The organism is Streptomyces sp. NPDC050732, assembly GCF_040654255.1.
GTDB lineage: Bacteria > Actinomycetota > Actinomycetes > Streptomycetales > Streptomycetaceae > Streptomyces.
Window position 1 is genome coordinate 1 of sequence record NZ_JBFAHP010000040.1, and the last position, 56,121, is coordinate 56,121.

General features: G+C 72.1%; 52 protein-coding genes (1 of these 52 only partly in view). 34 read left to right on the forward strand and 18 right to left on the reverse strand.

Annotated elements, in window-relative coordinates:
- Nucleotides 1-66: 66 nt before the first annotated feature.
- Entirely contained in the window at nt 67-498 is a 432-nt protein-coding gene (locus AB0H82_RS30035; RefSeq protein ID WP_362998226.1) for a DUF3052 domain-containing protein, read from the reverse strand.
- Nucleotides 499-866: 368 nt separating this feature from the next.
- Here AB0H82_RS30035 and aceE point away from each other — a divergent pair, with 368 nt between their 5' ends.
- Nucleotides 867-3,599, forward strand: coding sequence for a pyruvate dehydrogenase (acetyl-transferring), homodimeric type (gene aceE, locus AB0H82_RS30040; RefSeq protein ID WP_362998228.1), 2,733 nt, complete (start codon nt 867-869; stop codon nt 3,597-3,599).
- Nucleotides 3,600-3,680: 81 nt separating this feature from the next.
- The gene (locus tag AB0H82_RS30045) at nt 3,681-4,502 is read left to right on the forward strand and encodes an ion channel (RefSeq protein ID WP_362998230.1); all 822 of its coding nucleotides are present in this window, start codon (nt 3,681-3,683) and stop codon (nt 4,500-4,502) included.
- 87 nt (nt 4,503-4,589) lie between these two features.
- Here the strand turns inward: AB0H82_RS30045 and AB0H82_RS30050 are convergent, their stop codons facing one another.
- Together AB0H82_RS30050 and AB0H82_RS30055 are read right to left on the reverse strand one after the other, a co-directional pair.
- Nucleotides 4,590-4,964 carry a peptidase inhibitor family I36 protein gene (locus tag AB0H82_RS30050; RefSeq protein ID WP_362998232.1) on the reverse strand — a complete coding sequence of 125 codons (375 nt, stop codon included), beginning with the start codon at nt 4,962-4,964 and terminating at the stop codon, nt 4,590-4,592.
- A gap of 157 nt (nt 4,965-5,121) precedes the next feature.
- Nucleotides 5,122-6,732 (reverse strand): MFS transporter, encoded by a 1,611-nt coding sequence (locus tag AB0H82_RS30055; RefSeq protein WP_362998234.1) that lies wholly within the window; start codon nt 6,730-6,732, stop codon nt 5,122-5,124.
- A 122-nt stretch (nt 6,733-6,854) separates the two neighbouring features.
- On the opposite strand from AB0H82_RS30055, the gene AB0H82_RS30060 reads away from it, so the two are divergent.
- The 3 genes from AB0H82_RS30060 to AB0H82_RS30070 all read left to right on the forward strand — a co-directional run bounded on the left by AB0H82_RS30060 (nt 6,855) and on the right by AB0H82_RS30070 (nt 9,849).
- Entirely contained in the window at nt 6,855-7,499 is a 645-nt protein-coding gene (locus AB0H82_RS30060) for a TetR family transcriptional regulator (protein ID WP_362998236.1), read from the forward strand.
- 181 nt (nt 7,500-7,680) lie between these two features.
- On the forward strand, nt 7,681-8,892 hold the full coding sequence (locus AB0H82_RS30065; protein ID WP_362998238.1) for an alpha/beta hydrolase: 1,212 nt from the start codon (nt 7,681-7,683) through the stop codon (nt 8,890-8,892).
- A 75-nt stretch (nt 8,893-8,967) separates the two neighbouring features.
- Nucleotides 8,968-9,849, forward strand: coding sequence for a DUF4429 domain-containing protein (locus AB0H82_RS30070; RefSeq protein WP_362998240.1), 882 nt, complete (start codon nt 8,968-8,970; stop codon nt 9,847-9,849).
- A 28-nt stretch (nt 9,850-9,877) separates the two neighbouring features.
- On the opposite strand, the gene AB0H82_RS30075 is transcribed toward AB0H82_RS30070, so the two are convergent.
- Both AB0H82_RS30075 and AB0H82_RS30080 read right to left on the reverse strand, forming a co-directional pair.
- Nucleotides 9,878-10,894 carry an aldo/keto reductase gene (locus AB0H82_RS30075; RefSeq protein ID WP_362998242.1) on the reverse strand — a complete coding sequence of 339 codons (1,017 nt, stop codon included), beginning with the start codon at nt 10,892-10,894 and terminating at the stop codon, nt 9,878-9,880.
- Between the two features lie 5 nt (nt 10,895-10,899).
- Nucleotides 10,900-11,322, reverse strand: a complete 423-nt coding sequence (locus tag AB0H82_RS30080) for a MerR family transcriptional regulator (RefSeq protein WP_362998244.1) — start codon at nt 11,320-11,322, stop codon at nt 10,900-10,902.
- Between the two features lie 115 nt (nt 11,323-11,437).
- On the opposite strand from AB0H82_RS30080, the gene AB0H82_RS30085 reads away from it, so the two are divergent.
- Both AB0H82_RS30085 and AB0H82_RS30090 read left to right on the forward strand, forming a co-directional pair.
- Nucleotides 11,438-11,935, forward strand: coding sequence for a GNAT family N-acetyltransferase (locus AB0H82_RS30085; RefSeq protein WP_362998246.1), 498 nt, complete (start codon nt 11,438-11,440; stop codon nt 11,933-11,935).
- A 19-nt stretch (nt 11,936-11,954) separates the two neighbouring features.
- Nucleotides 11,955-12,776, forward strand: coding sequence for a serine hydrolase domain-containing protein (locus tag AB0H82_RS30090; RefSeq protein ID WP_362998248.1), 822 nt, complete (start codon nt 11,955-11,957; stop codon nt 12,774-12,776).
- 39 nt (nt 12,777-12,815) lie between these two features.
- Here AB0H82_RS30090 and AB0H82_RS30095 read toward each other — a convergent pair whose 3' ends face one another.
- Nucleotides 12,816-13,478 carry a pirin family protein gene (locus tag AB0H82_RS30095; protein ID WP_362998250.1) on the reverse strand — a complete coding sequence of 221 codons (663 nt, stop codon included), beginning with the start codon at nt 13,476-13,478 and terminating at the stop codon, nt 12,816-12,818.
- Between the two features lie 163 nt (nt 13,479-13,641).
- Here AB0H82_RS30095 and fasR point away from each other — a divergent pair, with 163 nt between their 5' ends.
- From fasR to fabF, 5 genes are all read left to right on the forward strand, one after another.
- On the forward strand, nt 13,642-14,781 hold the full coding sequence (fasR, locus tag AB0H82_RS30100) for a fatty acid biosynthesis transcriptional regulator FasR (protein WP_362998357.1): 1,140 nt from the start codon (nt 13,642-13,644) through the stop codon (nt 14,779-14,781).
- Nucleotides 14,782-14,870: 89 nt separating this feature from the next.
- Complete coding sequence (locus AB0H82_RS30105; RefSeq protein ID WP_362998252.1) at nt 14,871-15,782, forward strand: ACP S-malonyltransferase; 912 nt, start codon at nt 14,871-14,873, stop codon at nt 15,780-15,782.
- A gap of 28 nt (nt 15,783-15,810) precedes the next feature.
- Nucleotides 15,811-16,815, forward strand: coding sequence for a ketoacyl-ACP synthase III (locus AB0H82_RS30110; RefSeq protein ID WP_362998254.1), 1,005 nt, complete (start codon nt 15,811-15,813; stop codon nt 16,813-16,815).
- A gap of 98 nt (nt 16,816-16,913) precedes the next feature.
- On the forward strand, nt 16,914-17,162 hold the full coding sequence (locus AB0H82_RS30115; protein WP_362998256.1) for an acyl carrier protein: 249 nt from the start codon (nt 16,914-16,916) through the stop codon (nt 17,160-17,162).
- A 70-nt stretch (nt 17,163-17,232) separates the two neighbouring features.
- Nucleotides 17,233-18,495, forward strand: coding sequence for a beta-ketoacyl-ACP synthase II (gene fabF, locus AB0H82_RS30120; protein ID WP_362998257.1), 1,263 nt, complete (start codon nt 17,233-17,235; stop codon nt 18,493-18,495).
- Nucleotides 18,496-18,583: 88 nt separating this feature from the next.
- On the opposite strand, the gene AB0H82_RS30125 is transcribed toward fabF, so the two are convergent.
- A complete protein-coding gene (locus tag AB0H82_RS30125; protein ID WP_362998259.1) occupies nt 18,584-19,078 on the reverse strand; it encodes a DUF3145 domain-containing protein in 495 nt (164 codons plus the stop codon).
- A 341-nt stretch (nt 19,079-19,419) separates the two neighbouring features.
- Here AB0H82_RS30125 and AB0H82_RS30130 point away from each other — a divergent pair, with 341 nt between their 5' ends.
- Together AB0H82_RS30130 and AB0H82_RS30135 are read left to right on the forward strand one after the other, a co-directional pair.
- Entirely contained in the window at nt 19,420-20,328 is a 909-nt protein-coding gene (locus AB0H82_RS30130) for an SGNH/GDSL hydrolase family protein (protein WP_362998261.1), read from the forward strand.
- Nucleotides 20,329-20,371: 43 nt separating this feature from the next.
- Nucleotides 20,372-21,361 (forward strand): aldose epimerase family protein, encoded by a 990-nt coding sequence (locus AB0H82_RS30135; protein WP_362998263.1) that lies wholly within the window; start codon nt 20,372-20,374, stop codon nt 21,359-21,361.
- A 64-nt stretch (nt 21,362-21,425) separates the two neighbouring features.
- Here the strand turns inward: AB0H82_RS30135 and AB0H82_RS30140 are convergent, their stop codons facing one another.
- Complete coding sequence (locus AB0H82_RS30140) at nt 21,426-21,815, reverse strand: RidA family protein (RefSeq protein WP_362998265.1); 390 nt, start codon at nt 21,813-21,815, stop codon at nt 21,426-21,428.
- 32 nt (nt 21,816-21,847) lie between these two features.
- Nucleotides 21,848-22,666 (reverse strand): NAD(P)-dependent oxidoreductase, encoded by an 819-nt coding sequence (locus AB0H82_RS30145; RefSeq protein WP_362998267.1) that lies wholly within the window; start codon nt 22,664-22,666, stop codon nt 21,848-21,850.
- Between the two features lie 58 nt (nt 22,667-22,724).
- Between AB0H82_RS30145 and AB0H82_RS30150 the strand changes: the two genes are divergently transcribed.
- The 3 genes from AB0H82_RS30150 to AB0H82_RS30160 all read left to right on the forward strand — a co-directional run bounded on the left by AB0H82_RS30150 (nt 22,725) and on the right by AB0H82_RS30160 (nt 27,655).
- Nucleotides 22,725-23,696 (forward strand): LysR substrate-binding domain-containing protein, encoded by a 972-nt coding sequence (locus tag AB0H82_RS30150; protein WP_362998269.1) that lies wholly within the window; start codon nt 22,725-22,727, stop codon nt 23,694-23,696.
- A 96-nt stretch (nt 23,697-23,792) separates the two neighbouring features.
- Nucleotides 23,793-26,651 (forward strand): beta-L-arabinofuranosidase domain-containing protein, encoded by a 2,859-nt coding sequence (locus AB0H82_RS30155; RefSeq protein WP_362998271.1) that lies wholly within the window; start codon nt 23,793-23,795, stop codon nt 26,649-26,651.
- 116 nt (nt 26,652-26,767) lie between these two features.
- Nucleotides 26,768-27,655, forward strand: a complete 888-nt coding sequence (locus AB0H82_RS30160; RefSeq protein WP_362998359.1) for an aminoglycoside phosphotransferase family protein — start codon at nt 26,768-26,770, stop codon at nt 27,653-27,655.
- Between the two features lie 44 nt (nt 27,656-27,699).
- On the opposite strand, the gene AB0H82_RS30165 is transcribed toward AB0H82_RS30160, so the two are convergent.
- Together AB0H82_RS30165 and AB0H82_RS30170 are read right to left on the reverse strand one after the other, a co-directional pair.
- Nucleotides 27,700-29,055 (reverse strand): FG-GAP-like repeat-containing protein, encoded by a 1,356-nt coding sequence (locus AB0H82_RS30165; protein ID WP_362998273.1) that lies wholly within the window; start codon nt 29,053-29,055, stop codon nt 27,700-27,702.
- 141 nt (nt 29,056-29,196) lie between these two features.
- The gene (locus AB0H82_RS30170) at nt 29,197-29,793 is read right to left on the reverse strand and encodes a TetR family transcriptional regulator C-terminal domain-containing protein (RefSeq protein ID WP_362998275.1); all 597 of its coding nucleotides are present in this window, start codon (nt 29,791-29,793) and stop codon (nt 29,197-29,199) included.
- A gap of 145 nt (nt 29,794-29,938) precedes the next feature.
- Between AB0H82_RS30170 and AB0H82_RS30175 the strand changes: the two genes are divergently transcribed.
- Nucleotides 29,939-30,199, forward strand: a complete 261-nt coding sequence (locus AB0H82_RS30175) for a hypothetical protein (RefSeq protein ID WP_362998277.1) — start codon at nt 29,939-29,941, stop codon at nt 30,197-30,199.
- Between the two features lie 59 nt (nt 30,200-30,258).
- Entirely contained in the window at nt 30,259-31,548 is a 1,290-nt protein-coding gene (locus AB0H82_RS30180; RefSeq protein ID WP_362998279.1) for a pyroglutamyl peptidase, read from the forward strand.
- Here the strand turns inward: AB0H82_RS30180 and AB0H82_RS30185 are convergent.
- Nucleotides 31,506-32,300, reverse strand: coding sequence for an EI24 domain-containing protein (locus tag AB0H82_RS30185; protein ID WP_362998281.1), 795 nt, complete (start codon nt 32,298-32,300; stop codon nt 31,506-31,508). The two genes, AB0H82_RS30180 and AB0H82_RS30185, sit on opposite strands and share 43 nt — an antisense overlap.
- Nucleotides 32,301-32,450: 150 nt before the next feature.
- Here AB0H82_RS30185 and AB0H82_RS30190 point away from each other — a divergent pair, with 150 nt between their 5' ends.
- Both AB0H82_RS30190 and AB0H82_RS30195 read left to right on the forward strand, forming a co-directional pair.
- The gene (locus tag AB0H82_RS30190) at nt 32,451-35,087 is read left to right on the forward strand and encodes a M14 family zinc carboxypeptidase (protein ID WP_362998283.1); all 2,637 of its coding nucleotides are present in this window, start codon (nt 32,451-32,453) and stop codon (nt 35,085-35,087) included.
- A 54-nt stretch (nt 35,088-35,141) separates the two neighbouring features.
- Nucleotides 35,142-36,302: a serine hydrolase domain-containing protein gene (locus AB0H82_RS30195; protein ID WP_362998285.1), complete on the forward strand. Its 1,161-nt coding sequence runs from the start codon at nt 35,142-35,144 to the stop codon at nt 36,300-36,302.
- Nucleotides 36,303-36,402: 100 nt separating this feature from the next.
- Here AB0H82_RS30195 and AB0H82_RS30200 read toward each other — a convergent pair whose 3' ends face one another.
- The gene (locus tag AB0H82_RS30200; protein WP_230900506.1) at nt 36,403-36,831 is read right to left on the reverse strand and encodes an organic hydroperoxide resistance protein; all 429 of its coding nucleotides are present in this window, start codon (nt 36,829-36,831) and stop codon (nt 36,403-36,405) included.
- Nucleotides 36,832-36,912: 81 nt separating this feature from the next.
- A complete protein-coding gene (locus AB0H82_RS30205; RefSeq protein ID WP_362998287.1) occupies nt 36,913-37,944 on the reverse strand; it encodes an NADP-dependent oxidoreductase in 1,032 nt (343 codons plus the stop codon).
- A 172-nt stretch (nt 37,945-38,116) separates the two neighbouring features.
- Between AB0H82_RS30205 and AB0H82_RS30210 the strand changes: the two genes are divergently transcribed.
- Nucleotides 38,117-38,581, forward strand: a complete 465-nt coding sequence (locus AB0H82_RS30210) for a MarR family transcriptional regulator (protein ID WP_362998289.1) — start codon at nt 38,117-38,119, stop codon at nt 38,579-38,581.
- A 310-nt stretch (nt 38,582-38,891) separates the two neighbouring features.
- On the opposite strand, the gene AB0H82_RS30215 is transcribed toward AB0H82_RS30210, so the two are convergent.
- From AB0H82_RS30215 to AB0H82_RS30225, 3 genes are all read right to left on the reverse strand, one after another.
- Nucleotides 38,892-39,356 (reverse strand): hypothetical protein, encoded by a 465-nt coding sequence (locus tag AB0H82_RS30215; protein WP_362998291.1) that lies wholly within the window; start codon nt 39,354-39,356, stop codon nt 38,892-38,894.
- Between the two features lie 106 nt (nt 39,357-39,462).
- Nucleotides 39,463-40,713, reverse strand: coding sequence for a helix-turn-helix domain-containing protein (locus AB0H82_RS30220; RefSeq protein WP_362998361.1), 1,251 nt, complete (start codon nt 40,711-40,713; stop codon nt 39,463-39,465).
- 183 nt (nt 40,714-40,896) lie between these two features.
- Complete coding sequence (locus tag AB0H82_RS30225; RefSeq protein ID WP_362998367.1) at nt 40,897-41,040, reverse strand: hypothetical protein; 144 nt, start codon at nt 41,038-41,040, stop codon at nt 40,897-40,899.
- A 236-nt stretch (nt 41,041-41,276) separates the two neighbouring features.
- Between AB0H82_RS30225 and AB0H82_RS30230 the strand changes: the two genes are divergently transcribed.
- The 11 genes from AB0H82_RS30230 to AB0H82_RS30280 all read left to right on the forward strand — a co-directional run bounded on the left by AB0H82_RS30230 (nt 41,277) and on the right by AB0H82_RS30280 (nt 54,883).
- The gene (locus AB0H82_RS30230) at nt 41,277-42,314 is read left to right on the forward strand and encodes a DUF3068 domain-containing protein (RefSeq protein ID WP_362998293.1); all 1,038 of its coding nucleotides are present in this window, start codon (nt 41,277-41,279) and stop codon (nt 42,312-42,314) included.
- A gap of 207 nt (nt 42,315-42,521) precedes the next feature.
- Nucleotides 42,522-43,697, forward strand: a complete 1,176-nt coding sequence (locus AB0H82_RS30235; protein WP_362998295.1) for a glycosyltransferase family 4 protein — start codon at nt 42,522-42,524, stop codon at nt 43,695-43,697.
- The gene (locus AB0H82_RS30240) at nt 43,694-44,413 is read left to right on the forward strand and encodes a class I SAM-dependent methyltransferase (RefSeq protein WP_362998297.1); all 720 of its coding nucleotides are present in this window, start codon (nt 43,694-43,696) and stop codon (nt 44,411-44,413) included. The genes AB0H82_RS30235 and AB0H82_RS30240 overlap by 4 nt, the downstream gene beginning before the upstream one ends.
- Nucleotides 44,410-48,801 (forward strand): DUF3367 domain-containing protein, encoded by a 4,392-nt coding sequence (locus tag AB0H82_RS30245; RefSeq protein ID WP_362998299.1) that lies wholly within the window; start codon nt 44,410-44,412, stop codon nt 48,799-48,801. The genes AB0H82_RS30240 and AB0H82_RS30245 overlap by 4 nt, the downstream gene beginning before the upstream one ends.
- Entirely contained in the window at nt 48,798-50,207 is a 1,410-nt protein-coding gene (locus AB0H82_RS30250; protein WP_362998301.1) for a condensation protein, read from the forward strand. The genes AB0H82_RS30245 and AB0H82_RS30250 overlap by 4 nt, the downstream gene beginning before the upstream one ends.
- Nucleotides 50,204-50,941, forward strand: coding sequence for a class I SAM-dependent methyltransferase (locus AB0H82_RS30255; protein ID WP_362998303.1), 738 nt, complete (start codon nt 50,204-50,206; stop codon nt 50,939-50,941). Before AB0H82_RS30250 ends, AB0H82_RS30255 begins: the two co-directional genes overlap by 4 nt.
- A 14-nt stretch (nt 50,942-50,955) precedes the next feature.
- A complete protein-coding gene (locus AB0H82_RS30260) occupies nt 50,956-51,864 on the forward strand; it encodes a hypothetical protein (RefSeq protein WP_362998305.1) in 909 nt (302 codons plus the stop codon).
- Nucleotides 51,861-52,088: a Trm112 family protein gene (locus AB0H82_RS30265; protein WP_362998307.1), complete on the forward strand. Its 228-nt coding sequence runs from the start codon at nt 51,861-51,863 to the stop codon at nt 52,086-52,088. The genes AB0H82_RS30260 and AB0H82_RS30265 overlap by 4 nt, the downstream gene beginning before the upstream one ends.
- 13 nt (nt 52,089-52,101) lie before the next feature.
- Nucleotides 52,102-52,905, forward strand: a complete 804-nt coding sequence (locus tag AB0H82_RS30270; RefSeq protein ID WP_362998309.1) for an FkbM family methyltransferase — start codon at nt 52,102-52,104, stop codon at nt 52,903-52,905.
- On the forward strand, nt 52,886-53,497 hold the full coding sequence (locus tag AB0H82_RS30275) for a hypothetical protein (protein ID WP_362998311.1): 612 nt from the start codon (nt 52,886-52,888) through the stop codon (nt 53,495-53,497). The genes AB0H82_RS30270 and AB0H82_RS30275 overlap by 20 nt, the downstream gene beginning before the upstream one ends.
- 138 nt (nt 53,498-53,635) lie before the next feature.
- Nucleotides 53,636-54,883, forward strand: a complete 1,248-nt coding sequence (locus tag AB0H82_RS30280) for a beta-ketoacyl-[acyl-carrier-protein] synthase family protein (protein WP_362998313.1) — start codon at nt 53,636-53,638, stop codon at nt 54,881-54,883.
- Nucleotides 54,884-54,905: 22 nt separating this feature from the next.
- On the opposite strand, the gene AB0H82_RS30285 is transcribed toward AB0H82_RS30280, so the two are convergent.
- Entirely contained in the window at nt 54,906-55,739 is an 834-nt protein-coding gene (locus AB0H82_RS30285; protein ID WP_362998363.1) for a hypothetical protein, read from the reverse strand.
- A 186-nt stretch (nt 55,740-55,925) separates the two neighbouring features.
- On the opposite strand from AB0H82_RS30285, the gene AB0H82_RS30290 reads away from it, so the two are divergent.
- Nucleotides 55,926-56,121, forward strand: the 5' portion of a protein-coding gene (locus tag AB0H82_RS30290; protein WP_362998315.1) for a LysR family transcriptional regulator. Its footprint extends 710 nt past the window's final position; the window shows 196 of its 906 coding nt (coding positions 1-196); it begins with the start codon at nt 55,926-55,928; its stop codon lies beyond the right edge, outside the window.

The window sequence follows — 56,121 nt, forward strand, 5'->3', positions numbered from 1 at the left end:
GTCGTCGGCGGGGGCCTCACGGTCGTTCTGCGGTGCCACTCTGCGGTCCCACTGGGGCCTGGCGCTCTAGCGCTTCTTGGCGGCGCCCTTGGGGGTGAGCAGCCGGCTGCCGTTCCAGTCCTTGCCGGCGTTGATGCTCTTGGTCGCGGAGAGGCCCGCTGTGGTGGCCGCCTCGCCGATCTCGCTCGGCTCGACGTACCCGTCACGACCGGTCTTCGGAGTCAGCAGCAGGATCGCGCCGCCTTCCTCGATGTAGGCGATGGCATCCACCAGCGCATCGGTCAGGTCCCCGTCGTCCTCACGGAACCAGAGCACCACGGCATCGGCCACGTCGTCGTAGTCCTCGTCGACGAGCTCGGAGCCAATGGTCTCTTCGATGACCTCGCGGAGCTCCTGATCGACGTCGTCGTCGTAGCCGATCTCCTGGACCACCTGGTCGGGCTGGAAACCAAGCCTTACGGCAAGGTTCGTCTCCGCGTGGTCCGCGGTCGCGCTCACGGATTGCCTCCTGATCATGTTTTTGGGAATGCCTGTCAGCCACGCGCGTGCGCGGGGCGTTGGCCGTAGTCCACACGGGCGGGACGGATCGCGCAAGTACCCGGCCGCCGAGACCGCCGAAACGGTGATGTTCCCGACCGTGTCGCCGCAACTGCCGCCACACCTGTACGAGGCCGAACGGCTCTGCGAAGCGGCTTGACGCGTTGGGCGTATCGTTGCGATTTGGGCCGAGCCTACCCCAGGGTGGCCGGATCAGCGTCTCGGTTACCAATCGGTAGACATGACGTTTGCGTCCGCGAGGTACACGATGGGAAACGGTGCACGGCCAGGCACACCGCAGGCGAGAGCCCCAACAGCGAAGGAACAGCGTGGCTTCCGGATCCGATCGCAACCCGATCATCATTGGCGGCCTGCCGAGTCAGGTCCCGGACTTCGATCCCGAAGAGACCCAGGAGTGGCTCGACTCCCTCGACGCCGCGGTCGACGAACGCGGCCGTGAGCGGGCCCGCTACCTGATGCTCCGGTTGATCGAACGTGCGCGCGAAAAGCGCGTCGCCGTGCCCGAGATGCGCAGCACGGACTATGTGAACACGATCGCCACCAAGGACGAGCCCTTCTTCCCCGGCAACGAGGAAGTCGAGCGCAAGATCCTGAACGCGACCCGCTGGAACGCCGCGGTGATGGTCTCCCGCGCCCAGCGCCCCGGCATCGGCGTCGGCGGCCACATCGCCACCTTCGCCTCCTCCGCCTCGCTCTACGACGTGGGCTTCAACCACTTCTTCCGCGGCAAGGACGAGGGCGACGGCGGCGACCAGATCTTCTTCCAGGGGCACGCCTCCCCCGGTATCTACGCCCGCGCCTTCCTCCTCGACCGGCTCACCGAGCCGCAGCTCGACGCGTTCCGCCAGGAGAAGTCCAAGGCGCCCAACGGCCTCTCTTCGTATCCGCACCCGCGTCTGATGCCGGACTTCTGGGAGTTCCCGACCGTGTCCATGGGCCTCGGCCCGCTCGGCGCGATCTTCCAGGCCCGGATGAACCGCTACATGGAGGCGCGCTCCATCGCGGACACCTCCAAGTCGCACGTCTGGGCGTTCCTCGGCGACGGCGAGATGGACGAGCCGGAGTCGCTCGGCCAGCTCTCCATCGCCGCCCGTGAGGGCCTGGACAACCTCACCTTCGTCGTCAACTGCAACCTGCAGCGCCTGGACGGCCCGGTGCGCGGCAACGGCAAGATCATCCAGGAGCTGGAGTCGCAGTTCCGCGGCGCCGGCTGGAACGTCATCAAGCTGGTCTGGGACCGCAGCTGGGACCCGCTGCTCGCGCAGGACCGCGACGGCATCCTGGTCAACAAGCTGAACACGACGCCCGACGGCCAGTTCCAGACGTACGCCACCGAGACCGGCGCGTACATCCGCGACCACTTCTTCGGCGACGACCACCGGCTGCGCGCCATGGTCGAGAACATGACCGACGACCAGATCCTGCACCTGGGCCGCGGCGGTCACGACCACAAGAAGATCTTCGCGGCGTTCTCGGCGGCCAAGGCGCACAAGGGCCAGCCGACGGTGATCCTCGCCCAGACGGTCAAGGGCTGGACCCTCGGCCCGAACTTCGAGGGCCGCAACGCCACGCACCAGATGAAGAAGCTGACGGTCGACGACCTCAAGGGCTTCCGCGACCGCCTGCACATCCCGATCACGGACAAGCAGCTGGAGGACGGCGCCCCGCCGTACTACCACCCGGGCCGGGACTCCGAAGAGATCCAGTACATGCACGACCGCCGCAAGGGCCTCGGCGGGTACGTCCCCACCCGCGTCGTGCGCGCCAAGCCCCTCCAGCTCCCCGACGACAAGGCGTACGCGGCCGCGAAGAAGGGCTCGGGCCAGCAGTCGATCGCCACCACCATGGCGTTCGTCCGCATCCTGAAGGACCTCATGCGGGACAAGGAGATCGGCAAGCGCTTCGTGCTGATCGCCCCCGACGAGTACCGCACCTTCGGCATGGACGCGTTCTTCCCGAGCGCGAAGATCTACAACCCGCTCGGCCAGCAGTACGAGGCCGTGGACCGCGAACTCCTGCTCGCGTACAAGGAGTCCCCGACGGGCCAGATGCTGCACGACGGCATCTCGGAGGCGGGCTGCACGGCGTCCCTCATCGCCGCCGGTTCGGCCTACGCCACCCACGGCGAGCCGCTGATCCCGGTCTACGTCTTCTACTCGATGTTCGGTTTCCAGCGCACCGGCGACCAGTTCTGGCAGATGGCCGACCAGCTCGCGCGCGGTTTCGTCCTCGGCGCGACCGCTGGCCGCACGACCCTGACCGGCGAGGGCCTGCAGCACGCGGACGGCCACTCGCAGCTGCTCGCCTCCACGAACCCCGGCTGCGTCGCCTACGACCCCGCCTTCGGCTACGAGATCGCGCACATCGTCAGGGACGGCCTGCGCCGGATGTACGGCCCCGAAAGCGAGGACGTCTTCTACTACCTCACGGTCTACAACGAGCCGATCCAGCACCCGGCCGAGCCCGCCGACGTGGACGTCGACGGCATTCTCAAGGGCATCTACCGCTTCAAGACCGGTGACCAGGGCGCCATTCCGGCGCAGATCATCGCGTCCGGCGTCGCGGTTCCGTGGGCGGTCGAGGCCCAGCAGATCCTCGCCGCGGAGTGGAACGTGAAGGCGGACGTCTGGTCGGCGACCTCCTGGAACGAACTGCGCCGCGAGGCCGTGGACGTGGAGCGCCACAACTTCCTGCACCCCGACGAGGAGCAGCGCGTCCCCTACGTCACACAGAAGCTGTCCGGCGCCGAAGGCCCGTTCGTGGCCGTCTCCGACTGGATGCGGAGCGTCCCCGACCAGATCTCCCGCTGGGTGCCCGGCACGTACCAGTCGCTGGGCGCGGACGGCTTCGGCTTCGCCGACACCCGCGGTGCGGCCCGCCGCTACTTCCACATCGACGCGCAGTCGATCGTGGTCGGCGTGCTGACCGAGCTGGCCCGTGAGGGCAAGGTCGACCGCTCCGTCCTGAAGCAGGCGATCGACCGCTACCAGCTCCTCGACGTCACGGCCGCCGACCCGGGCGCGGCCGGGGGCGACGCGTAGCACTCCCGGACGCACAGCGCTCCATCCGAAGGGCGGCGGGGTACGGTCCCGCCGTCCTCCGGCGTTTTCTACGATGCGCCCATGAAGGAAGAACCGGCGCAACCCGCACAGATCCGCTGGGAGCGGCGCACCCAACGCCCGCTCCTCGCGCTCGCGGTGGCGTTCGCCGTCGCCTACGCCGTGCCGATCGTGGTGCCCGACGCCGACCGGGCCGTGACGAAGACCTGTTCGATGGTGGAGTGGTTCGTCTGGGGCGCGTTCGCCGTCGACTACGTGGTGCGGCTGCTCCTCGCCGAGCACCGCGGACGGTTCGCGCGCACCCACTGGCTGGACCTGTGTGCCGTTCTCCTTCCGATGATTCAGCCGCTGCGGTTGCTGCGGCTCGTCGCCACCCTGACTCTCGTCGGCCGGCGGGCCCGGATGGCTTCGCAGATCAGGCTGACGACGTATGTCGTGGGCTCGGTGGTGGGCCTGTTGATGTTCGGTTCCCTGGCGGTGCTCTCCGTGGAGCGGGACGCTCCGGGCGGGAACATCAAGACGCTCGGCGACGCGGTGTGGTGGTCCTTCACCACGATGACCACCGTCGGCTACGGAGATCACGCGCCGACGACGGGCCTCGGCAGGGTGCTCGCGGTCGGTCTCATGCTGTCGGGCATCGCCCTTCTTGGTGTCGTCACCGCGAACATCGCGGCGTGGTTCATCGCCCGTTTCGAGAAGGACGATGCCGAGGAGCGGCGTCAGACAGCCGCGATCGAGGCGTTGACGGCCGAGGTGCGGGCGCTGCGGGCGCAGGTGACGGCTCTGTCGGGTGCGGAGCCTCAGGTGAGTGCCGGGCCGACGGGTGCCGTGCCGCGGCCCGGAGCGGGGAAGCCCGGCGCACAGCCGGGGCCTCCCGTCCGGTGAGCGTCGCGCGATCCGGCCGACTCCGCGACCACGTACGGCCGCGTGAGCCGGGGCGCTTGCGCGTGGTGTCTTCGCGAGTACCCCCGTTCAGCTCTCCCAGACCTTGAAAGCCCTTACGCGGTAAGGGGATTCGGGGGCCCAGGTGCCGCTGCCCGGATAGGTGTTGAACTCGCCGGTCTCGGCGCACTCCGCCGACTGGTAGACCGTCACGGGCCGCCCCGTGCGGTTGGCGACGGCCTCCGCGCTGCTCCCCTCCGGCAGCGCGGTGCAGCTCTCGATGTCGATGTCCGCCAGTTCGTACGCATGGCGGGTGCCGTGGAAGCCCGCCTTCTCCCAGAGGCAGAGCTCGCCGGCACCGCAGCCGCGCAGTGTCGGTGGGGCGGCGGCCCCGGCGTGCGTGGGCGTGAGGACGACCGCGGCGAGTGCGGCTGCCGTGACGGTCGTGAGCATGGTCGTACGCATGTGTGGCAACCCCCGTGTGCTGTGCGGATCTTCTGTCTGCACTGTGGACCCGCCGGCCCGGCCGTCGGAAGGGGTACGAATGTGCGTCACCCTGATAGGCGAAAGCCCCCCAGGTTCTCCCTGAGGGGCTTTCCCCGATGCGTCGGCGACCCGGGCGTCAGATGTGGCCCACGCCCGCGCCCGCCTCGGCGTTGACGCCGCGCTTGGTCAGGAACGCGACGAACACCGCGGCCGCGGCGACTCCGGTGGCGACCAGGCAGGCCAGGCCCATGCCCGACATGAACGTGTCGTGGGCGACCGAGGTGATCTGGTCGGCGACCGACGGCGGAGCCTTCGGCGGCACCGGTGCCACACCGACCTGGACGGCCTCGGCGGCCTTGTCGAGCTGGGCCTCGCTGAGCGGCGGAAGCTTCGCCTCGGCCCAGTTCTCGGGCAGGTCGCTGTCGACCTTCGACGCCATGACGGCGCCGAGGACGGCCGTGCCGAGGCTGCCGCCGATCTGCATCGCGGCCTGCTGGAGGCCGCCGGCGACGCCGGAGAGCTCCATCGGCGCGTTGCCCACGATGACCTCCGTCGCGCCGACCATCACCGGGGCGAGGCCGAGGCCGAGGAGCGCGAACCAGATCGACATGAGGCCGCTGCCCGTGCCCGCCTCCAGCGTGGACATGCCGTACATCGCGACGGCGGTGCAGAGCATGCCGCCGGCCAGCGGGACGCGCGGGCCCACCTTGGTGATCATCGCGCCCGCCAGCGGCGAGCCGATGATCATCATGCCGGTGAGCGGCAACAGGTGCAGACCGCTGTCGACGGGGCTCATCCCGTGCACGTTCTGCAAGTAGAAGGTGACGAAGAAGAGGCCGCCCATGAAGGCGATGGCCATGAGCACCATCAGGACCACGCCCGCGGAGAGCGGCACCGAGCGGAACAGGCCCAGCGGGATGAGCGGTTCCTCGACCTTCGACTCCCAGGCCGCGAAGAGCGCGAAGCTCAGTACGGAGGCGCCGATGAAGGTCCAGGTCATGCCGGAGCCCCAGCCCCACTCCGGGGCCTTGATGAGCGCCCAGACCAGGCAGAACATGGCCGCGGACAGCAGCGCGATGCCGACGACGTCGAAGGACTTCGGCGCGTTCTCGGCCCGGTGGTCCTTGAGGATGACCACGCCGAGCACTACAGCGATGATGCCGACCGGCACGTTGATGAAGAAGACGGACTGCCAGCTGACGTGCTGGACGAGAAGGCCGCCGAGGATCGGGCCGCCGGCCGTGGAGGCGCCGATCACCATGCCCCAGATGCCGATGGCCATGTTGAGCTTCTCGGCCGGGAACGTCGCCCGGAGCAGCCCGAGCGCGGCGGGCATGAGCAGGGCGCCGAAGAGCCCCTGGAGCACGCGGAAGGCGACGACCAGCGGGATGGTGTCGGAGAGGCCGATGGCCCCCGAAGCGGCGGCGAAGCCCACCACGCCTATGAGGAAGGTCTGGCGGTGGCCGAAGCGGTCGCCCAGCTTGCCCGCGGTGATCAGCGCCACGGCGAGGGCGAGGAAGTAGCCGTTGGTGATCCACTGCACCTCGGCGAAGGTGGCGCCGAGGTCCTTCTGGATGGCCGGGTTGGCGATCGCCACGATGGTGCCGTCCAGGGCGACCATCATCACGCCGATCGCGACGGCGAAGAGCGTCAGCCAGGGGTGGCCGCGGAGCCCCTTGGCCGGGGCCGGAACGGAGGCGGGCTCCGGCGCCTCGTCCGCCTTGTCGACGGTGGTCTGACTAGTCATGCGTTCGAGGCTAGTGACAGCCTCTGACAGTTGACAAACCATTTCACTAGTCGGTAACTGTCACGTGCCTCACAGGTAAGGTGAACTGGGCAAACGGCCGGAAAGAGGACGATGGTGTGAAGATGACGCAGCAAGCGACCAGGCCGGGGTTGCGCGAGCGCAAGAAGCAGCGCACCCGGGACGCCCTGCTGCGCGTGGCGCTCGAACTCTTCACCACCAAGGGGTACGAGGAGACGACCGTCGACGAGATCGCCGAGGCCGTCGACGTCTCCCAGCGCACGTTCTTCCGCTACTTCGCCAACAAGCAGGAAGCCGCCTTCGCGGTCCAGGAGATGGTGGAGGCGCGCTTCGTCCGGGCCCTGCGCGACCGCCCCGCCCACGAGGCCCCGCTGGTGGCGCTGCGCGGTGCCGTACTGGGCGCCTGGGAGGCGATGGGCCAGTCCATCGAGGAGGTCGTCCCGGTCGAACTCCACATGCGGACCTACCAGATGATCGAGTCGACACCCGCCCTGCTCGCCGTCCATCTGCGCCGCTCCATCGAGATGGAGGACGAGATCGCCCGCGTGATCGCCGAGCGCGAGGGCCTCGACGTGGACCGCGACCCGCGCCCGCGCGTGGCGGTGGCCGCCTTCAGCGGCGTCATGCGCGTGACGGGGCGACTGTGGGGTGCGGGCGAGGACACCAGTCCGGAGTCGATCCGCGTTCTCACGGAGACGTACCTCGACCACCTGGGGCCCGCCCTTGCCGAGGAGTGGCGCACCCCCTGAGGCCGCTCGACCGGCCGCCGCGCCGGGCGTCCAACCAGCGGGAGCCGCCCCTACGTTGAGCAGCCACCCATGCACACCGGGTCGCTCGGCGTGTCGGTTTTGCCTCAATTACCCCTACGGAAACGTGATCTGCCTCACGCGATGCACGGTAAACATCACGATTCTCCTAGGGTGTTCCGTAGTGACTTCCTTCGACTCATCCCCTCAACTCAACGCCTGGCGCGCTCTGCTCGCGCTCGCCGTGGTGTTCGTCATGCTCGCGACCACCGGCTGGACCGCCGTGCGCCACAACAGAGGCGACGCGTCGCCCCTGGAGGCCGCACTCACCGCCTGGGAGAAGGGCAGCATCAGCGGACGCGCGCTGCCCGACGCGGACGGCCCCGCAGGCCGGCTCGCCCACTTCTTCGCCTCGCTCGACGTGCAGCAGCGCAACCGGCTCGCCGCCCGCTACCCGCTCGCGGTCGGCAACATGAACGGCGCGCCCGCCGATCTCCGCTACCGCGCCAACCGCATCGCACTGGGGCAGGCCCGCAAGGTCGAGCGTCAGCGCATGCGCGACAACCGCCTCTCCCCGCTGGGGAAGCAGGAGGCCGAGCGCAGGATGAAGCGGTTCGGGGTGATGATGCGGCCGGGACGCCAGGTGCTCGCCTTCGATCCCATGGGCTCCGGACGCATGGCCGAGGTCTTCGGAGACCTGGACAAGGCCCGCCGTGTGTCGGTGGTCGTGCCCGGCGTCGACACCAACGTACTCACCTTCGAACGGACGTTCCGCAAGTACTCGGCGCCGGTGGGCATGGCCAAGGCGCTCTACCGCGAGGAGCGCGCGGTGGACCCCGGCGCACGTACCGCCGTGATCGCCTGGGCCGACTACACCGCGCCCGTCGGGATCGGCGTGGACGCGGCGACGGCGATGCGCGCCGAGGACGGGGCCACGCGCCTCGACTCCCTGGTGCGCGGCCTCCCCGGCCGCACTCCGGTCGCGCTGTACTGCCACAGCTACGGCTCCGTGGTGTGCGGTGTGGCCGCGCGGAAGCTGCCCCCGCGGGTCACGGACATCGCGGTGGCCGGCAGCCCGGGCATGCGCGCCGACTCGGCTTCGCACCTGGGCACGAAGGCCCGGATCTGGGCCACCAGGGACGGCGACGACTGGATCCAGGATGTGCCGAACATGGAGATCGGCGGGCTCGGCCACGGCGCCGACCCGGTGGCCGTCGGCTTCGGCGCGCGCGTGCTCTCCGCGGCCGGCGCACAGGGCCACACCGGCTATTTCGAGCCGGGCACGGAGAGCCTCCGCAACTTCGCGGAAATCGGCACCGGCGCGTACCGCTCGGTGCGGTGCGCGAGCGACGACGACGCCTGCCGGAAGGGTTTTTCCGGCGCGGCAGCGGCCTGACGCGCGTAGAAATCGACGAAACAGCGGCCCGCCGCAGGAGGGACGGAGGCGCTCGTGCCGCCTACGATGAGCCGCATGGGTGATGTTCTGGCCGGATTTCATGCCGCCTGGGAGTTCGAGTCCGACTCCGTGGTCATCCGCTTCGAACGGGGGATCCGCACACCGAAGCTCTTCCAGGCTCTCGGTGAACGGCGCATCCCCCATGAGGCGATCGCGGCGGTGACGCTCTCCCCCGGCAAACGCGGGACCGTGGTGCTGCATGCCGTGCCGAGACCGGGCGCCGATCCTCTGATGGAGGCCGCGGCGGGCCAGCTCAAGGACGGCAGCGACCCGTACCGCCTGGTGCTTCCCGCGGAGCGGGAGACGCTCGCCGAGTACTACGCGGACGAGCTCCGGGAGCGGCTCGCACCGGACGGCGGTGAGCCCGCGGACCGCTTCCTGGTGGCGGCCCCCGAGGCGCCCCTGCAGTTCAAGGCGTACGACGGGAAGGCGTCCTTCGACGGCAAGCTGGTGGCCTTCCGCTGGTTCTGGACGGGCGCGTCGTCGGCGAAGTGGAAGGCCGGGGACCAGAGCTTCCCCGTCACGGACCTGAGCGGCATCGAATGGCGCTCCCCGGAAGTCTTCGAGGGCCATCTGCGGCTGCTGCGCCGCGAGACCCCGGTCCAGCAGCCCGGGCAGCCCGACCAGGACCCGGCGGCCGTCGTCTTCGGCCTCGGCTACGGCCCGGTCCACGAGTCGCTGCCGTTCGCCGCGTCGGTCCTCGCCGCGGTCCGCGCGGCGAGCCCGGCCCTGCTGCCCGACGGCGTCGGCGCGGGCGCGCCCGCGGTGCGGGCCGTGCGCCGCGATCCGGCGGACATCGCGGACCGCATCCGGCACCTCGGCGAGCTGCACCGGGCCGGTCTGCTCACGGACGACGAGTTCACGGCGAAGAAGGCCGAGCTGCTGGCGGAGCTCTGACCGGGCGGCCTCCCCCGGCCGCTCCCGGCTACTCCCGGCCCGCCGAGGTGAAGGTCATGTCGGCGTAGCGGTTGCCCGCGACGTCGGCGGCGATCGGGTTCAGCAGGGCGAGGTCGTCGTCGGTGAGGGTGATGCGGGTGGCCGCGGTGTTCTCCTCGACGCGGGCGGGCCTGCGGGTGCCGGGGATCGGGACGACGGGGAGGCCGTGGACCGTGGCCTGCTGCTGCACCCAGGCCAGGGCGATCTGCCCGAGGCTCGCTCCGTGGGCGTCGGCGACGGCACGGACCGGGGCCAGGAGCGCGGCGTTGGCGGTGGCGTTGGTGCCGGTGAAGCGAGGCTGTTGGCGGCGGAAGTCGTGCTCGCCGAGTTCCTTGTCCGCGTGGGTGAAGGAGCCGGTGAGGAAGCCGCGGCCGAGCGGGGAGTACGGCACGAGGGCCACGCCCAGCTCGGCGGCCGTGGGGACCACGCTCCGCTCGATGTCGCGGCTGAAGAGCGACCACTCCGACTGGACCGCGGCGATGGGGTGGACGGCGTGCGCCGCGCGCAGCTCGGCGCCGGTGACCTCGCTCAGGCCGATGTGCTTGACCTTGCCCGCGGCGACCAGCTCGGACAGCGCGCCGACCGTCTCCTCGATGGGCACGTCCGGGTCGCGGCGGTGCATGTAGTAGAGGTCGACGACGTCCGTCTCCAGGCGGCGCAGGCTGGCGTCGATGCTGGCGCGGATGTACTCCGGGGAGTTGTCGATGCGCCGCTTCGTCGGCTCGGCCGGGTCGATGGCCAGGGCGAACTTGGTGGCGAGGACGATCTCGTCGCGGTGTGCCCTGACGAAGGGCGCCAGGAACTTCTCGTTCTCGCCCATGCCGTAGACGTCGGCGGTGTCGTAGAGGGTGACGCCGAGCTCCAGGGCGCGGTCCAGGGTGGCCCTGGCCTCGCCGGTGTCCGTGGGGCCGTAGGCGAAGCTCATGCCCATGCAGCCGAGGCCCTGGACGCCGACCTCCGGCCCGTCGCCGCCGAGTCGCACCTTCGTGATGTTCATGTCCGTCATCGTGTTCAGGGCCTTTCCGACGCCCGCCGGGCGCCCGCGTATGTGTCGATCTTGTAGTCGAGGACGGCGAGGGTGTCCTGCAGCTCCGCGATGCGGGCGCGGACGTCGCGCCGGGTGCTCTCCAGGAGCTCCTGGCGCTCGGGGAAGGTGTGTTCGCCCTCCCGCACCAGCTCCGCGTACCGGACCATGTCCGCCACGGGCATCCCGGTCAGGCGCAGCTTGCCGACGAAGGCGAGCCAGTCCAGGTCGCGGCCGCTGTAGCGGCGCTGGCCCGTGTGGGAGCGGTCGATGTGCGGCATCAGGCCGATCCGCTCGTACCAGCGCAGGGTGTAGGCGCTGAGGCCGGTACGGGCGGCGACTTCGCTGATCGTGTAGCGGTCCTCACCGTTCGGTCCTGCTGGTGCGCTCCTGGTCTCCATCACCGTCATGACCCTCACGCTAGAACCCTGGAGTGCACTCCAAGCAAGCGGGAATCGGCGGAGACCGGCGGCCGCGGAGGAAATTCGGGAGACGTCCCATCCCCTGGTCATTACGGTCCCGGGCATGAGTCTTGTACGTCGTGCGACGCCAGAGGATGCCGAGGAACTGCTCAGGCTGCGGCAGGTGATGTTCGATTCGGTCTTCGCGGCCCGCTCGGGGAGCGGATCCGACACCGGTCCCTCCGACACCAGTTGGCACGCCGAGTCCGTGCCGATCGTGCGGCGCCGCCTCGGGGAGCCCGAGGGGAACTTCGCGGCGTTCGTCGTCGACCACCCGGAGCGGCCGGGCGGACTCGCGGCGCTGGTCGTCGGGACGGTCGAGTACCGGATCGGGCGGGCGGACAACCCGCACGGCCGGGTCGGCCAGGTCTTCAGTGTGGCCACCGACCCCGACCAGCGGCGCAAGGGATACGCGCGGGCCTGCATGGAGGCGCTGCTCGACTGGTTCCGCGAGCAGGGGGCGGCCGGCGCGGACCTCAACGCGTCACCGGAGGCGGAGCCGCTGTACGTCTCCCTCGGCTTCGTGCGCAAGCCCGACCCCTCGATGCGGCTCACCCTGTAGGGCCCTTAGGCTCACAGACATGCAGAGCCTTGCGTTGATCGAGAACTGGCCGGTCCCCACCGCTGCCGCGGCCGTCGTCCGTGCGGACGGCAGTGTCGTCGGGACGCACGGCCCCACGGACCGGCGGTTCGCCCTCGCCTCGGTCACCAAGCCCCTCGCGGCGTACGCGGCCCTCGTCGCGTACGAAGAGGGGGCGGTCGAGCTCGACGAGCCGGCCGGGCCCGAGGGGTCGACGGTGCGGCATCTGCTGGCGCACACCAGCGGCCTCGCGTTCGACGAGCACCGGGTGACGTCGGCGCCGGGCACGCGGCGGCTGTACTCGAACGCGGGCTTCGAGGTGCTGGGCGACCACATCGCCAAGGCGACGGACATTCCCTTCGGGGAGTATCTGCGGCAGGCGGTGCTTGAGCCGCTCGGCATGACCGCGACCGCGCTGGAGGGTGACGGGTCGCCCGCCAAGGACGGCGTGTCCACGGTCGACGACCTGGTCAGGTTCGCCGCGGAGGTGCAGGCCCCCCGGCTGCTCGACGCGCGGACCGTGGCGGCGGCGATGACGGTGACGTACCCGGGGCTGAAGGGTGTCCTGCCGGGGTACGGGCACCAGAATCCGAACGACTGGGGGCTCGGGTTCGAGATCCGGGACGGCAAGTCCCCGCACTGGACCGGGATTTCGTCCTCGCCCCGGACGTTCGGGCACTTCGGGCAGGCGGGCACGTTCCTGTGGATCGATCCGGACGCGGGGGCGGCGTGCGTCGCGCTCACCGACCGGCCCTTCGGGCCGTGGGCCGTCGAGGTGTGGCCGCCGTTCACGGACGCGGTGCTCTCCGAGCTTCGCGGCTGACCGGCCGCCTCGGCCACCCGCGCCCCTGACCCCCAACCCCTAAGGGGCGCTCAGCATCTCCCAGATCAGCACTTCCGTCCTGCCCGACGCCACGCCCTCCAGGCCCGGCTCATCGGTGATCCGCGCGGAGTCGCCCGTCCCCAACTCCGCCCCGGCCAGGGCGAGTTCGCCGCGCACCACATGGACGTACACGAACGGCGCGGCCGGGACCGCGAACCGCTCGCCCGCCGCCGGGCGCCGCACATGGAGCAGCGCCCCCGCGCCGGGCACCGCGTACGGCGTCGAGTCGGCGATGCCGCGGACCACTTCGTAGGACGGGTCGCCGCCGGGGGCGAGGGGGGCCAGCCACATCTGGACGAAGACGAGCGGGGTCGCGCCGTCATTGCGTTCCACATGGCGGACGCCGCCCGCGGCGGACAGGTGCTGCACGTCGCCGGGGCGGACCAGTGACGCGTGGCCCGCCGAGTCCCGGTGGGTGAGCTCGCCCTCGACGACCCAGGTCACGATCTCGGTGTGGCTGTGCGGGTGTTCGTCGAAGCCCGCGCCGGGTGCGAGGCGCTCTTCGTTGCAGGCCAGGACCGCGCCGAAGCGGAGGTTGTCGGGGTCGTAGTGAGGCCCGAAGGAGAAGGCGTGGCAGGACTCGATGCCGGCCGCGGTCTCCCCGCCGCGGTACCGGTCGCCGGAGCGCCGTACATCAATCACGCACCCCACCGTAGCCCCGGCACCGCACGTCCCCGCCCCGATAAGGCAGTCTTGTCCCGTGCCCGAACCCTCAGCGAACGAAGCCCATCAGGAGTCCCGCCGGGAATCCGGCCCGGAGTCCGGCCAGGACGCCCGCCGGTCCGCCCACGCCCACACCGCGACCCTGAAGCGGCTGGAGAAGTCGTCAGGGAGCCTCGCGGCGCAGGCCATCGCGCGGATGGACGAGACGCTGTCCTGGTACCGGGCGATGCCGCCGGAGAACCGCTCCTGGATCGGTCTGGTCGCGCAGGCCGGTATCGCCGCGTTCACCGAGTGGTTCCGGCACCCGGACGCGCCCCAGGCCATCTCCACCGATGTCTTCGGCACCGCTCCCCGCGAGCTGACCAGGGCGATCACCCTGCGCCAGACCGTGGAGATGGTGCGTACGACGATCGAGGTGATGGAGTCCGCGATCGACGAGGTCGCGGCGCCCGGCGACGAGTCCGTGCTCCGGGAGGCCCTGCTCGTCTACGCCCGCGAGATCGCCTTCGCCACCGCGCAGGTGTACGCCCAGGCCGCCGAGGCACGCGGTGCCTGGGACGCCCGCCTGGAGTCCCTGGTCGTCAACGCGGTGCTTTCCGGGGAGGCCGACGAGGGCGCCGTGTCGCGCGCCGCCGCGCTCGGCTGGAACTCCCCCGACCATGTCTGCGTGGTGCTCGGCACCGCCCCCGACGGCGACAGCGAGCTCACCGTCGAGGCCATCCGCCGCGCCGCCCGGCACGCGAAGCTGCAGGTCCTGACCGGTGTCCTCGGTACCCGCCTGGTCGTCATCGCGGGCGGCAACGACAATCCGCTGCATGTGGCGAAGTCCTTGATCGGGCCGTACGCCGCCGGTCCCGTGGTGGCGGGTCCGATCGTGCCCGACCTGCTCGCCGCGACCCGCTCCGCGCAGGCCGCGGCCGCCGGACTCAAGGCTTCCGCCGCCTGGCAGGACGCCCCGCGGCCGGTCCTCGCGGACGATCTGCTGCCGGAGCGCGCGATGGCGGGGGATCCGGCGGCCCGTGAGCAGCTGGTGGAGGAGATCTACAGACCGCTGGAGGAGGCGGGTTCCGCGCTCCTGGAGACGCTGAGTGTCTACCTGGAGCAGGCGAGCAGCCTCGAAGGGGCGGCCCGGATGCTCTTTGTGCATCCCAACACCGTGCGCTACCGGCTCCGACGTGTGACTGACGTCACCGGTTGGTCACCTTCCGATGTGCGCTCCGCGTTCACGCTGCGGATCGCGCTGATCCTGGGACGTCTGGCCGACGCAGATCTTCAATCCTAGGGTTTTGTCGAGCTCCTACAATTCCCCCAGCCGTTCTTCGTCCCTGTCCCCACGGGCGGCCCCCACCGTCCACAAGAGAGAGTGTAAGAGTGCTCGTACTCGTCGCTCCCGGCCAAGGCGCTCAGACGCCCGGCTTCCTGACCCCCTGGCTCGACCTCCCCGGCGCCGCCGACCGCATCGCCGCCTGGTCCGACGCCATCGGGCTCGACCTCGCCCACTACGGCACCCAGGCCGACGCGGACGCGATCCGCGACACGGCCGTGGCCCAGCCGCTGCTCGTGGCCGCCGGCCTGCTCTCCGCCGCGGCACTCGGTGACATCACGCCGGGCGCCGTCGCCGGACACAGCGTCGGCGAGATCACCGCCGCCGCGTACGCCGGGGTGATCGGCGACGACGCGGCCATGGGTCTCGTCCGCACCCGCGGCCTGGCGATGGCGGAGGCCGCGGCGGTCACGCGGACCGGCATGGCGGCGCTGCTCGGCGGCGACCCCGAGGTCACCGTCCCGCATCTGGAGAAGCTCGGCCTGACCCCGGCGAATGTGAACGGCGCAGGTCAGATCGTTGCGGCGGGTACGCTGGAGCAGTTGGAGGCCCTGCAGGCCGACAAGCCCGAAGGTGTCCGCAAGGTCGTCGCCCTCAAGGTCGCGGGCGCGTTCCACACGGAGCACATGGCGCCCGCCGTGGCCCAGCTGGAGCAGGCCGCGGCCGGTCTCACCCCCGCCGACCCGAAGATTCCGTACGTCTCGAACCGCGACGGCCGCACGGTCGACACCGGCGCCGACGTGATCTCCCGCCTGGTCGGGCAGGTCGCCAACCCGGTCCGCTGGGACCTGTGCATGGAGACCTTCGAGGAGCTCGGTGTGACGGCGCTGATCGAGGTGTGCCCCGGTGGCACCCTGACCGGTCTGGCCAAGCGCGCGCTGAAGGGCGTCAAGACGCTCGCGGTCAAGACCCCCGATGACCTCGACGCGGCCCGCGAGCTCGTCGCCGAGCATTCCTGAGCCGACGACAGACAAGGAGCCGTAGCGCATGTCGAAGATCAAGGCCGGCAAGGGCCATCCGTACGCGCGGATCATGGGCGTCGGCGGCTACCGGCCCACCCGCGTCGTGCCGAACGAGGTGATCCTGGAGACGATCGACTCGTCCGACGAGTGGATCCGCTCCCGCTCCGGCATCGCGACCCGCCACTGGGCCTCCGACGAGGAGACCGTGGCCGCGATGTCGATCGAGGCGTCGGGCAAGGCGATCGCGGACGCGGGCATCACACCCGGGCAGATCGGTGCCGTGATCGTCTCCACCGTCTCGCACTTCAAGCAGACCCCGGCCATCGCGACCGAGATCGCGGACAAGATCGGCGCGGGCAAGCCCGCCGCGTTCGACATCTCCGCGGGCTGCGCCGGCTTCGGCTACGGCCTGACGCTGGCCAAGGGCATGGTCGTCGACGGCTCCGCCGAGTACGTCCTGGTGATCGGCGTGGAGCGGCTGAGCGACCTCACCGACCTGCACGACCGCGCGACGGCGTTCCTCTTCGGTGACGGCGCGGGCGCCGTGGTCGTGGGCCCCGCCAAGGAGCCGATGATCGGCCCGACGGTCTGGGGCTCGGAGGGCGACAAGGCCGAGACGATCAAGCAGACCGAGTCCTGGGACGTGTACCGCAACGGCGGGGCTCCCGCCAAGTACCCTGCGATCACGCAGGAGGGCCAGGCGGTCTTCCGCTGGGCCGTGTTCGAGATGGCGAAGGTCGCCCAGCAGGCGCTGGACGCGGCCGGAATCACCGCGGACGACCTGGATGTCTTCATTCCGCACCAGGCCAACGAGCGGATCATCGACTCGATGGTGAAGACTCTGAAACTGCCCGAACACGTCACGGTCGCCCGTGACGTGCGCACCACCGGCAACACCTCGGCCGCCTCGATCCCGCTCGCGATGGAGCGGCTCCTGGCGACCGGCGAGGCGAAGAGCGGCGACACCGCGCTCGTCATCGGCTTCGGGGCGGGTCTCGTGTACGCCGCCACGGTCGTTACCCTCCCCTAGGCATCCCGTCCGGATCTTCCGATCCGTACAACAGTGCCCAGCCTGCCGCTGCCGCGGCGGGCGCCCCACCCTCTGGATCCACAAGAAGGAGCGCCAACATGGCCGCCACTGAGAAGGAGATCGTTGACGGTCTCGCGGAGATCGTGAACGAGATCGCCGGCATCCCGGTCGAGGACGTCGAGCTGGACAAGTCCTTCACCGACGACCTGGACGTCGACTCGCTGTCCATGGTCGAGGTCGTCGTCGCCGCCGAAGAGCGCTTCGACGTCAAGATCCCGGACGACGACGTCAAGAACCTCAAGACGGTCGGCGACGCGACCAAGTACATCCTGGAGCACCAGAGCTGACCCAGCTCGTGCTCAGTCGCCACCCGGCGGTGGCGCCGCTGATCCCCTCAACACCGTGGAGAATTTTCCTGTGAACTCGACCAATCGCACCGTGGTCGTCACCGGTATCGGCGCAACCACACCGCTGGGTGGCGACGCAGCCTCGACGTGGGAGGGCCTGCTCGCGGGCCGTTCCGGCGTCAGCACGCTGGAGCAGGACTGGGCAGCCGAGCTGCCCGTCCGCATCGCCGGTCAGATCGCCGTGGAGCCGGGCGAGGTCATCCCCCGCCCGCAGGCCCGCAAGCTGGACCGGTCGGCGCAGTTCGCGCTGATCGCGGCCAAGGAGGCCTGGGCGGACGCCGGCTACACCGCCAAGGCGGGCGAGGACGCTGCGGTGGACCCGCACCGCCTCGGCGCGGTCATCGCCTCCGGCATCGGCGGTGTGACCACGCTCCTCGACCAGTACGACGTGCTGAAGGAGAAGGGCGTACGCCGCGTCTCCCCGCACACCGTGCCGATGCTGATGCCCAACTCCCCGGCGGCCAACGTCGGCATCGAGCTGGGCGCCAAGTCGGGCGTCCACACCCCGGTGTCGGCCTGCGCCTCGGGCGCGGAGGCCATCGGCTACGCGATCGAGATGATCCGTACCGGCCGCGCCGACGTCGTCGTCGCGGGCGGCACGGAGGCGGCGATCCACCCGCTGCCGATCGTCGCGTTCGGCAACATGATGGCGATGTCCAAGAACAACGACGACCCCGAGGGCGCCTCGCGTCCCTACGACGCGGACCGCAACGGCTTCGTGCTCGGCGAGGGCGCCGGTGTGATCGTCCTGGAGTCCGAGGAGCACGCCAAGGCCCGCGGCGCGAAGATCTACGCGGAGGCCGTCGGCCAGGGCATCTCGGCCGACGCCCACCACATCACGCAGCCCGAGCCGTCCGGCAACGGCATCGCCGCGGCGCTGCAGAACCTGGTCGACACGACGGACCTCAAGCCCGCCGAGATCGTGCACGTGAACGCGCACGCGACCTCGACGCCGCAGGGTGACGTCGCGGAGATCAAGGCGCTGCGCAAGGCGTTCGGCGACGACGTGGACCACATGGCGATCTCCAGCACCAAGTCGATGACCGGTCACCTGCTCGGTGGCGCGGGCGGCGTGGAGACCGTGGCGACGGTTCTCGCGCTCAAGCACCGCGTCGCCCCGCCGACGATCAACGTCGACAACCTCGACCCCGAGGTCGACGCGGACATCGTCCGCGGTGAGGCCCGTCCGCTGCCCGAGGGCACGATCGCGGCGCTGAACGACTCGTTCGGCTTCGGCGGCCACAACGTCGTCCTGGCGTTCCGCAGCGTCTGAGCCTTCCGCACGTACGCGAAGGGGCCCCACCGGTCGGTGGGGCCCCTTCGCGTTGGGCCGGACCACTTGCGGTCGGACCACTTCCAGGTCAGACCACTTGGTGCAGCCAGCGCACGGGTGCGCCCTCGCCCGCGTACCTGAAGGGCTCCAGTTCGTCGTCCCAGGGCTTGCCGAGGAGCTTGGCCAGCTCCGCCTCCAGGTTGCTCTCGCCGCGCTGCGAGCGGGCCAGTGCGGCGCGCAGCCGGTCCTCGGGGACCAGGATGTCGCCGTGGATGCCGGTCACGGCGTGGTAGATGCCGAGCGCGGGCGTGGCGCTGTAGCGCTCGCCCTCGGCGCTGGTGCAGGGCTCCGCCGTGACTTCGAAGCGCAGCAGATCCCAGCCGCGCAGGGCGGAGGCGAGCTTGGACGCGGTGCCCACCGAGCCCTGCCAGGAGAATTCGGATCTCCAGGTGCCCGGCGCCGCGGGCTGCCTGATCCAGTCGAGGCTCACACGCGCGCCGAGCACGCCCGCGACAGCCCACTCGACGTGTGGGCACAGCGCGCGCGGAGCGGAGTGCACGTACAGAACTCCACGTGTCGTCACCGGGACCTCCAGTGTGGGTCGAGGTTCGCCTTCCCCAGCGGCCTCGCGCCCGTGCCGAGCAGTTTTCCCCAAATACTAGATAAACCTGGGAAAAGGGGACAGATGTGACGTGATGTAATTTAGCGGAACCACCGCGGCGGGGCGCCACCGGGTGGACCACCAGCCTGTCGCCGCCGTGACAGCAGTGGTCCGGCGGCTACGGGCCGAGGCTACCGTGCGGCGGCGCAAGGAGTGTGACGTACGGTCGGTCAGAAGGCCAGGAAACTCCGACCTTTCACCCGGCGGGGCGCAACCCCGGCCACCCGCACGACGTCACGTTGAACGACAGAGGGGAGCAGGGGATGCGGAACCGCAGGCACCGCTCGCGTGCCGTCGTCGCCCTCGCGACGACGGCCCTTCTCTGCGGCGGTGCGCTCACCGCGTGCGACGCCCAGGGCGGCAACTCCGGGGCGCCCGGCGGCTCGTCCGCCCACCGGCCGTCCCCGAAGCCCACGCCCGCCTGGGACACCTCACCCCGCTCGCTGGCCGCCGTCGGCGACTCCATCACCCGCGGCTTCGACGCCTGCTCGGTGCTGTCCGACTGCCCCGAGGCCTCGTGGGCGACCGGTACCGACACCGAGATCAACAGCCTGGCGACGCGGCTGCTGGGGAAGACGCGCGCCGCCACACACAGTTGGAACCACGCGAAGACCGGCGCCCGCATGGCGGATCTGACCGGGCAGGTCGAGGAGGCCGCCGCCGAGCGCCCGGAGCTGGTCACGGTGATGACGGGCGCCAACGACGCCTGCCGCTCCTCCGCCGCCGCGATGACGCCGGTCGCGCAGTTCCGCGCCGACTTCCAGGAGGCGATGCGCACGCTGCGCCGCGAGCTGCCGAAGGCGCAGGTGTACGTGGCGTCCGTGCCGGACCTGAAGCGGCTCTGGTCCCAGGGGCGGACCAATCCGCTGGGCAAGCAGGTGTGGAAGCTGGGCATCTGCGCCTCCATGCTGGCGGACCCGGACGACCTGGACGCGCGGGCGACGGAGCGGCGCGACGCGGTGCGGGACCGCGTGGTCGCGTACAACGAAGTCCTCAAAGAGGTGTGTGAGAAGGACCGGCGCTGCCGGCACGACGGCGGCGCGGTCTTCGACTACCGCTTCGACGGGGACCAGTTGAGCCACTGGGACTGGTTCCACCCCAGCAAGAACGGCCAGGCGCGGCTCGCCGAGATCGCCTATCGGCGGGTGACGTCGAAGAAGCCCGGGGCGTAGCGGGGGCGGCGGGCCGGGTGTGGGCCCGGCTAGGGTCTCGATCATGCGCAGTGAACTCTTCGGGACGCTTCCCGACGGCAGCCCCGTCCACCGCTGGACCCTGGAGAGGGCCGGGGTGCGGGTGCGGGTCCTGACGTACGGCGGGATCGTGCAGTCGGTGGAGGTCCCCGACCGGGCGGGGCGCGTGGCGCCGGTGGCGCTGGGCTTCGAGGGGCTCGACGGGTATCTGCGGCATCCGGGGCCGTACTTCGGAGCACTGGTGGGGCGGTACGCGAACCGGATCGCGGGCGGGTCCTTCGTCCTCGACGGGCGGACGTACGACCTCGCGCGCAACAACGGGTCCAACGCGCTGCACGGCGGCGGGCGCGGCTTCGACAAGCACGTCTGGGACGCGGAGCCCGCGGGCGCGCACGGGGTGCGGCTCTCCCGGGTCTCCCCCGACGGCGAGGAGGGCTATCCCGGGCGGCTCGCGGTCTCCGCGACGTACTCGCTGGACGGGGCGGGGGCGCTGCGGATCGCGTACGAGGCGACGACCGACGCGCCGACCGTCGTGAACCTCACCAACCACACGTACTGGAACCTCGCCGGGGCGGGGACGGGCAGCGCCCTCGGGCACGAGCTGCGGATCGCGGCCTCCCGCATCACGCCGACGGACGGTACCGGGATTCCTACCGGGGCGTACGAGGACGTGGCGGGGACGCGGTTCGACTTCCGTGCCGGTCGCGGGGCCGGGCCCGGCTACGACCACAACTACGTGCTGGACAAGGGGGTCACGGCGGAGCCGGCCGAGGTGGCCGTGGTGCGCGACCCCGGCTCCGGCCGGACCCTGACCGTCGCGACGACGGAGCCGGGCCTCCAGCTGTACACGGCGGACCACTTCGCGCCGGAGCTGCCCTTCGCACCCTGCGGCGGGATCGCGCTGGAGACCCAGCGCTTTCCCGACTCGCCGCACCGGCCGCACTTTCCTTCCACGGTGCTGCGGCCGGGCGAGGTGTACGCGTCGGAGACGGTGTACGGCTTCTCGTCGCGGTGACGGTGGCAGTTCCCCGCGCCCCTGAACGGCACCGGCGTGCTGTCCCCCCTTGCGTCGGGCCGTCCTACTGGGCGGGAGCGGTGACGGCGGCCACCACCTCGACCTCGACCAGCGCACGCGGCGGGACGAGGCGGGTCACCGCGACGGTGGTGCTGGTGGGCGGGGTGCCGGTGAGGAACTCCTTGCGTACGGCCGCGTAGTCGGCGAAGCCGTCCATGTCGGTGAGGAACGTGCGGATGTTGATGATGTCGTCGAGTCCGGCGCCGTGCGCCGTGAGCAGCTGCTCCAGGGCCTCGAAGACGCCGCGGGTCTGGGTGGCCATGTCGTCGCCCTCGGCGCACTGCCCCGAGACGTACAACAGGACGCCGCCGTCGGCGTGTTCGACGCGGGCGACCTGCGAGTAGGGGCCGAAGGGCTGCGGGGCGGCGGCGGGGTTGTCGATGGTGATCTGCACGTGTGTGCTCCTTGCGTGAGGTCGAGGGTGTGTCAGGTGTCGCGTCGGGTGCGGATGTGGGTGACGGCGCGGGCGATGTCCTCGTGGGCCACGTCCGGGTCGGCGGCAGCCGTCTCGAAGTGGGCCAACGCCGCGCCCACCAGCGGGAGTTGAGCGGCTTCCGCCGCGAGGGTGAGGTCCTTGACGGCGAGATCGCTGCCGAAGTGCACGTCGGTCGCGAAGGCGCGGGCGACGGCGCCGCCGAGCGGTCCCGCGGCGAGGGCTCCCCGTGCGGTGCCCTCGTCCACGCCGAGCGCGGCGGCGAGCCTCATGGCCTCGGCGGCCAGGGCGACCCCGCCGATGACGGCGGTGTTGACGACGAGTTTGAGCGCGGCGCCGGTGCCGAGGGCGCCGGTGCGGGTGACCGGGCCGAAGCGGGCGAGGACGTGCTCGACGCCCGCCGCCTCGCCGCCCGCGAGGACGCCGAGCCGTCCCGCGGCGGCCCTGTCGGTGCTGCCCATGACGGGGGCGTCGACGAGGGTGACACCGTCCGGGACGCGGCTCGCCAACTCCCTTACGGCGTCCGGCCCGACGGTCGACATCTCCACCCAGTGGGTGCCGGGGCGGAGGGCGGGGACGACGGCGTCGGCGACCTCGCGCAGGGCGTCGGGCCCCGCGAGCATCGTGATGACGACGTCGGCCTCGCGGACGGCGTCGGCGGGGGTCGCGGCGGCCGTGGCGCCCTCCGCGACGAGAGCGTCCGCCTTCTCGGACGTACGGTTCCAGACGGTCAACGGGTGTCCGGCCAGGCGGAGTTGGCGCGCCATGGGCTCGCCCATGCGGCCGAGACCGAGGAATGCGATCTTTTCCATGGGCCCGACGCTAGGCCCGGCCACGGGATGCGACAAGCGAATGTCTAGCATGCGAGCCATGCCGAATCCGCATGTCACGCGGGGCCTGCAGGCCGCCGCCGCTCAGGGCGCGGAAGCCGCGCCGTCGGAGGTGCCCGACCTCTCGACCGTCTGGCTCCGCACCTTCCTGGAGGTGGCCCGGCACGGGTCGTTCACGGTGGCCGCGCGGGAGCTGGGGTGGACGCAGTCCGCCGTGTCGCGACAGATCGCGGCGCTGGAGGCGGCGCTCGGCGGGGCGCCGCTCTTCGACCGGCTGCCGCGCGGGGTGCGTCCGACGGCGCACGGCCGGGCGCTGCTGCCGCACGCGCGGGAGCTGCTGTCCCGACTGCGCGCCGCGGGACGGGAGTTGGCGGCACTCCGGGACGCGGCGGGCGGGCTGCTGCGGGTCGGGGCGTTCGCGACGGCGGACGCGGGGCTCGTGCCGCGGGCGATCGCGGCGTTCCGGGCGCGCCACCCCGGCGTGACCCTCACCCGCGAGGAGGGCCTGACGCCCGCGCTCCTGTCCCGGCTCACGGAGGGCGAGCTCGACCTGGCGGTGGTGTCGACGACGGGTGGCGCGCTGCCCGGCGATGCGTACGACCTGCACCACCTGCTCGACGAGACGCTGTACGTCGCGCTGCCGGCGGGGCACGCGCTGGCGGGCGCGTCCGAGCTGCGGCTCCCGCAGTTCGCGGCGGACGACTGGATCTCCGGCAGCCCCCGCATCGAGGGCTCCCTCCTGGAGCCCGCCCTGCGCCACGGGTTCCGGCCCCGCGTCGCGCACGTCGTCGCCGAGTGGACGGCGAAACAGGGGTACGTGGCGGCGGGCCTCGGCGTGGCGCTCGTCCCCGCACTCGCCGCGGAGGGCGTACGGCCGGACATCGCGCTGGTCCCGGTACGGGACGAAGGGGCGCCGCCGCGCACGGTGTACGCGGCGACGGCCCGCGACCGCACCCCGGCACCGGCGACGCACCCGTTCCTGACGGCACTCCGGGAGGCCGCCGTCCGCTGAGTACGCCGGAATCATTGACGCGTCGCGGCACCGACCCTAAGTTCTGGTCGACTTCCCGAACTGCATTCGATATGTCGAACAGAACTGAGGTCCCGTATGGCATCCCACCCCACCCCCGCCAGACGCACCGTCCTCGGTGCCGTGCTCCTGGGTACGGCGGCGGCGTTCGCCCCCGGTGCGGCGGGCGCCGCGCCTCGGCGGGCCGGCCCGGTCCCGGCCGCCCCTGTTCCGGCGGTTCCCCTGCCCGCCGCCTGGACCGTACGGCCCTTCGGCCTCGGCGAAGTGACGCTCGGCGCGGGCGTCTTCGCCGACAAGCGCCGTCTCATGCTCGACTTCGCGCGCGGTTACGACGAGAACCGTCTCGTCCAGGTGTTCCGGGCGAACGCCGGCCTCGACACGGGCGGCGCGGTCGCCCCGGGCGGCTGGGAGGGCCTGGACGGCGAGGCGAACGGCAACCTGCGCGGCCATTTCACCGGGCACTTCCTCACCATGCTCGCCCAGGCGTACGCCAGTACGGGCGAGAAGGCGTACGCCGAGAAGATCCGCACCATGGTCGGGGCGCTGCACGACGTGCGCGCGGCGCTGCGCGAGGACCCGGCCGTGCTCAGCGTCCCGGGCCCGTTCCCCGGCTCCACCGCCGCGTCGAACGTCCGTGGCTCCTACCAGTACGTCGACCTGCCCGCCGATGTCCTGGACGGGGCCGCGGAGTTCACCTTCGCCGCCTGGGTGCGGCCCGAGCACGCCGACGACTGGGCGCGCGTCTGCGACTTCGGTGACGACACCCGCCGCTACCTCTATCTGGCGGCGCGGGACGCGAAGGGCCGCCCCCGTTTCGCGATCACGTCGTCGGGCGCGGGCGGCGAACAAGTCCTGGCCGGTGAGGCACCGCTGCCCGTCGGCGAGTGGAGCCATCTCGCGGTGACCCTCGCCGGCGGCACCGGCGTCCTCTACGTCGACGGCGCCGAGGTGGCGAGGAACACCGCGATGTCCCTGACCCCGACGGCCCTCGGCACCCTGCGCGACCACTGGCTCGGCCGCTCCCACTACGCCGCGGACCCCGTCTTCGCGGGCGCCTTCGACGAGGTCCACCTGTGGAGCCGGGCACTCACCGCGGACGAGATCACCGCACTGCGACGGCGCCCTGCCGCCGAGACCGCCGCCGGTGCCGGGAACCTGGCCGCGTACGCCTTCGACGAGACCACGGGCGGGACCTTCGCCGACGCCTCCGGCCGCGCACGCCACGCCACCCTGCGGCGCACCTGGGGCGGGCCGAGCCACCCCGGGTTCCTCGCGGCGTACCCGGAGACGCAGTTCATCACTTTGGAGTCGATGACCGGCAGCGACTACACGGTGGTGTGGGCGCCGTACTACACCGCCCACAAGATCCTGCGCGGGCTGCTCGACGCCCACCTCGCCACCGGCGACGCCCGCGCCCTCGACCTCGCCGAGGGCATGTGCGACTGGATGCACTCCCGCCTTTCCCCGCTGCCCGAGGCCACTCTCCAGCGGATGTGGGGGCTCTTCTCCAGCGGTGAGTTCGGCGGCATCGCCGAGGCGGTCTGCGACCTGCACGCGCTCACCGGCGACCCCCGGCACCTGGCGCTGGCCCGCCTGTTCGACCTCGACAAGCTCATCGACAGCTGCGCCGCGGGCAAGGACGTCCTCAGCGGACTCCACGCCAACCAGCACATACCGATCTTCACGGGACTGCTGCGGCTGTACGACGAGACGCGCGAGCGCCGCTACCTCGACGCGGCCCGCAACTTCTGGGAGATGGTCGTACCGCCGCGCATGTACGCCATCGGCGGCACCAGCGACCGGGAGTTCTGGGGCGAGAGGGGCGCCGTCGCCGGCACCCTCGGCGATGTCAACGCCGAGACCTGTTGCGCGTACAACATGCTCAAGCTCAGCCGGATGCTGTTCTTCCACGACCAGCGGCCGCAGTACATGGACTACTACGAGCGCGCCCTCCACAACCAGGTCCTCGGCTCCAAGCAGGACCGGGCCGACGCGGAGAAACCCCTGGTCACCTACTTCGTCGGGCTCGCACCCGGGCATGTCCGCGACTACACGCCCAAGGCGGGCACCACCTGCTGCGAGGGCACGGGGATGGAGAGCGCGACCAAGTACCAGGACTCGGTCTACTTCACGACGACGGCCGCCGGGGGAAGTGACCTGAGCGCGCTCTACGTCAACCTCTACATGCCGTCGAAGCTGACCTGGGCGGAGCGCGGCGTCACCGTCACGCAGACCACCGGCTACCCCTACGAGCAGGGCACCACGCTCACCGTCCGGGGCCGGGCCGCCGCCTTCGAGCTGCGGCTGCGGGTGCCCGCCTGGGCGGACGGCGGCTTCACGGTCAAGGTCAACGGGCGTGCCGTGGAGGGGGATTCGCGCCCCGGCGGCTACTTCTCCGTCGCCCGCACCTGGCGGGACGGCGACACCGTGCGCGTCTCGGTCCCCTTCCGGCTGCGCACCGAAGCGGCCCCCGACGACCCGCGCGTCCAGACCCTCTTCCACGGTCCGCTCGCCCTGGCGGCACGCGACCCCCGCAAGGACCTCCTCCGGCTCGGCCTCCACCGCAACACCGCCCTCTCCGGCGACCTGCTGCCCACGTTCACCCCCGTGCCGGGCAAGCCGCTCCATCTCACCCTCGACGGCGTCGAGTTCGCGCCCTTCGCCGAAGGCACCGAGGACCCGACCCACGTCTACTTCCGGCGGGACGAGCCGCGCGTCGTCTTCGGCGGCCTGGACTCCGGCGTCGCCAACCCCGCCCGCCCCGACGGCCGCACCCTGCTCGACGCGGTCTGGGCCGCCGCGCCGTTCCGCGACAAGGGCGCGCTGGTCGCACACGTACGGGCCACGACGGAGAAGTGGGTGGCCGACGGGCTGCTGAGCGCGGCCGACCGGACGGCGGTGATCGGGACGGCCCGGCGGGCGACGTACGTGGCATGAAACGGCTTGACCGCCGGGGCCCTCGACGGCTTCCATTTGACGGCTTCCGTTCGGCACCGGTCCGATGAGCGGGGGCCGGACCGAGGGACCGAGGGGGACATGTGAGCAGCGGGAAGATGCACGCCGACGAAGCCGACATCGACGAGGGACTGGTGCGGCGGCTGGTCGGTGCCCAGTTTCCCGCGTGGGCCGGGCTGCCCGTGGAGCGCGTCGCATCGGCCGGGACGTCCAACGCCATGTACCGGCTCGGCGGGGACATGGTGGTGCGGCTGCCGCGTGTGGCGGGCGCCGCCGAGGACGTGGAGCGGGAGCGGGTGTGGCTGCCCCGGCTCGCGCCCGCGCTGCCCGTCGCCGTCCCGGTGCCGCTCGGGAAGGGCCGGCCGGGCGAAGGGTACCCGTATGCGTGGTCGGTGTTCCGGTGGCTGGACGGCACGACACCTGACCCCGGCCGGCCCTGCGCCGAACCCGCCCTGTTCGCCAAGGACGTCGCGGAGTTCGTGTCCGCCCTGCGCGAGGTGGACCCGGCCGGGGCGCCCGTCGCCTACCGCGGCGACCCGCTCGCCGGGCGCGACACCCACACCCGCGAGGTGATCGCCGAGCTCGGCGGGCTCGTCGACGAGCGGGCCGTGACCGCCGTGTGGGAGGCCGCCGTGCGCGCCCCGGCATGGAAGGGGCCCGGCGTCTGGGTGCACGGGGACCTGCAGCCGGGCAACGTCCTCGTCGACGGGGGCCGGCTCGGCGCCGTCATCGACTTCGGATGCATGGGCACGGCGGATCCCGCGGTCGACCTGATCGCCGCCTGGTACCTGATGGACGCAGGGGCCCGCCGCGACTTCCGCGCCGCGCTCGGCCCGGCCACCGACGACGCCATGTGGGCGCGTGGCCGGGGCTGGGCCCTCACGATCGCCGCCACCGAACTCGCGTACTACCAGCGGACGAACCCGGTGATGGCGAGCACGGCACGCCGCGTCATCGGCCGCCTGACGGAGCCGGGCGACGCGTGACCCGCCGACGCGGCGCGCCCGCCAACGGTTGTCCGTGCAGGGAGTTATTCCAGGAAGCTGTCGACGGGGGCCGCGTCGTATGCCGACGCGCCCGTCGTGGTGATGCCGCCGGTTGAGCCGGGCAGGCGCAGGGAGTCGACGGCGCTCACATGGAGGTCGGCCTTTCCGTCGCCGTTCGTGTCGCGCAGCCGCACCAGGCCGCCGAACTGGTCGTCGGCCGTCAACGGCCCCGGTACGCCCGGGGTGTTGCGGGCGAACCACTGCGAACCGGTGGGGGACAGGCCGCTCGCCCGGCCCTTGAAGACGTGCACGCCGCCCGCGTGGTCCTTGCCGTCGATCTCCTCGTCCCGCACGCCGACCGCGAGGTCCGCGTAGCCGTCGCCGTTGACGTCGCCCGCCGAGACGGACGAGCCGAACTCGTCGTAGTTCTCCGGGGAGCCTGCGACGCCGCTCGTCGACTGGGTGAGGCGGGAGCTTCGGGACGGGCCGCCGGACGCGCCGTACCAGACGCTGACGCGGCCCTTGTGCTTCGAGTGGACGGAGGTGCCGATGGCGATGTCGCCGTAGCCGTCCTTGTCGAAGTCGGCGATGACGCCGTCGCCGCCGCGCTCGGAGCTGCCGCCGTTGCCGGACTCCGACTCCAGGCGGAGGCTCTTGCCGGGGGTGAGTGAGCTCGCGCCGCCCTTGACGAACCAGACGTCGGACGCGATCTTCTCGGGGCCGACCACGTCGCCGATGATCGCGAGGTCGGTCTTCTTGTCGCCGTCGACCTTGCCGGAGATCAGGGCCGAGGCGTAGAAGGACGTCGTCTTGTCGAGCTTGGTCACGGCGCCGGTGGTGCCGGAGCGCTTGAGCGGGCCCCGGTAGACGAAGGTCATGGATTCGTTGATGACGGCCAGGTCCTGCTTGCCGTCCCCGTTGAAGTCGCCGGTCGCCAGGTCCGCGCCCATGTAGTTGTTGGCGCCGGGGTTCTTGTTCGGGAGCGTCGTCCCCTTGGACAGGCCGGAGGCGGAGCCCCACAGGATCGTCACGGCGCCCTGGAAGCCGTTCTCGCCGGTCGCCGCCACCGCGAGGTCGCCGTAGCCGTCGCCGTCGAAGTCCGCGGCGGCCCGTACCTCGCCGAACATGTCGTCGGCCTCGTCGGCGCCGGGCACGCCGGGGCTCGCCTGGGTGATGCGCTGCTTCGTGGAGCCGGGCCCGGTCGCGGTCCCGAAGACCACGGTGACGCCGCCGCCCCCTCGGGCGCTGAAGCTGGAGTACGCGTAGTCGCGGTAGCCGTCGCCGTTGAAGTCGTCGCCGTGCTTCGCGGGCGCGGCGCTCGCCGCCGCGGCGGGCAGGGTGAGGGGGGTGAGGCCCGCCGCCAGGAAGGCGGTGAGCGTGGCCGTTGTGCGGATGCGCATGGGTGTTGAGGTTCCTTGTGGGTCGAGGGGCGCCACGCCGTTCACCGGACGTCGTCCCGGGTGACGTGTGGGCTCGGCCAACAGGAGACCGGTGATGGGGCCGAAGGGTTGTACGGGACACGGAGTCACCGCGTATCCCGCCTACACCGTCAGCCCCGCCGCGTATCTCTTCAGCACCCCCCGCGCCGACTCCGGCGTGTGGTGGCCCACCAGCACCTGGGCGGTGAGGCCGTCCGTCAGGGCCACCAGGGCGCGGGCCTCCGCGGACGGGTCCAGTCCGGGGCGCAGTTCACCCGTGTCCTGGCCGTAGCCGATCAGCCAGACCAGGAGTTCGTGGAGTTTCGCGTACGTCTCGCGCAGCACCTTCGCCAGCTCCCCGCTCACCGCCGCGTGCGCGACGAACGCTCCCCAGACCCGCGCCTCCGTCTCGTCCTCCGGCTCGACGAGCGCCAGCGCGGACAGCGTGCGGTCCAGCAGGGTCACGGCCGACTGCGGGGTTTCCGACGCCGCGATGCGCGCCTTCGCCCGGTCGCCGATCCGCTGCGAGATGCCTTCCAGGGCGAAGAGCAGCATCTCGTCCTTCGTACGGAAGCACCGCTGTACCGCGCCCATCGACACCCCCGCCTCGGTGGCCACGTCGCGCAGGCTGACGGCCTCCATCCCGGAGCGGGCGATCAGCAGACACACCGCCTCGGCGATGCGGGCCCGGCGGTCCTCGTAGTCGACCTGTCTGGGCATGGTTCGGGTGCCTTTGCCTTTCCGCCGGGAGCACGAGGTGAGGTGCTCCGATGCTTTTCGATGCGGTTGCATCGTATCCCGTCTCCCGTGCATGATGTGATGCGACCGCATCGGAACGCGCACCGCAGCTGAGGAGACGAGACACGTGAGCAGTCAGACCAAGACCGAGGCCGAGACCCGGACCAAGAAGTCGCCCGCGGGGCTTCTCGCCCTCTTCGGCTTCATCCTGGTCGTGCAGGGCTTCGGCTCCGCGATCACGGAAGCCGGCTGGGACTCCTCGTTCGGCGTCTCCGCGCTGCTGCGGGAGGCCGGCGCCCCGGGCTGGACCGACCTCGTGGTCGGGGCGGTCGGCTGTGCGCTGCTCGCGGCCGCGGCCCGCAGCCGACTCGTGCGGAAGGCGCCGTAGCGCTCGCCCCACGCGCCCCGCGATACTTCCGCCACCTCACCGGTTACGGAAGGACTCGCGTGCACACACGACTCGGCGCTCTCGGCGTCGCCGCTCTGCTGGCCGGACTGGGACTCGGAGTCCCCGCACCCGCCTCCGCCACCACCTCCACGCCCCCCACCGCCACCACCCCCACCGTCGAAGAAGCGCGGCTCGACCGTGCCGCCCCTCAGGAGATCCTGCGGCGCAGCGGCTTCGACACCGCCGCCCCGGAGTTGGCGCGGGCGCTGGAGCGGGCCCGCTCCTACGACCAGGCCCGGCGTCTCGTCGTACGCGAAGGGAAGTCTCTGTGGCGGCGGGCCGTCGACCGGGCTCAGGGGAAGCAGCGGGCGGGTCTCAGCAAGGACGACGACCGGCCGCTGTACTGGGCCCGGCTCGGCATGACGCGGGAGCTGCGGCAGTGGGAGCCCACCCGTTTCCCGCTCACCGACGGCCGGCGAGCGCGGCTCATGGGGGCGCTGGAAAGCTCGTCCCGCGGACAGGACACCGTCGGCCACCGCCCCGGCAAGCACGGGCAGGGACCGGGGCAGGGGCAGGGACACGGGCGCGTCAAGCGCATCCTCGTCACCGGCTTCGACCCCTTCACCCTCGACCGCGACGTCCGGATCAGCAATCCGTCGGGCGCCGCCGCGCTCGCCCTGGACGGCACGACGATCCGGACCGCCGACGGGCCGGCGCGCGTCGAGGCGATGGTCTTCCCGGTCCGCTGGGACGACTTCGCGGACGGCGCCGTGGAGCGGGCGCTGCGCCCGCACCTCCCCCACGTCGACCTCTTCACCACCATCAGCCAGGGCCGCGTGGGCCGGTTCGACATCGAGCGGACCAACGGCGCCTGGCGGGGCGGCTTCGCGGACAACGAGAACCTGTCGCGCACCGGGACCGTGCCGGTGCGCGATCCCGCCACGCAGCCCCAGTGGACGTCGACGACCCTCCCGTACAAGGAGATCGTGGCGGCGGAGACGGGCCGTTTCCCCGTGTACGACAACACGTCGGTGACCGAGATACCGGCGGGCGGCACCGGGCCCGTGGTCCGGCCGGACGGGCCCACCGAGGGGTCGGCGGCGCGCGCGGGCGGTGGCGGCGACTATCTGTCGAACGAGATCGCCTACCGGGCGACGCTCCTGCGGGACCGCCTCGGGCTGCACGACCGGCTGCCCGGCGGGCATGTGCACACGCCCGTCCTGCAGTTCGGCGCGGGGAACACCGACCCGGCGACGGGTGACGTCACCGATCCCGAGTTCGTACGGAACCGGCTCGACATCATCGCTCAGGTCCGGGGCATCCTCGGAGCGGCCGCCTCGTCGTCCTGACGGCCGGAGGAACCGTCCTCGCCCAGCAGGTCCCGCGCCATCAGCGTCGCGCCCGCGACCGCGCCCGGCATCAGGAACACCGCGACGAACGGCACCAGGAAGGCGACGGCGAGCGGCGTCCCGAAGCCCCAGGCGAGTGTCTTGCGGGAGCGCAACAGGGCGAGCCGGTCGCGGAGTTCCACACCGCGGCGCTGCATGGCGACCGCGGTGAGCTCCTCGACCAGGAAGAAGCCGGTCACGCAGAAGCCGATCACGGGGACGACGGTCTGGCCTGCGACCGGGACGAAACCGAGCGCGAAGAGCAGCACGCCCCAGCAGAGCGCGCGCACGACGATGCGGAGGCTGTCCCTCGCCGAGATCCACAGGTCCCGCCAGAGCGGCAGCCCCGACTCGGGGGCGTGCCCGCACTCGGAGATGTCGACCTGTTCGGACAGCTTCTCGTAGAAGGGGTCCCCGATGAGCAGCGTCACCGCGGTGAAGGTGAGGACGGACAGCAGCAGCGCGAGGGCGAAGAGCAGGGCCGTCAGGAAGCCGCGGAACAGGCCGAGCCAGGGGGACGACCAGTCGTCGGCGAACGGCGTGGCCCAGCCGACGAGATCGCTGCCCCACAGGGCGAGCGAGACGAGCGCGCCCGCGTAGAGGACGAGCGTGATGAGGCCGGGCAGCAGCCCCCATCCGTACTGCTTGCCGTGCTGGGCGACCCAGCGCTGCCCCTTCATCAAGTAGCCGAAGCCCACACCCAGATCGCGCATGCGGCACACCTTAGCCGCAGGTGGGCGGGGGTTCGGCCGACGGCGGTCGGCAGGACTGTCACAGGTGGTGCACAGCTGTGGAACAAGGCCCTCTTGTTGAACGGGAGTTGAACCGGTAAGACCTCGCTTACCGATCTCCCGGAGGTACGTATGGGTATATCCCGGCCATCCAGACCTGTTCTGCTCACCACCGCCGCCACCGCGGGCGCGCTGGCCCTGACCGCGCTCGCCCCGGGCAGCGCGACCGCCGACCCGACACCGCGCCCCGTCGTCCGCGAGGGCTCGCCGCTCGGTCCCGACCGGGCCGCCACGGCGCCGGAAGCGGCCGCCGAGCGCGCCCTCGGTGACGCCGGGGCCACGGGGGGCACGGGCCTCGGTGGTGACAAGGGCCGTGGCTACCCGCGCGAGCGGAAGCTCACCGCACCCCCGGAGAACCCTGCCGACAAGTCGATAAAGCTGGGGCTCATGCCGTACCACGGCATCGCCCCGAAGCTGAACGCCCTGCAGCGCCTCGGCGACCGCGTGAGCGTGGAGATCGCGGGCCGTTCCGCGGGCGGGCACCAGCTCTACCTCGTGACGGTCACCGCTCCCGAGTCCGCGCGGGAGACGGCCCGGCAGGAGCGGATGCGCGAGCGAATAGAGAACTTCCCCGCGGCCGCCGCCAAGGACAGGACGATCAAGTCCTCGTACAAGACGCCCGTCTTCGTCAACAACAACATCCACGGCAACGAGTGGGAGGGCACCGACGCCGCCCTGAAGCTCATCGAGAAGCTGGCGAAGGCGAAGGACAGGAAGAGCCGGTCGCTGCTCGCGCACAACCGCCTCTACTTCAACGTCACCACCAACCCCGACGGCCGCGTCGCGGGCACCCGCGCCAACGCCAACGGCTTCGACCTCAACCGCGACTTCGTCACCGCCTCGCAGCCCGAGACCCGCGCGGTCCGGCACATCGCCATCACCAAGCAGCCCGCCGTCATGATCGACCTGCACGGGTACGTGAACGGCACGCTGATCGAGCCGACCACTCCCCCGCACGGCGAGAACTACGAGTACGACCTCTTCCTCAAGAATTCCTACGCCAACGCCCTCGGCATGGAGGCCGCCGTCAACGGGCTCGGTTACACCGAGGCGAAGGACGGCGTGAAGCCCGCCGTCATTCCCTTCCGGGACCAGGAGGAGGGCTGGGACGACTGGCCGCCGATCTTCACCCCGCAGTACATGCCGTTCCACGGCGCGGTCGCGACGCACACCATCGAGTTCCCGATGCAGGTCAACAACAACGCGTACGACACGCAGCCGGTCGCGGAGCTGCGCCGCAGGGCCGCCGTCAATGTGGACATCGCGGGCGCCGCGATGCGCGCCACGCTCGACTGGACCGACCGCCACCGCGCCTCGGTGATCGCCGACCAGATCGAGGTCTTCCGGCGGGGCGCGACGGGCGCGGAGCAGGTGCCGGTGTCGGAGGAGACCGTGCCGGGCGTGCCCGGAATCGGTCCCGAGGACGTGTACACGACCGAGTTCCCGCGCGCGTACGTGATTCCGGCGGGCGGCGCCAAGGGCGGGGGTGAGCAGCGGTCGGGGTCCGCGGCGGCGCGGCTCGTCGACCACCTGATCGCCAACGACGTGCGCGTGGAGCGCGCGCGCCACGGCTTCCGGCTCGGCGGGCGGGCATACCCGAAGGGGTCGTACGTCGTCGACATGCACCAGCCGAAGCGCGGCCTCGCCAATGTGCTGCTGGCCGACGGGCGGGACATCAGCGACAAGGTGTCGACCATGTACGACATCTCGGGGTGGAGCCTCGGCCGGCTGTGGGGCGCGAGCGTGGACTCCGTGAAGAGCGGTGACCTGGACGCTCTGCACACGCGTGAGGTGCGTGCCGCGTCCCGGGTCGGGTATGTGGCGCCCCGCGGCGACCTGCGGCTGCGCCTCGACGACCCGAGGGAGATCGCGGCCCTCAACGCCCTTCTCGCCGAGGGCATTTCCGTACTTCATGACCGGGACGGCAGCGCCGTCGTGCCGTCGTCCGCGCGGCGTGCCGCGACCGCCGCCGCGAAGAAGTACGACGTCGCCTTCGACGCCACGAAGGCCGAGGGCGGCGCCGCGCTGCACCGCACGCGGGTCGCGGCGGCCGTCACGCCGGGCGAGCTGTTCGCGCTGCGGGAGATGAACTTCGACGTCGTACCCGTGTCGACCACCGTGCTCAACTCCGGCTTCGACTGGACGAAGGCGGACGTCCTCTTCGTGTCGGCCGGGCTCGACCGCGGCAAGCTGAATCCGGCGGCCCGCGCCGGGCTCGACCGGTTCCTCGCCGGGGGCGGCGGCCTGGTCGGGCGGGGCGCGGCCGGCACCGCGCTCAACGCCGACGCCGGGCTGCTCGCGGTGCAGGCCGTCGAGGGCAACGGCGACGCCAACGGCGTGGTCCGGGTGGCCAACGCGGGCGGCACGGTCACCGGCGGGGCGCCGGACCACAGCTTCGTCTACTCGCCGTCGTGGTTCACCGACCTCGGCCCGGGTGTCCGCGCGGAGCAGAGGTACGGCAGCGGAAACCCGCTCGTCTCCGGGCACTGGCGGGCGCTGGAGGACGGCACCGGTGGGCCCGCGGACGCCGCGGGCCGCGCCTCCGTCGTGAGCGGGTCGGCCGCGGCCGCGAAGGTGGTGCTCTTCGGCACCGAACCGCTCTTCCGCGACCATCCGAAGGGGGTGTTCCCGCAGGTCGGGCGGGCGCTGCTGAGCGTCGGCCGAGGCGGGGAAATACGGGCAGGGGCGCGGCGGTTGCTCAAGTACTGATCACTTTGATCAGTCCGCCGCTCCCCGGCTCCCCGCCCCCTGGAGGACTTCCGTATGACGCGTGAGATCAGAGTGCAGGGCACTGTCGCCGACGGATACGAGGCCGTGCGCGACGAGTTCACCGCCGTACTCGCCGCCGAGGACCCCCACCACGCCGGGCAGTTGGCGGCGTACGTCAAGGGGCGCAAGGTCGTCGACCTGTGGGTGGGGCCCGACACCGACGGCGACACGCTGTACGGGGTGTACTCGTCCACGAAGGGCGCGGCGCATCTCGTCGTCGCCCTGCTCGTCCAGGACGGCACGCTCGACCTCGACCGCGAAGTGGCCCACTACTGGCCGGAGTTCGCCGCCGGGGGCAAGGGCTCCGCCACCCTGCGCGAGCTGCTCGCGCACCGGGTGGGCGTAGTGGGCGCCGACTCCGGTTTCTCCCCCGAGGAGCTCGCCGACGACCGGGCGATCGCGGGGCGCCTGGCCGCGCAGCGCCCGTACTGGCGGCCCGGCACCGCCTTCGGCTACCACGCCCTGTCCATCGGGGCGCTCGCCGGCGAGGTGGTGTTCCGCGCCACAGGACGGACCTTGCGGGAGCTGTACGAGGAGCGGGTGCGCGCCCCGCACGGCCTGGACTTCTTCCTGGGGCTGCCCGAGGAGCACGAGGGGCGGTTCCGCTCCGTCCTGCCGATGGACCCGACGCCCGAGCAGCGGGCGCTCCTCGCGTCGCTGCCGACCGGCCCGCAGAACCTGTCGTCCATCGCCTTCAACCGCAACGCGGCGGAGCCCACCGACATCGAGGTGCTGCCCAACTCCCGCGCGTTGCGCGCCAAGGGGCCCGCGTCGGTGGGCGGTGTGGCCTCGGCGCGCGGCCTGGCGGGGATGTACGCGGCGGCGGTCACCGGGGTCGAGGGGCGCGAACCGCTCCTGGACGCGGACACCGTCGCCGAGTTCGGGCAGGTCCAGTCGGCGGGGTACGACCTGGTGGCGCGGGCCCACAAGGTCTTCGCGGTCGGCTTCCAGGCCACGTCGGAGGTCTGGTACCCGTTCCTGGGCGCCGGTTCCATCGGGCACAGCGGCGCGGGCGGCTCACAGGCGTTCGCCGATCCGCGCAGCGGCCTCGCGTACGGGTACACGCGGCGGCGGTACGCGTTCCCCGGCGGGCCCGCGGCGGAGAACGAGCGTCTCGCGCGGGTCGTGCACGCGGCGGCGCTGGCCGCGGGCTGAACCACGCCTGGACTCCCGCTCGACTTGTGCGTACGACGGAGGGCCGCACCCCTGGTTCGGGGTGCGGCCCTCGCGTACCGCCTGGCGGGCGGCGGAAAGGTCAGGCGACCGCGAGCTCGACCTTGATGTTGCCGCGCGTGGCGTTCGAGTAGGGGCACACCTGGTGGGCCTTCTCGACCAGGGACTGCGCGGTGGCCGCGTCCACGTTCGGGATGGAGGCGGTGATCGCGACCTCCAGGCCGAAGCCGCCGGACTCGTTCTGGCCGATGCCGACCTTGGCCGTCACGGTCGAGCCGGAGATGTCGGCGTTCTCCTTGCGGGCGACCACGCCGAGGGCGCCCTGGAAGCAGGCGCTGTAGCCGGCGGCGAAGAGCTGCTCGGGGTTGGTGCCCGCGCCGCTGCCGCCCATCTCCTTCGGCGGGTTCACGACGACGTCGAGCTTGCCGTCGTCGCTGGCGACTCGGCCGTCGCGGCCGTTCTCCGCGGTGGCCACGGCGGTGTACTTGACGTCGATCTTCTGGATGGACATACCTGCTCATTCCTCCTGAGACGAGACGTGGCGCGCGCCCACAACCACGGTTTCTGGAATCAGGTTATCGGATGACGGAAATCACGCGAGAGAGACGATCATCTTTCCGGTGTTCTCGCCGCGGAGCATGCCGAGGAAGGCGTCCACGCCGTTCTCCACACCCTCGACGACCGTCTCGCGGTACTTGAGCTCGCCGGAGCGGATCCAGCCGCCGACCTCGCGGACGAACTGGGGCTGGAGGTCGTTGTGGTCCTGCACGAGCATGCCCTGGAGCCGCAGCCGCTTGCCGATGACCAGGGCGAGGTTGCGCGGGGCCGGGTTCGGCTCCTTGTCGTTGTAGCTGGAGATCATGCCGCAGATGGTGACGCGGCCGTGCACGTTCAGGCGGCTGATGGCGGCCTCCAGGTGCTCGCCGCCGACGTTGTCGAAGTAGACGTCGATGCCGTCGGGGGCAGCGTCCTTGAGCTGCTCGGCGACCGGCTTGTCGTCCTTGTAGTTGAAGGCGGCGTCGAAGCCGTACTCCTCGACGAGCAGCTTGACCTTGTCGTCCGAGCCCGCCGAGCCGATGACGCGCGAGGCGCCCTTCAGCTTGGCGATCTGGCCGACCTGGCTGCCCACGGCACCGGCCGCTCCCGAGACGAAGACGGCGTCGCCCTCCTTGAAGGAGGCCACTTCGAGCAGTCCGGCGTACGCGGTCATGCCCGGCATACCGAGCACGCCGAGGTAGGCGGAGAGCGGGGCGGCCTCCGGGTCGACCTTCGTGGCGTGCTGGACGGGCACGGAGGCGTACTCGCGCCAGCCCGCGAAGTGCAGGACGTGGTCGCCCACGGCGAAGCCCTCGGCGTTCGACGCGACGACCTCGCCGACCGCGCCGCCCTCCATGGGGCGGTCGAGCTGGAACGGCGCGACGTACGACTTCACGTCGTTCATCCGGCCCCGCATGTACGGGTCGACCGAGAAGTGGAGGTTGCGGACCAGGACGCGGCCCTCGGCCGGGGCCTCGACGGGAGCCTCGCGCAGCGCGAAGTCCTCCGGGACCGGCCAGCCGGACGGGCGCCGCACGAGGTGCCATTCGCGGCTGACGGAGGGGAGCTGCTCGGGGGTGACGGACATGGGGGGCGTCCTCCTACTGCGTCGTACGGACCACTGCGTGCCGGAGCGCGAACGCGTGGCGGAAGTGCTTGCGGAAGTGCTTGCGGAAATGCTTGAGGTTGTTAAACAACCATGCTCCTGAATATTTCATGATGTCAAGTAACCCGGTGGTCCGGCGGCTAGCCTGGTGACCATGGCCACCGGCAGTCCCTCTTCCTCTTCCTCTCCTCGCGTCCCCCGTGCCGATCCGCTGACACTCGAAGTCGTCGAGCTCATCGGCACGGTTGTGGCTCGCTACCACGAGGAGTACGAGGAGGCGGCCGCCGAGCACGCGCTGACCGGGGCGCAGGCGCGTGTCCTGGGGCTGCTCTCCCTCGAACCTATGCCCATGCGCCGCATCGCGCAGAAGCTGAAGTGCGAGCCGTCGAACATCACGGGGATCGTCGACCGGCTGGAGGCGCGGGGGCTCGTCGAGCGGCGGGCCGATGCGGGGGATCGGCGCGTGAAGCTGGCGGCGGCGACGGTGGAGGGGCTTGAGGTCGCCCATCGCCTGCGAGGCTCCCTGCGCTTCGCGCGGGAGCCGCTGGCCGGGTTGTCCCGCGAGGAGCGGGTTGCTCTGCGAGGGCTTTTGCGGAGGATGGTGGGGGGCGAGGGGTGAGCTTGCGCTTGCCGGGGGTTCGGGTGCGGGTGGGGTGTGGCTGGTCGCGCAGTTCCCCGCGCCCCTTAAAGGGTCCGTGGGTCCCGTGCGGGTTCGATGTGGTTGATCGCGCAGTTCCCCGCGTCCCTCAGGGGCCGGTCTGGCCGGTGCGGGTCTCATGTGGGTGGTCGCGCACTTCAACACCCCCGCCCCGACACGCCCCCCGTCCACCCCCGCCACCCCAAAACCGAAACCCCCAGAGCCCCCCCCCACCCAACCCTGCGACCGCTTCCTGTGGTGGTGCACATAGCAACCCCCACCACCCCCACCTCTAGGGGCACGGGGCCTCGCGCTTCTTCTTGCCGTTCTTGTCGTCCTGGCGCTCCGCGTCCGGCGTCTTCGTCCCGGAGGGTGCGGCCGACACGGCCGCCGCGTCCTCCGCCGTCGTGCCGCCGCCCGGGGCCGTGGTCTCCGTCGGGGACGGGTGGTCCGGGGCGGAGGCCGCGGTCGGGGGTCCGGAGTCGCCCTCCGTGCCCAGCTCGGCGAGGCTCAGGCCGCCCGCCGCGAGGGTGAGGCCCGCCGTGATGAGCAGGGCCTTGCGGCGGCGGCGCCGGTGCGCCCTGCGGCCACGGGTGCGCGGGGGGCGCTCCTCGTGCGGGGTGCGGGGGCCCGCTGGTTCCTCGTCCGGCGCGGTGATGGACTGCGCGTACTCCCGGCATGCTTCGGCGGGGGTTCCGCACCCCGGGCAGGCGAGGGCGCCGTTGAGGTGCCTGCGGCACGGGTGGCAGTAGTCCATGAGGCATGGAGGCTAGGCGCCACGCCGGTAACAGTGGAAGCGGGGGCTGTGAAAGTTGTGTGCGGAATCGAAAAGTCCGGCAATTTCGATGCGGTGACGCCGCGCGTCACGCCCTGCCCAGGAGGCCTCTCAAGCGGCGCGCCCGCAGCACCAGTTCCAGTTCGAAGCGGCGGTCCGGGTCGTCCACCTCGTCGCCCCAGAGTTCCCTTATCTGGCGGAGGCGGTAACGGACCGTCTGGGGGTGGACGCCCAGGCGGGCCGCCACCTCGGGGGCGCCGCCCCGGGTCTCCAGCCACGCCAGGAGGGTCTCGGCGAGGCGACGGCCGTGGGCGGGGCCGCAGTGTTCGAGGGGGGCGAGACAGCGGCGGGCCAGGTCCTCGATCAGTTCCTCGGGCTGCAGCAGCACCAGCGCCTCGGTGTGCTCCGTGCAGTGCAGCACCTCACCGGAGGGCAGCAGTCCGCGCTCCATGAGGCGCACCGCCGCCTCCGCCCAGCGCAGCGACTTCGCGGCGTCGGCCAGGGCGACGGGCGGGCCGATGGCGCCGGACCAGCCGGTCATGGCGCGGCGCAGGAGTTCGGGCCGTCCCGCCGCTTCGGGGTCGGGCACCACCATGCGGGGCTGCTCGGCCTCCATGTCGAGCAGGACTCCCTCACCGACGGCGGGTGCGACGGCCTCCCGCGCGGGGCGCAGCAGGACGCCCACGGCGACGCGTTCGGGCAGCTGCCAGCCGACGCGGGCGGCGCGCTCGCCGAGGGCGTTGCCGAGGGGTGCTGTCTTGCCTGTCTTGCCGGTCCTGCCGCCGGACGCCGGTCCCACGCCCGCCCCGGGTCCGTGTACGGGCCCCATCGTGCTGTCGGAGCGCCGCTCGGAGAGCAGCAGCTCCATCAACTTCCGTTGCAGGCGCAGGCGTTCGCCCGCCTCGCGGGCCGCCGCCTCCGCGTAGCCGCGTACGGACTGGTCGACCAGGCCGTCCAGGTACTCGAAGCCCGACTCGGCGAGTTCGTACATGGCGGGCGGCGGGATCTCTATCTGCTGGCCGATCTCGGCGAGGCGGCGCCAGGCCAGTCGTACGCCCAGGCGGTAGATCGCCTGGAGCGAGTCGAGGCTGCGGCCGTGCAGGCCCTCGCCGCGGCCGAACTCCTGGAAGACCTCCAGGTGGTAGCGGGGCCGGCCCTCCTGGGACGCCAGTTGCTGGACGAAGCCCTCCAGGGCGCGGCGGATGCCGATCAGCGCCATCGGCTCGCCGGAGTCGTCGAGGACGACGGGCAGGCCGGGGTACTCGGCGCGGATCTCGCGCAGGATGTCCTGGGCGAGCGAGGGCACCTCCTCCAGGGCGAGGGCGGCGAACTCCCTCACCTGCCGGGGCGGTACGTCGCGCCAGGCGGAGCGGTGCGCACCCTCCGGCGGCCGGCCGGCGGGCGGTGACGTCTCAGCCGGGCCGGTGTCCGGTGCCCGGCCCTCTGGAGTCCTGTCGTCCGGGAAGCTGTCGGCGGCCGTCCGGTCGCCGGACGGCTGTGCGCTGGTCGCGGCCACGGGCGCTCACTGCCCCCGCGCCGGTGTCTCGTAATGCACGAGCGGCGTGTTGGGCTGGTCCGGTGTGGCGTCGAGGAGCGCGACGATGCCGAGCGCCGCGCCCACGGCGAGGAGCGCCGCGGCGGCGGCGGTGAGTGAAGCGGCGAGCAAACGGTGCATTGCGAGGGTCAGCCTCTCTGTCGGAGGTCGTCCCCACCCCGGGGCGCGCAGGCACTCGGCCGGCCGGAAAGCTCCGGTCACAAAGTCCTGGTCGCACAGCCCGTGCCGGCCCCGTCCGGCAAGTGCTCAGTCTCTGCAATGCATTGACACTTCGTCAAGGGTGGGCCTACGTTCCCGGCCCATACGGCTCAGTAACACTTCTCCCGCCTCAGCCCAGGAGTGACCTCATGCGCCGCACCGCCTCACCTCTGTCGCTGATCCTTCTCGGGCTCGGCGTGTTTCTTCTGGTCCTCGCGCCGATGCTGGCCTGGTACGTGGAGCCACGAGCGAAACGCACGCCCGTGGACATCGACACCATCACGGTCTTCAAGGGCAAAGGAAGCTATTTCGACACCAAGAAGATCAAGACCGTCCACGACAAGAACCTCACGATCACCCGCCAGGTCCGCGGCGACGTCGCCGACAGCGAGGACAGCGGGCGGGCCGTCTGGGACGTGGTGACGTCCGTCGACCCGGACAAGTCGCTGCCCGCCGCAAGCCCGCACGACTCGCTCCAGTGGACCCAGGAACGCTGGGTCACCGACCGGCGGACGAACAAGCCGGTGCACTGCTGCGACGAGGAGCCGTACTTCGAGGGCGAGGCCTATCTGAAGTTCCCCTTCGACGTCGAGAAGCGGTCCTACCGCTGGTGGGACAACACGCTGGGCGCGACCGTGCCGCTCACCTACCGGGGCACGAAGAAGATCCAGGGGTACGAGGGCTACCGCTTCACGGCGACCGTGAAGGCCACGAAGACGGGCACGCGCCAGGTGCCGGGGCGGATGGTCGGTCAGCCGAGGAAGAGCCAGGTCATCGCGGACGAGTACTACGCCAACCACGGCATCGAGCTCGTCGCGGACCGGCGCACCGGCCGGATCATCTACGCCGCCATCGGGCCCCGCAAGACGCTGCGCGCGCCGGGCTCGGACAAGGACGCGACGGTGCTGCTCGACAGCGAGCGGATCGCGTTCACGCCGGCCACGCAGAAGGCCCAGGTGAAGCTCGCGGACGACGACAGCAGCCGTCTGGAACTGGTCGGCGAGACGCTTCCGCTCGGTGCGGGCGTCCTCGGCGGGGTACTCGCGGTGGCGGGTGTCGTGCTCGTCGCGCGGGGGCGGCGGCGTGACGACGGGGCGAACGGTCCCGGAAGGCACGGTGAATCGGCGGAGCCCGGGAGTCCGAATCCGGGCGCGTCACCGACCGCCCTGCAACCCACCACGATGTGATGAGACGTCAGCCCTTGAAAGCGCAAAAATTGTCACTTCGGTGAGTAGCCGCGCGGTACGGGGCGGCGAAAACTATCCACCCCCACCCACGCACAGCCCCGTACCGCCCCGTACCGCCTCAGCACCACCCCCGCACCGAACCCAGCAGGACCGTTCCGCCGACCGGACCCCCCACAGTTCCGCACCCTGAGACGAGTTGGAGCACGCATGCCCCAGCACGTACCGTCCTCGCTGCGCGCGGCCGCCCCACGCCGCGCGGAGCGCCCTCCGGCGCCTCCCCCACAGCCGCGCCGGATCGTCTTCCTCGCCCACCGCGACCTCGGCAATCCGGCCGCGGGGGGTTCCGAACTCCTCGTCGACCGGCTCGCCGACGGGCTCAGCGGCCTCGGCCACCAGGTGACCCTGTTGTGCGGCGGGCCCGCCGCCTACCGCGACTACCGCGTGGTGTCCGCCGGCAGCGACCTGGGCCACTTCGTACGGGCGCGCTCCGCGTTCACCCGGCAGGTCGGCGACTGCGACCTGCTCGTCGAGGTCTGCAACGGCATGCCGTACCTGGCACCGCTGTGGCACCGCGGGCCCACCCTGTGCCTGGTCAACCACGTCCACACCGACCTGTGGGGGATGCGTTTCCAGGGCGCCCTCGCCCCCGCGGCGCGGCTCGGCAGACGGCTTGAGCACTGGGCGCTGTCCGGCGCGCAGCGCGGCAACCTCCTGGTGGCCGTGTCGCCGTCGACGGCGACGGCGCTGCGGGCGATCGGCGTCGAGCGCGAGCGCATCCGCATCGTGCACAACGGCGTCGAGGAGCCCGGACCGCTGCACCCCCGCTCCGACGAGCCGCTGTTCCTCGCGATGGGGCGGCTCGTCGAGTACAAGCGCATCGATCTCCTGCTGCGGCTCTGGGAACGGGTCAGACCCGTCACGGGCGGCAGGCTCGTGATCGTGGGCGACGGACCCGAGCGCGGCCGCCTCGAACAACTCGCGGGTCCCGGCGTCGAGTTCAGAGGTCACGTCTCCGAGGCGGAGAAGCACCGGCTGCTCTGCGAGGCGTGGATGCTGCTGCACCCGTCGGCCGTGGAGGGCTGGGGTCTCGTCATCACCGAGGCGGCGACCCGCTTCACGCCCTCGATCGGCTTCGACGTCCCGGGGGTGCGCGACTCCGTCGAGGACGGCGTGACCGGGCTCCTCGCCCGCGGCGAGAGCTCCTTCGCCGCCGCCTGGTGCACCCTGGCCCTCAGCGCCGAACGCCGCAGGTCCCTCGGCAAGGCCGCAGGTGAGCGGGCCGCGCAGTTCCGCTGGGGCAACACGGTGCGGCAGTTCCAGTCGGTGGCGGCCGAGGCGGTCGCCGCCCACCACGCGGCCGGAATATCCCAGGGGTCTGCGTGAAGGACCCCTCGCTGCGCCGTTCCGTCACCCTCTTCCGGGCCTTCCTGCGCGAGCAGCGGGAACCCGAGCGGTGCTACACCCTCCTCGCCCGGGACGCCGCCGACCAGGTCGAGGCGTACGTACCGGTGAAGGACCGCGTCGTCGTCGACATCGGCGGCGGGGGCGGCTACTTCACCGAGGAGTTCCGGCGGCGCGGCGCGCAGTGCTTCCTCTTCGAGCCGGATCCGGCCGAGCTGGGGGCCAAGCCGCCGGAGGGTTCGGTGGTGGCCGACGGGTATCTGCTGCCGCTGGCGGACGGCGTCGCCGACGTCACGTTCTCCTCGAACGTCCTGGAGCACGTCGAGGACCCGCAGACGTTCCTGAGCGAGATGGTCCGGGTCACCAGGCCCGGCGGTCTGATCTATGTCTCGTTCACCAACTGGCTCTCCCCGTGGGGCGGGCACGAGTGGGCGCCCTGGCACTATCTGGGCGCCGACCGGGCCCGCGCCCGCTATGAACGGCGTACCGGCAAGGCCGCGAAGCACACGCTCGGCGAGAACCTCTTCGCCCACCACGTCGGCACGACCCTGCGCGAGGTGCGGGGCCGCGACGACGTGGCCGTCGTATCGGCGCGTTCGCGCTACTGGCCGTTCCTGGCCGGGGCGATCACCAAGGTGCCGGGTGTGCGCGAGATCGCGACCTGGAATCTCCTTCTCATTCTCAGGCGGTGTCCATGACCACGGTCCAGGCCCCACCCCCGGCGGCCGTAAGACCCACGACCGATGCCCCCGAACCCTCGCGGGGGCCGCGCTCGCGGCGCTGGCTGCTCGGGTTCTGGGCCGTGGTGTTCGTGCTGTTCCTGGCGGTGAAACCGGGGCGGATGACGTTCGACACCAAGCTCGGTGTCGCCGTCGACCCCTGGCAGTTCCTCGCCGACCTGGGCCAGCTCTGGCACGACCGGGGCGGCTTCGGCGGCATCCAGGACCAGTACGTCGGCTATGTCTTCCCGATGCTGCCGTTCTACGGCCTGGCCGACCTGGTGCAGCTGCCGGTGTGGCTGGCCGAGCGGCTGTGGCTCTCGCTGATCGTGGCGGGGGCGTTCTGGGGCGCGCTGCGGCTCGCCGAGCGCCTCGGCATCGGCAGCCGCCACAGCCGGCTGCTCGGCGCGGTGGTGTACGCGCTGTGGCCGACGTTCACCGTGGTGGTGGGGTCGACGTCGGCGGCCGCGCTGCCCGGCGCGGTGCTGCCGTGGGTGCTGCTGCCGCTCGCCGACGAGCGGATCAGCGCGCGCCTCGCCGCGTGCCGCTCGGCGCTGATCATCCCGTTCATGGGCGGGGTGAACGCGGCGGCGACGCTCGCCTCGCTGCTGCCGGTGGGTCTCTACCTCCTCTCCAGACCGAACGGCCCGCGCAAGCGGAAGCTGATCACCTGGTGGGTGCCGGGTGTCGTCCTCGCCACGGCCTGGTGGGTCGTGCCGCTGCTGATGCTCGGCATCCACGGCGAGAACTTCCTTCCGTACGTGGAGAACTCGGCCACCACGACGGGGACCATGTCGGCGACCGAGACGCTGCGCGGCGCCGGGAACTGGGTCGCGTACCTGCACTTCGGCGAGGCGTGGCTGCCCGCGGGGTGGACGGTGGCGACGGCCGTCGTGACGATCGTCTGCTCGGCGCTCGCGGCGGCGCTCGGCCTCGCGGGCCTTGCGCGGCGTGATCTGCCGGAGCGGCGCTGGCTGGTCCTGACGGTGCTTTCCGTCGTCCTGGTCACGCTCGCCGGGTACGGCGGCGCGTTCGGCGCGCCCTTCCACGACACCGTCCAGTCCTGGCTGAACGGCGGCCTGGTGCCGTTCCGCAACATCTACAAGTTCCAGACGGGCCTGGCGCTCGCACTGGTCTTCGGGCTGATGCACCTGGTGGGCGTGGCCTCCCTGGCGCGCGGCGCGCGGCCGGTGCGGGGACGGCGCTTCGCGCCGCTGATGGCCGCTGCCCTGGTGCTGCCCGGCCTCGCCTGGCCGTACGTCAACGGCTCGATCCTGCAGCCCGGTTCGTTCCAGAAGCTGCCGACGTACTGGCAGGCGACGGCCGACTGGCTGGAGAAGTACTCCCCCGACTCCCGTGCCCTCGTCGTCCCCGCGACCGCGCACGGCATCTACACCTGGGGCTCGCCCATCGACCAGCCCCTGGACGTGCTCGCCGACTCGCGGTGGGCGCAGCGCGACTACGTGCCGTTCGGCACGCCGGGCAACCGCCGCGCGATGGACGCGGTCGAGCAGGCGCTGATGACCGGTGGCGAAGTGCCGGGTCTGCGGGACTACTTGACGCGTGCGGGCCTGTACTACGTCGTCGTGCGCAACGACCTCGACCCCGACCAGGTCGGCCACGTCCCGTCCTCGACCGTGAAGCGGACCCTGGAGGAGTCGGGCTTCAGCCGCGTCACGGGCCTCGGTCCGACGACGACCGGCGGGAAGATCGAGGACGACACCCCGATCCAAATCGAGGGGCTCTATCCGCGCCAGCGCGCGGTCGAGATCTACGCCCCCGGGAAGGGCGCCGAGCGCCCCGGCCAGGCGGGCCTGAAGCCGGTCTCCAACACGGCGGTCGTCAGCGGCGGCCCGGAGGCCCTGCTTCCGCTCTCCGCCGACCCGTCGATGCGGGACCGCCCGGCCGTCCTGACCGGCGACAACCACCCGGGCATCGGGGCGCCGGGCCTGCAGGCGGTCGGCGACGGCCTGCGTCGCGCCGACACCCGCTTCGGCCTGGTGAACTCCAACACCTCCTACACGTACGGCCGCGACGAGCGGAACGCGGTCGACGCCGTGCAGGACCCGGACAAGAAGCCGCACCAGATCCTGCCGACCAAGGGCATCGAGCACCAGACGACGGCGGAGCTGCGCGGCGCCAAGTCGGTCTCCGCGTCCAGCTACGGCAACTGGCTCTTCCACCTGCCGCAGTACGACCCGGTGAACGCGTTCGACGGGAACCCGGCCACGGCCTGGGCCGAGGGCGGCGCGGGTGCGGCGGACGGCGAGTGGATCAAGGCCGAGTTCAACGCGAAGGTCGCGGTCCCGTCCTCCTTCCGTGTCACGCCGCTGCCGCAGGACGGCGTGCGGTCCGCGCCCACCCGGGTGCGCGTGGAGACGGAGCGGGGCAGCGTCACCAGCGACCTCCAGCCGAACGGCACGGCCCAGCGGATCAAGGCCCGCGCGGGCACCACCGACTGGGTCAGGATCACGATCGTGGACACCGAGGAGCCGCGCCCCGGTCTGGCAGGCGCGGGCTTCGCGGAGATCAGCATCCCGGACGTGCGCGTCACCAAGCTCCTCCAGCTCCCCACGGACGCGGAGAAGTCCACCGACGCCAAGGCGACGACGTACTCCATGCACCGCTCGTCGGACCCGAGCGCGCTGTCGCCCGTGAACGCCGAGGCCGGTCTGCACCGCCGCTTCACGACGACGGGTGAGGGCGCGTACGAGTTCCGGGCGAGCGCGGTTGCCGTGCCGGGCGCCGCACTGGACGAGCTGCTGTACAAGGTGGCGCCGGAGCAGGAGCGGCAGATCATCGCGACGGCGGACTCCACGGCGCGTCTTGGCAGCGGTCTGTCGCCGCGCAACCTCACCGACGGCGACCTGACGACGGGCTGGATCGCGGGCTCCGCGGACCGCCCCGTCATCCACCTCAAGTGGCCGGGCAAGCAGCCGGTGGGCGAGATCGTGCTGCCCGCCGCGGGCGGCCTGTCGACCCGCCCCGTGAAGATCGAGATCAGCTCGCCGGACGGCGCGGCGACCGCGGGCGTGGACGAGCACGGCAACGCCCGCTTCACCCCGATCACCACCGACGAGATGGACATCACCATCACGGAGACCGCGCCGCTCACGGTCCACAACCCGGTGGCGGACGACGACCTCCAGCTGCCCGTCGGCCTCACCGAGGTGTACGTCCCGGCGCTCGACGAGTACCGCACCAAGCAGCCCGACCCGGCGGACCGCTTCTCGCTGCCCTGCGGCCAGGGCCCGACGATGTCGATCGACGGCGAGCTGTACGAGACGAGCGCCAAGGGCCGGGTCCGGGACCTCACCGAGCGGCGCCCGGTCGACATCACGCTCTGCCAGGAGGGCGAGAAGTCCTCGGCGGTCCGGCTCGGCGCGGGCGCGCACAGCGTGGAGACGGGGGACGCGGGCCCGCTGGCCGTCATGGACGCGTCGCTGACCCACGGCACGCCGGGCGAGGTCGACACGGTCTCCCGCGACCTGAAGGTCAAGGACTGGCTCGGCGACCGCCGGGAGCTGACGGTCGGCTCGGGAGCGGCCTCGTACCTCACCACGTACGAGAACGTGAACGACGGCTGGAAGGCGACCCTCAACGGCAAGGAGCTCACCTCGGTGCGGCTCGACGGCTGGCAGCAGGGGTGGCTGGTGCCGAACGGCGAGGGCGGCACGGTCAAGCTGACCTACGAGCCGTCGCAGATCTACGAGATCGGGCTGATCCTGGCCGGCGTCGGCGTCCTCGCCCTGGCGGGCCTCGTCCTGGTCCTCTCGCGGCGCCGCGACACCGACCCGGACGCCCCGGCAGGACCGCCGCCCGCCCCCGGCATCGTCCTCGGCACGGTGGCGCTCACGCTGGTGGCCGCGGTGATCGCGGGCCCCTTCGCCCTGCTGGTCCCGGCGCTCGCCCTCCTCGCCTGGTGGCGTCACGCGCTCCTGGTGCCGGTCGCGTTCCTGGCGATGGCGGGCGCGGGCATCGCGGCGGCGACGGGCGCGGGCGAGGCCGCGTCGGCGGACGAGGGCGCCTTCGGCCCGGTGGCCCAACTCCTCGCCCTCGTCGCCCTGTTCGCGGCGCTGGTGACGGTACGGGAGACACGGCACCGCGCCACGGATACGTTGGAGTACGGCCCGGTCCCGCCCTACCCGCCCGCCCCCGGACCCGCCCCCGCGACGCCCCCGCTGCCCCGCCGCACCCGAGGCGGCCCGGACACCGCACCGGAAGCGCCCCGGCACGACGCGGGCCCGACCGTCTCGGCCCGCGGCCCCGCGACGGCCCAGCCCGAGCCCGCACCGCCGGGCCGCAGGGCCATGCGCCTCGCACGCCGCGGGCGGAAGTCCACGACAGGAGAAGGCACCCAGCGATGACCGCACTGGAACATCCGGCACGGCGTGCGGACGGCCCCGGCCGGCCGCCCGCGCGCGTGCCGTTCCCCGTCGTCGACGAGGTCTCCCGGCACTGCCTCCAGGAGGAGGAGCCGGAGACCGTGCACATCGAGGTACACCTGCCGGGCACCCCGGACCCGGACCGCCTCAGGACCGCGTTCGCCGAGGCCCTGCGCCGCCACCCCCGCATCCTGATGCGGGAGGCGCGGGGCCCCTGGTACCGCCGCCGCTACGAGTGGGAGCTGACGGCGGAACCGGACGTGGAGGTCGTGACGTTCCCGCCCGCCGAACCGGACGCCCTCAAACGGGCCCGCGAACGCGCCCTGGCCGAGGCGCCGCCGCTGACGTCCTCGCCGCCGATCCGCCTGGAGGTGGTGACGCCTTCCCCGACGGACGGCACGCCGGGGGCCGAGAGCCGGGGTTCCGTCCTCTTCCTCACCATCAACCACACCGCTCTGGACGGTCCGGCCTGCCTGCGCGTCCTGGCGACGGCCGCGGAGCTCTACGGCGGCCGGGACAACTCCCCGGCGGCCCCGCCGTCCCGTGCGCCCGCCGGACCGCAGGCCGCACAGGAACAGCCGCCGCCCGACGCCCCGTCAGGCTGGTCGCCCCCGGCCCGCGTCGCGAAGGGCTCGCCCGAGCCCTCCCCCGGCAACGGCATGCTCGTCGCGGAGCTCCCGGTGCCGCGCCGCCCCAAGGGCTCCCCCTTCACCGTGAACGACCAGCTCATGGTCGCCACCGCGCTGATGATCGCCCACTGGAACCGCGAACACGGCGCCCGGCCCCGCCCCTTCCGCATCACGATGCCCGTCGACGACCGCCCCCGCGACGCCACCATGCCGATCGGCAACGGCACCCGCCTGGTCGAAGTGGCTTTCGGCGCCCACGAGTTGGCCTCGCGCGACTGGACCCCGGAGGCCACCCGCGACCTGCTGCGCCGCACCTCCGAACGCACCCGCGCCCTCAAGGCCCTGCCCCGCCCCCAGCTGGGCCGCGGCGCCGCGCTCCTGACCGCGCCGGTCCTCCCCGTCACCCTCAGGGCCGCCGCCACCCGCGGCCTGCGCAGAGCCGCCGCGCCCTGGACGTCGACGACGCTCCTCAGCAACATCGGCCGCGTCCCCTACGCCCTGGACTTCGGCGACGCGGGCCGCGCGCACGCCGTGTGGTTCTCCGCGCCGGCCCGGCTGCCCCGCGGCCTCACCGTGACGACGGCCTCCACGGCGGGCCGCCTCCACCTCGCCCTGCGCTGGTCGAAGACGCTGCTCAGCCACGGCGACGGCGCACACCTGCGCGACCTCTTCGAGCACTACCTCCACGCGACGGAGCACACCGAGCCCGGCGACCACGGCGCGCAGAAGAACGCGAAGAAGCAGGAGGGGCCCCAGTGACCACCGCGACCACCAAACGCCCCACCGAACTCCGGGACTTCTACGAGAACCCGGCCGTCCCCGTCGCGTCCGGCGACGCCCGCAGCCTCCGCCAGGCCCGCATCCTCGCCGCCGCGCTCGGCCCCGCCACCACCCGCACCGCCACGGTCCTCGACATCGGCTGCGGGGACGGCACGGCCGCGGCGACCGCCGCACCGGTCCTCGCGGGCCACCGCGTCATCGGCGTGGACTGGTCGCAGGACGCCCTGAAGCGCGCGCACACCCGGCTCCCGTACGTCGTGCGCGGTGAACTCTCCGACGGCGGACTCCCGTTCTCCGACGGGACCGCCGACGCCGTGCTGTTCAGCGAGGTCGTCGAACACCTAGTCGACCCGGACAGCGCCCTCGACGAGCTGCGAAGGGTGCTGCGGCCCGGAGGGCACCTGATGCTCTCCACCCCCAACCTCGCCGCCTGGTACAACCGCGGCCTGCTCCTCGCCGGTGTGCAGCCCGTCTTCTCCGAGGTCAGCCTGCGCGCCATCCACGGCCGCCCCGGCAAGGAGGTCGTGGGCCACCTGCGGCTGTACACGGCCCGCGCCCTGCGCGAGTTCGTCGCGGCCGCGGGCTTCGAGGTCGTACGCCTGTCCGGCGCCCCCTTCCACGGCGTGCCGCGCCCGCTGCGCGCCCTGGACCGCCTCGCCTGCGCCGTGCCCAGCGCCGCCTCGATCCTCCTGCTGCACGCCCGAAAGGCCTGACCATGTGGTGGGGCGTGGCCGCGGCACTGATCGCGAACCTGCTCTACAGCACCGGCTTCGTCCTGGAGAAGCGGGCGCTGACCGCCATGCCGTCGGTCAGCGTCCGCAAACCCGGCCGGCTGCTGCGGCAGGTGCTCGGCAGCTGGCTGTGGATCGGCGGCTCACTGTCCCTCGCGGCGGGCTTCGCCGCCCAGCTGGCCGTCTACCGCACCCTGCCGATCGCCGCCGCGCAGGGCATCTTCGTCTCCGGCCTGGTCCTCCTCCTGCTGCTCTCCTCCGTCCTGCTCGGCGAGCGGACCACGGGCCGCGAGCGGTACGCGGTCGCCGCGATCCTGCTCGCGCTGCTCATGGTGGTCCTCTCCCTCAGCGAGGACAGCGACACGGTCGGCCGCGGCGCGCCCGTGGCGCTCATCCTCACGGTCTGCCTGCCGTCGCTCGCGGCCGGCGTCTGGCTGTACGGCTCCGCGGAGCGCCGCGCCAGGCACCGGCACCGCATGCCGACGGCGGGCGTCGAGTACGGCGTCGCCGTGGGCCTGCTGTACGGGGTGAGTTCCCTGGCCATCAAGGGCGTGTCCAGCTATCTGACGACGGAGGACATCGGCGGCGCGCTCGGCGGCCTGCTGCGCTCGCCCTACCCCTACCTGCTGCTGTTCACCGGCGCGTTCGGCCTGATCATGTCGCAGGCCGCCCTGCAGCGCTGCCGGGCGTCGCTGATCGTCCCGGTGTGCACGACGGTGACGTCGCTGTTCACCGCGGTGCTCGGCACGCTCGCGTTCGGCGAGGCGCTGCCGCACGAACCGGTGCGCCTGACGCTGCGGATCGCGGGCACCGTCCTCGCCGTGTCCGTGCTCGTCGCCATGCCGAAGCACGACGGCACCACTCCCCGACCCTCGACCGCCCCCAAGGAGTTGACCAGCGGATGAACCCCGACGACCCGCTGCTGAAGATCCTCGCCTGCCCGCTCGACAAGGGCCCGCTGCACCTGCTCTCCCCCGAGGAGCCCCTCGTACCGGAGGAGTCGCTGTACAACCCGCGGCTGCGCCGCCGCTACCCCGTCGTCGACGGCATACCGCAGCTGCTGCCCTCCTCCGGCGAACAGGTCCCCGAGGACGCGCACGAACAACTGCTCAAACGAATGTCCCCCTGACGAGAGGGTGCCCATGACCTTCGCCGCCCGCGTGGCGCCCTATGTCCCCGACCGGCTGATCGCCGCCCTGGCCCGGCTGGTCTACCCCCGCTTCGAGCCGGAGCTCGGACGGCTCGCCGACCTCTGCCCGCCGGGCTGCGGCACCGCCGTGGACGTCGGCGGCTGGTACGGCCCGTGGACACGGCGGCTCGCCTCGCGCGCGCACCGCGTGGTGACCGTCGAGCCGGTGCCGCACCTGGCGCGGCTGCTCTCCGCCAGCACGCCGGGCAACGTCCGGGTGGTCCAGGCCGCGGCGACGGACCGCCCGGGCACGGCCCGGCTCTGGCTGCCGCGCGGCGACCGCGGTGAGCGGGGCGTGTCGTCCCTCGTCCGCCGCGACATCCACCACGTCGCCGTGGACGTGCCGTGCGTGACCCTGGACGGGCTCGGCCTGCGGAACGTGCACTTCCTCAAGATCGACGTGGACGGCAACGAGCTGCCGGTGCTGCGCGGCGCGCACGAGCTGATCACCCGCGACCGCCCCGCGATCTTCATCGAGCTGGAGTCCCGCATCCAGCCGACCGCCCCGATCGTGGAGCTCCTGACCCGCGGCCACGGCTACCGGGGCTGGGTGCTGCCGCACGACACGTGGCTGCCCCTGGCCTCCTTCGACCTGGAGGAGCACCAGTCCGGCACGTCGTACGTCGTGTCGCAGGGCCTGCTGCGCCGGGTGCTCACGCCGAGACACCCGCGGTACGTCAACTCCGTCCTGTTCCTGCCCGACGGTCACCGCCCGGGAGCGCTCGCGGTGCGCGACGATGGGGTGCATGTCCGCTAGCTCTCCCCGCGCCTCGCGTCCGTTCACGCCGCTGGACTTCCAGCTGGTCCTGCTGCGCAGGATGGCCGACCACAACGCCGACCTGGTGGCGGACGCCCGGCACGAACTGGGCGTCTCCGTCGCGGACATGCGGGAGGCCAACCGCCGCTGGCAGGCCATGACCCGCTCCGCGCGCTCCCGGGGCGCCGCCGCGCGCTACCGCTCGGTCCTCGGCACCCCGGAGTCGGCCGACCGCCGCCGGATCGGCGACCTGGAGTGCGAGGCGCTGCGCTGGCCGGTGCCGCTCTGGCCCGACCTGCGCTTCGAGGTGCTGCTCGCGCCGAACGGGGCGGTGTGGAACGACTGGCTCGTACGCGCGCCCGGGGCACCGGCTCCCGAGCTGCGGACGCTCGACGACCTGGCCCCGTGGTCGTGCACGGTCGACGAGGCGGCGCGCGCGTTCGCTCCGGCGCGTCCCATGGAGGGGTCGGCGCCGACGCGGTGGGGCCTCGCGTTCGAAGCGCCGGACGCGGAGGGTGAACTGCGGCCGTGCGTCGCGGAGTTCACCTGGGGGTTGCTCCAACGTTCATTCAGTACCCACAGGCAACCGTGACTTGCCGCGCGGTGACGCGTTCCCCACGTGTCCATCGCGAACAAGGAGCGGTACCGAAGTGGAAGTCACCGAGCGTGCGACGTTTCTCTTGAAGAAGGACCTCCCGCAGGCCGCCGCGCACCAGAAGGCAGTGGCGGCATGACGGGGGCGGCACGGGAGCCCGTCACGGCCGCGGTGACGGGCCTCGGTCTGGTGACCGCCGCGGGCATCGGCGTGAAGGACACCTGGGACCGGGTCACCAACGCCACCACCCCCCGCGGGGTGCGGCGGCCCGCCGCGCTGCGGGACCTGCCCTGCGACTTCATGTACACCATCGACGGCCTCGACCTCGACATCGACGCCGTGCTCGGGGTGGCGAGCCACCGGCTCATGGACCGCTTCGCCCAGCTGGCCGTCGTCGCGGCACGGGAGGCCGTGGCGGACGCGGGCCTCGGCCCGGACGTCTGGGACAGCACCCGGGTCGCGGTGGTCGTCGGTTCGGCCCACGGCGGCCTCGACTTCTACGCCGAGCAGCACGCCACGCTCACCGAGCGCGGCGCCCGCCGGGTGTCGCCGAGGCTGGCGCCGCTGAGCGTCGTCAACGGAGCGGCCGGCAGTGTCGCCCGGGACCTCGGCACGCGCGGGCCGAGCCTCGCGGTGGCCACCGCCTGCTCCTCCGGCACCGACGCGATCGGCACGGCGCTGCACCTGCTGCGCGCCGGGGCCTGCGACATCGCCGTCGCGGGCGGCGCGGAGTCCATGTGCACCCGGGCGGTCTTCGCCGGTACGTGCAACGCGAAGGCGCTGTCCACCCGTACCGCGGACCCCGCCGCCGCCTGCCGCCCGTTCGACGTCGACAGGGACGGCTTCGTCGTGGGGGAAGGCGCCGGGATGCTGGTCCTGGAGCGTGCGGAACACGCCAGGGCCCGCGGCGCCAGGTCGCGGGCCGCCGTCCGCGGGTACGGGGCCACCACCTCCAGTGAGGCCTCCTCCCCCGTCGCCCCGAGCGAGGCCGGCGTCGAGCTGGCGCTGCGCGCCGCGCTGGCCGACGCCCAGGTGGCCCCGGGCGACGTCGGACACGTCAACGCGCACGGCACCTCCACCGTCATGAACGACCTGGTGGAGGGCGCCGTGCTGCACCGGGTCCTTGGCGAGGGCCCGCTGGTGACCTCCACCAAGTCCATGACCGGGCACACCCTGGGCGCCGCCGGCGGCATCGAGGCCGCCTTCACCGTCCTGGCCCTGGAGGAGCAGCTGGTGCCGGGCACGGTCAATCTCCGTACGCAGGACCCGCGCGTGCCCGTCGAGGTGGCCCCGACCACCAGGAGCGTCCGTCTGGACTGTGCGGTGACCACGTCGCTCGGCTTCGGCGGGCACAACTCCGTACTCGTCCTCGCCCGCGAGTGAGGGAGAGCCTTCTCGGGAGGCGCTACAGCGCCGCCTTGTGGATCAGCTCCGCGACGCGGGGCAGCGAGCCGGGGTGCACGGCGAGGAAGAGGTTGGGCTCGACGAGTTCGAGCTCCATGACGTGCGGGCCGCCGTCGGGGCCGTCGACGAGGTCCACGCGCGCGTACAGCAGGTCGGGAGAGCCCGGCACGGCGGCCAACGCGCGGTCGGCGACGTCGAGTTCGGCGTCGGTGGGCTGCCAGGGGCGCAGGTCGGGGTGTGCCGTCTTGGCCGCGTCGTAGGCCGTGCCGGGTGCGAGGACCGCGCCCTTCTGGACGGCGTGCAGGAAGTGTCCGCCGCAGAACACGAGGGCGCGCTCGCCGGTGACGTCTATGCGCCGCATGTAGGGCTGCACCATGGCGGTGAAGCCCTCCTCGTGCATGCGGGCCAGGTGCGCCAGCGCGGCCTCCCGCTCGTCGGCGCGGTAGCGGGCGGCGTAGCGCGCCCCGGCCCCGGAGGTCGGCTTGACCACGAACTCACCGTCCGTGGCGGGGAGTTCCGTGGCGTCGCCGGGCGCGCGGTAGTGCGTCGGCACGACGGGCACGCCGGCCCCGGCGAGCTCGCCGAGGTAGCGCTTGTCGGTGTTCCACCGGACGACGTCGGCGGGGTTGGCGAGCCGGGTGAGCCGGGCGCACCGCTCGGCCCACGCCACGTACTCCCCGGCGCGCCAGCTGTAGTCCCATGTGGACCTGATCACCGCGAGGTCGAATCCGGACCAGTCGACGTCCGGGTCGTCCCAGCCGACGACGTGGGCCTCGGCCCCCGTCTCGCCGAGGGCCCGCGCGAGGGACGGCAGGTCGTGGTCGTGGGCGGGCATCGGCCGACGGGTGACCAGTGCGATGCGGGGGCTTGTCACGGGGACTCCTTGTTCGTACGCGGTCACAGCCACCGCAGGCTAACAACCGCGCCTCACCCGCCTCCGGGGAGGAAGAGGCGTGCCCCGGAGGCAAAAGCCCGGCACCGGTCTTGTTCGCCGCCTCCAACATCTGCTTATGATTCAGCGGTGTTCGATTCACGGCACATCAGGACGTTCCACGAGGTGGTCCGGGCCGGTTCGTACTCGGCGGCCGCCCGCTCGCTCGGCTATACGCAGCCGGCGATCACCCAGCAGATGAAGGCTCTGGAACGGTCCGTCGGCACTCCGCTGTTCACCCGCGTGGGCCGCCGCATGCGGCTGACCGAGGCGGGCGAGGCGCTGT

Bases quoted from the DNA above. Each gene is read 5' to 3' on its own strand.
- AB0H82_RS30045 (WP_362998230.1), top strand. From the start codon at position 3,681: ATGAAGGAAGAACCGGCGCAACCCGCACAGATCCGCTGGGAGCGGCGC.
- AB0H82_RS30050 (WP_362998232.1), bottom strand. From the start codon at position 4,964: ATGCGTACGACCATGCTCACGACCGTCACGGCAGCCGCACTCGCCGCG.
- AB0H82_RS30055 (WP_362998234.1), bottom strand. From the start codon at position 6,732: ATGACTAGTCAGACCACCGTCGACAAGGCGGACGAGGCGCCGGAGCCC.
- AB0H82_RS30060 (WP_362998236.1), top strand. From the start codon at position 6,855: ATGACGCAGCAAGCGACCAGGCCGGGGTTGCGCGAGCGCAAGAAGCAG.
- AB0H82_RS30070 (WP_362998240.1), top strand. From the start codon at position 8,968: ATGGGTGATGTTCTGGCCGGATTTCATGCCGCCTGGGAGTTCGAGTCC.
- AB0H82_RS30075 (WP_362998242.1), bottom strand. From the start codon at position 10,894: ATGACGGACATGAACATCACGAAGGTGCGACTCGGCGGCGACGGGCCG.
- AB0H82_RS30080 (WP_362998244.1), bottom strand. From the start codon at position 11,322: ATGACGGTGATGGAGACCAGGAGCGCACCAGCAGGACCGAACGGTGAG.
- AB0H82_RS30085 (WP_362998246.1), top strand. From the start codon at position 11,438: ATGAGTCTTGTACGTCGTGCGACGCCAGAGGATGCCGAGGAACTGCTC.
- AB0H82_RS30090 (WP_362998248.1), top strand. From the start codon at position 11,955: ATGCAGAGCCTTGCGTTGATCGAGAACTGGCCGGTCCCCACCGCTGCC.
- AB0H82_RS30110 (WP_362998254.1), top strand. From the start codon at position 15,811: ATGTCGAAGATCAAGGCCGGCAAGGGCCATCCGTACGCGCGGATCATG.
- AB0H82_RS30115 (WP_362998256.1), top strand. From the start codon at position 16,914: ATGGCCGCCACTGAGAAGGAGATCGTTGACGGTCTCGCGGAGATCGTG.
- AB0H82_RS30130 (WP_362998261.1), top strand. From the start codon at position 19,420: ATGCGGAACCGCAGGCACCGCTCGCGTGCCGTCGTCGCCCTCGCGACG.
- AB0H82_RS30135 (WP_362998263.1), top strand. From the start codon at position 20,372: ATGCGCAGTGAACTCTTCGGGACGCTTCCCGACGGCAGCCCCGTCCAC.
- AB0H82_RS30145 (WP_362998267.1), bottom strand. From the start codon at position 22,666: ATGGAAAAGATCGCATTCCTCGGTCTCGGCCGCATGGGCGAGCCCATG.
- AB0H82_RS30150 (WP_362998269.1), top strand. From the start codon at position 22,725: ATGCCGAATCCGCATGTCACGCGGGGCCTGCAGGCCGCCGCCGCTCAG.
- AB0H82_RS30155 (WP_362998271.1), top strand. From the start codon at position 23,793: ATGGCATCCCACCCCACCCCCGCCAGACGCACCGTCCTCGGTGCCGTG.
- AB0H82_RS30160 (WP_362998359.1), top strand. From the start codon at position 26,768: ATGCACGCCGACGAAGCCGACATCGACGAGGGACTGGTGCGGCGGCTG.
- AB0H82_RS30165 (WP_362998273.1), bottom strand. From the start codon at position 29,055: ATGCGCATCCGCACAACGGCCACGCTCACCGCCTTCCTGGCGGCGGGC.
- AB0H82_RS30170 (WP_362998275.1), bottom strand. From the start codon at position 29,793: ATGCCCAGACAGGTCGACTACGAGGACCGCCGGGCCCGCATCGCCGAG.
- AB0H82_RS30185 (WP_362998281.1), bottom strand. From the start codon at position 32,300: ATGCGCGATCTGGGTGTGGGCTTCGGCTACTTGATGAAGGGGCAGCGC.
- AB0H82_RS30190 (WP_362998283.1), top strand. From the start codon at position 32,451: ATGGGTATATCCCGGCCATCCAGACCTGTTCTGCTCACCACCGCCGCC.
- AB0H82_RS30195 (WP_362998285.1), top strand. From the start codon at position 35,142: ATGACGCGTGAGATCAGAGTGCAGGGCACTGTCGCCGACGGATACGAG.
- AB0H82_RS30200 (WP_230900506.1), bottom strand. From the start codon at position 36,831: ATGTCCATCCAGAAGATCGACGTCAAGTACACCGCCGTGGCCACCGCG.
- AB0H82_RS30205 (WP_362998287.1), bottom strand. From the start codon at position 37,944: ATGTCCGTCACCCCCGAGCAGCTCCCCTCCGTCAGCCGCGAATGGCAC.
- AB0H82_RS30210 (WP_362998289.1), top strand. From the start codon at position 38,117: ATGGCCACCGGCAGTCCCTCTTCCTCTTCCTCTCCTCGCGTCCCCCGT.
- AB0H82_RS30215 (WP_362998291.1), bottom strand. From the start codon at position 39,356: ATGGACTACTGCCACCCGTGCCGCAGGCACCTCAACGGCGCCCTCGCC.
- AB0H82_RS30230 (WP_362998293.1), top strand. From the start codon at position 41,277: ATGCGCCGCACCGCCTCACCTCTGTCGCTGATCCTTCTCGGGCTCGGC.
- AB0H82_RS30235 (WP_362998295.1), top strand. From the start codon at position 42,522: ATGCCCCAGCACGTACCGTCCTCGCTGCGCGCGGCCGCCCCACGCCGC.
- AB0H82_RS30245 (WP_362998299.1), top strand. From the start codon at position 44,410: ATGACCACGGTCCAGGCCCCACCCCCGGCGGCCGTAAGACCCACGACC.
- AB0H82_RS30250 (WP_362998301.1), top strand. From the start codon at position 48,798: ATGACCGCACTGGAACATCCGGCACGGCGTGCGGACGGCCCCGGCCGG.
- AB0H82_RS30265 (WP_362998307.1), top strand. From the start codon at position 51,861: ATGAACCCCGACGACCCGCTGCTGAAGATCCTCGCCTGCCCGCTCGAC.
- AB0H82_RS30270 (WP_362998309.1), top strand. From the start codon at position 52,102: ATGACCTTCGCCGCCCGCGTGGCGCCCTATGTCCCCGACCGGCTGATC.
- AB0H82_RS30275 (WP_362998311.1), top strand. From the start codon at position 52,886: ATGGGGTGCATGTCCGCTAGCTCTCCCCGCGCCTCGCGTCCGTTCACG.
- AB0H82_RS30280 (WP_362998313.1), top strand. From the start codon at position 53,636: ATGACGGGGGCGGCACGGGAGCCCGTCACGGCCGCGGTGACGGGCCTC.
- AB0H82_RS30285 (WP_362998363.1), bottom strand. From the start codon at position 55,739: ATGCCCGCCCACGACCACGACCTGCCGTCCCTCGCGCGGGCCCTCGGC.